The organism is Flavobacterium odoriferum, assembly GCF_025499515.1.
GTDB lineage: Bacteria > Bacteroidota > Bacteroidia > Flavobacteriales > Flavobacteriaceae > Flavobacterium > Flavobacterium odoriferum.
This window is the reverse complement of the sequence record NZ_JAMKFA010000001.1, coordinates 57,672-115,342: the sequence shown is the minus strand read 5'-3', so window position 1 is coordinate 115,342 and position 57,671 is coordinate 57,672. Positions and strand designations below refer to the sequence as shown.

Sequence of the window (57,671 nt, the reverse complement as noted above, 5' to 3'; positions counted from 1 at the left end):
GCAAAATTAGCACCATTGCACATAAAAGGTTTCTCAATTCCAAAACTTCCAATCGTAGCGCCTTGTAAACTAAGGAAATCCAAATTCTGAAAGGCCGACATAAGACCATTTTTAGGAAGATAACAAACGCCAGAAGCTACCATTTCTGCTTCATTTTCCTGAATATATTGATCATAAATTGTCAACCAATCTTTCTGAACCAAACAATCGGCATCAGTAGTAATAATCCAATCATTTTTGGCAATTTCAATTGCAGTTTCAATCGCATCTTTCTTCGGTGAATTTGATTTTCTTTCGTTCTTAATTAATCGAATTTCAAACTTCCATCTTCCATCTTCCATCTTCCAACCATCATAAGAATCATCATCCACCAAAATAATTTCAACCAAATCCTTCGGATAATTCAATAGCGAAATCGAATGTAATAAATTCGGAAGATTCTCTTTTTCATTTCGGAAAGGAACCACAATGGTAAAAGAGGTTTTTGGAGTGAATTCTGCTTTTGAAAAACGTCTCATCCGATTAAATCCATAAATCAGTTGCCCGATGAATAGGATGTAAATAAGAAAAACGGTTCCGAGAATTAGTTCTAACATACGAATAAACTATTTTGAAGTATTCAACTTAAATCGCATTACGTAATAACTCCCAATCACCACAGGTAAAACTACGTTCAAAAACCACATCAAGGTACTAATGAATATCACAATCCATTCGTTAATGCCATATTTTCCAAAGAAAAACATAGCGACACTTCCTTTTACAGCAAAATCCAAAAATTGGAAACTTGGTAACGATGAAGCTAAAAAGTAAACCGCAGCAATGGAACTAATCAAAGTTAAATAAGGTAAATCTACATCAAAAACTAAAAACAAAACATAATATTGATGTGAAAAAACTAAGTAACGAAAAACACCAAGCAAAATATTTTTACGGTGAATCTTCTTCGGAATTTCGTTTATTTTATGCAATAATTTTTGAATCGAATACCCTTTTATGGTGATGTTTTTTGAGAGAATAGAAGCAAAAAATAATGCAACTGCAATTCCAATTATCGCTAAAGCCCATTTCCAATATCCAATTAAAATCAATCCAATAGTTCCGAAAATAATGGTCAAAATCATTTGGATTCCGTTACAAATCAGGTTTAAAAACACTACTTTTTTGGTTTGCTCTTTTTTGAAAAACATAGCTTTTCCAGCATATTCGCCTAAACCATTTGGCGTGAAAATTCCAGCAGTTAAAGCACCTAAAACTTGTTTGCTTGCTTCGCCAACAGAAATCGGTTTAATAAAACTCACTAAATTCTGCCACTTTAAAATCTCAAAATAACGATTCGCAACACTAAACAATAATATAAAAATGATAGTTGTTATCGAAGTTTTTTCCAAAACCAAAGTTTGAAACTTACTCCATTCTAATTTCGAATTTCCTGCAATTTGGCCATAAATAAAATAAAACGCACCAATTACAATCAAAAGTTTGATAGTAAAAACAAGGAATTGCTTAGCTTTGTGTGGAATTGTAATCATTGGTACAAAGAAACGAAACTTTACACTAAAATTGGCAAACGAACGCATCATATTAGGAATTGACCCAGGAACGACGATTATGGGTTTTGGATTAATCAAAGTAGTCAACAAGAAAATGGAATTTCTTCAGTTGAACGAACTCATTTTGTCCAAATACGACAACCATTATCAGAAATTAAAAGTCATTTTTGAACGAACGATTGAGTTAATCGACACACACAATCCAGATGAAATTGCTATTGAAGCACCTTTCTTTGGAAAAAACGTACAATCGATGCTGAAATTAGGAAGAGCACAAGGAGTTGCCATGGCTGCCGGACTTTCGAGAGATATTCCCATTACTGAATACGAACCAAAAAAAATTAAAATGGCAATCACCGGTAACGGAAACGCCAGTAAAGAGCAAGTTGCTAAAATGTTGCAACAACTATTAGGTTTAAAAGAATTACCAAAAAATCTCGATTCAACCGATGGTTTGGCAGCAGCAGTTTGTCATTTTTTCAATTCTGGAAAAGTAGTTGGCGAAAAAAGTTATTCGGGTTGGGATGCTTTTGTGAAGAATAATGAAGATAGAGTAAAAAAATAGTTTTCAGTCTCGGTTTTCAGTCTCAGTACTGCAAACTGCGACTGTGACTGAATACTAATAAAATGTCAGGAATCTACATCCACATACCTTTTTGCAAGCAAGCTTGCCACTATTGCGATTTTCATTTTTCTACTAATTTGAAGAAGAAAGATGAAATGGTTTTAGCATTAGCGAAAGAAATTGAAATGCGAAGCAAATCCATCACCCATCACACATCACCCATCACCGAGCAAATTGAAACAATTTATTTTGGTGGTGGAACGCCTTCAATATTGCAGATTGAAGATTTGAGATTTTTGATTGATGAAGTATATCGAAATTTTAAAGTTGTCGAAAACCCTGAAATTACAGTTGAAGCCAATCCAGATGATTTAACTGAAACGCGAATAATAGAATTATCAAAAAATAAAGTCAACCGTTTATCTATCGGAATTCAATCGTTTTTTGAAGATGATTTACAGCTGATGAATCGTGCGCACAATGTGGAAGAAGCTAAAAAATGTTTAGAAATTGCCACACAATATTTCGATAATATTTCCATTGATTTAATTTACGGAGTTCCTCAAATGTCTAATGAAAAATGGTTGCAAAACATTGAAACGGCTTTGTCTTTTGGTATGCCACATATTTCGAGTTATGCTTTAACGGTTGAACCTAAAACCGCTTTGCATTCGTTCATTCAAAAAGGAATTATTCCGCAACCTGATGATGAAGTGGCACAAGAACATTTTCATATTTTGGTCGATAAACTTTCGGAAAACGGATTCATTCATTATGAATTATCGAATTTTGGAAAAGAAAACTATTTTTCCAAAAACAATTCGAGTTATTGGTTAGGCAAAAAATACATCGGAATTGGTCCGTCAGCACACAGTTATGATGGAAAAAATCGTGGTTGGAATGTGTCAAATAATTCACTTTATATCAAATCCATTCAAGAAAATAAATTGCCAATCGAAATCGAAACCTTGACCAAAACTGACCGCTATAACGAATATATTATGACGGGTTTGAGAACGATTTGGGGCGTTTCATTTGAAAGAATCGAACAAGAATTTGGAAAAACTTATTTGGATTATTTGAACCAACAAGCAGCAAAATTCATAGAAGATCATTTGTTGTTTGTGGATGATAATATTTTGCGAACCACAAAAAAAGGAAAGTTTTTGAGTGATGGAATAGCTTCCGACTTATTTTTACTAAATTTGGAGTAAAAGTAACACAGTAAATCTGCGTTAGAATATCCGTTAAATCTGCGTTCCATTATGATTGCACTCATCAACAATGAATATAAAATCGACTTATCAAAACCCGTTGATATTTCTATTCCATTAACAAACAACGAACAAAATCCAATTGCGTGGTATCAAAATTTACCCGAAATCGAACCCGTAAAAATGGGCGATTGGATAGGAAAAGTTTCGGAAGGGAAATCGTCTACGAATTTCAATAATATTTTTTTCAATCCGCATGCACATGGTACGCATACAGAATGTTTAGGACATATCACACGAGATTTTTATTCAATAAATCAATGTTTGAAACAGTTTTTCTTTACTGCTGAATTGATTTCTGTGGAACCAAAAGCGATCGGAGAAGATTTAGTCATTACAAAAGAGCAAATAGAGATTGTTCTAGGAGAAAATTCGCCAGAAGCTATCATCATAAGAACATTACCAAATCCAGAAAACAAAAAACATTTAAATTATTCCAATACGAATCCGCCTTATTTGGATGAAGCGGCTGCGATTTTTATTAGAGAAAAAGGCATTCAACATTTATTAATCGATTTACCAAGTGTCGACAAAGAACACGATGAAGGAAAATTACTAGCACACAAAGCATTTTGGAATGTAAAAGACGTGAATCAAGTAAATAAAGATGCTCGTTTTACTTGTACAATTACGGAAATGATTTACGTTAATGAAGGAATTCAAAACGGAAGTTATATTTTGAATTTACAATTTGCTTCATTTGAAAATGATGCTTCGCCATCGAAACCAGTTTTGTATAAAATTGAAAAGTAATTAACAAAATGAATATCCAACAACTATACGAATTCTGTCAATCTAAAAAAGGTGTCACTGAACATTTTCCATTTGATGAAGATACTTTGGTGTTTAAAGTAGGAGGAAAAATGTTTTGCTTAACATCATTATCCGAATGGGAAAAAGGAACACCATCGTTAAATTTAAAATGTGATCCAGAACGTGCTTTGGAACTTCGAGCGGAATATGAAGCTATTGAGCCAGGATATCACATGAGTAAAATACATTGGAATACAGTTCGTTTTCATGGTGATGTTTCCGATAAAATGATGTGCGAATTGATTAATCATTCCTATGAACTTGTTTTCAAAAGTTTAACGAAAAAAGTCCAACAAGAAATTCAAGAATAGAAAATTAGGCATTACTTTTGTGAATGATTTCTGTGAGGTTTTTAAAATCTTGTAGGTAAAAAAGTAAATGTTGAATATTCAATTTTGAATAAAGAATTTTGAATAAAGAATTTTGAAATAAATTATGATAGACAACTTAAAAAAAATATTAAACGAAGATCAAGATCCAAAAGCTATTGAGAAAATCACGGCTAAATTGGAGAATCTTTTAATGTCGAACGAAGAAGTAGGCTATATTGCCGTTCAAAAAAAACCAGCAGTAACTATTTTTCCAGATAGCATTGTGGTGACAAACAAACGTATCATTTTATGTAAACCTAAAAACTTAGGATTATCAATGGAATTCATTGATTACGATTGGGATGATATCGCAGGTTCGTTTGTAAAAGAAGGTATTTTAGGAGCAGATTTCACCTTTACAACTAATTCAGATTTAACCCATACAGTTGATTATTTGCCAAAAAATCAAGCACGAAAATTATATACTTACGCCAAAGAGCAATTGGATTTATTGAAAAATCCAAAAGTAACAACTCCAGTTGTTGAAGAAGTTAAAGCAGAAGCTCCAATTGAAACTCCTGTCCAAGAACCAGAAATTGAGGAAGTTCAAACAGAAGAAGTAACGCTTTATGCTGAAATTATGCCAACTTCAAACGATATTATTCGTGATACAGAAGTTGAAGCTCCAATTTCGGAAGAAAAAGGGTTAGCACATTTATCGCAAGACGAATTGTTTGCGAAACTCCAGAATTATAAAAAATTACTAGACAACGGATTAATCCTTCAAGGTGAATACGATAGATTGAAAGGCGAAATATTGAAGTTTTTGTAATTTCTAACCGCTAATAAAACATAAAAAGAATCCCGATAAATTTTAACTTATCGGGATTTTTGTTTTATCCTTTGTAAACCTTGCGGTTAAGGTCTACATCGATTTTTTCTGCTTCTCCACAAAACCATCGGCTTGGAGTTTTAGTAATTCCAATGCAGTTTTCTTTTTGTAGTTGTACAATTCTTTATCTTCTTTGATGTCGGCATAGACTTTATCGTAAATTTCGGCATCGGTTTTCTTTTGTAATTCGCTTTGGTAACGATTTTGAGCTAGCATGTTTTTGATGCCCATTTCGTTGTCTTCTTGTTTGAAATCGTATTCGCTTTTTGGCGATAATAATTTGGCAATAATTGGCGAAGTTTCAATCGCTAAAAACAATAGCATAATAAAAAACGATGGTAACCATGGCAATTTATTCAAGGCGTTAATTCGCGCCATTAAACCGTCGAAGCCTTCGATAATGGGTTGGGTTTCGGTGACTTTTTTGTCTAAATCGGTTTGTAAAGTTTTAGCTTTTGCTTCTAAATCGGTGATTTTTGCTTGGTTTGAAGCTTTTAATGTTGCTAAATCTTGCAAAGAAGCATCGTGTTTTTCACGTTTTTCTTTATAAACAGGGCCTTTGCCTAATTTTTTTGTTCCAGCAGTTCCTTCAGCTTCGGTGATGTAAACCGAATACAAATCGTTTACTTCTTTCTCTTTTTTAAGAATGTCCGATTTTAAACTATCAATTTGGGCTTTGTTTTTATCTAAATCCGATTGAAAATAATTGGCAACTTGTTTTTTGTTAGCCAACATCATTTCGTTCTTTTCTTTTAATAAAACGGTATTGATTTCTTTTTCAAAGATTTTAATTTCCAAAGGTTTTGAAATTACGATAGCAATAATAATCGCCAAAGCAATTCGAGGAGTAGCTTGAATAAATTCATCTAGAAAACTATCTCTTTTTTTAATAGTAGACACAATAAATCGGTCTAAATTAAAAATAAGCAAACCCCAAACTAAACCGAAAGCTATTGCAATAAATGCATTATCGAAAACGGTAAAAAGCGCATAAGCACTAGCAATAAAAGCCATTACGGCAGTGAAGAAAACGGTAGCTCCAATTCCGGCATATTTGTTTTGCTCGCCATTGGAACAGCCATTAATTATGTCGGAATCTACGCCCGAACATAACATAAAAAAACGTTTTAACATGATGATTGATTTTGATTGATGATGATTAGTACAAATTTAACGCCAAAAGTTTCAAGTTGTTGCTAATTTGTTGAAAAATAGTTGGTAAAAGAAAAATCCGCTGTTTCGAGCGGATTTAAGTGGGTTATTTTTTTTCTTCGGGTTGAGTTAATTTTTCGCCATTTTCATTGACGCGATTGCCCCAACGATTGTAATATTCTACTTCACCATTTTCGTTTTTTATAAAGAAATACGTACCAGTATGAGTATCATTACTCAAATAAATATATCCACTTTGTTTTGTTCCAATGTCAAAATCATCAAGTGATTTTACTGTTAATGGATCTTGAGCTTTATCAGTTTTTTCTACTTGTTGAATGGTTAAGCTTGGATTTGGATTCAATTTTTCGCCTTTTGCATTCACACGATATCCCCAACGGTCAAAATATTCAATTGTGCCATCATCGTTGGTTACATAAAAATGCGTTTCATCGTTAATTGTGATGTAACCATTTTTCTCTTTTGTGGTTCCTGTGCTGTCGGTTGTGCCTTTTTCGTTGAAATAATGGTCGCCTATTTTTTGATATTCTTCGCCTTTGATGGTTACTTTTTCTAAAGGTTTTACTTTTTTGATGGTGTCAACCGTTTTGATGTTTATTTTTTCTGATGATGGTTCATCAGTTTTTACAGCTTGTAGGTTAATTGTTTTTTCTGAAGATGGTTTATCAGTTTTTTCTTGTTTTGTTATTATTTTTTCTTGTGCAACGGTTTCAATACATAAAAAAGAAACTAATACTGCAAAAATGGGTGCAATGGCTATCTTTTTTAAAACAGCTGTGTTTTGCGATGTGCTTTTTGTCATCATAATTAATCGTTTTTTGGTTACTAAATAATTCAAATTACTGGCCAAGTAAATCGTTTGGGTTCCAATTTCTTTTTGTAAAAGCAAATTTTGATAAAACGGGACATTGTTATAGGTTTTCACAATTTCTTCATCGGCAAGAAATTCGTGATTGAGTTGAATGGCTTTTTTATAGAAAATAAAAATGGGATTGAACCAAAAAATTACTTTCAAAAATTCGATAAATAATATATCTAAAGTGTGTTTTTGAGTTACATGAACTAATTCGTGTGTGTATAATTCGTCTTCAATGTTTCTATTGTTATAATCTTCAAAATTGATGTAAATAAAATTTAAAAACGTGTGCGGAAGCGTTTTTTCATCTATTAAAATCAAATTAGCGTTTTTGTATTTTACTTTCGGATTTGAAATGGTTTTTGAGATTAATTTCCAAGCATTTTTTCCAAATCGGATTGCGAATAGTAAAGTGATTAATCCGTACAAACTCCACGAAATGATTTTAAAATAATCGATGGGTTCAACTACTTTTTCGGTTTGGATAATTGTTGGATAAAATTCCATTTCGGCATCAACATAAACAGGGATTTCTGTAATGATTTGATAAGTTACGAATGGAATTATCAATGAAATAATAATCGAACCCAAAAGATAAAATCGATTAAATTGATGTATTTTTTCTCGTTCTAACACTAAATGATAGAAACCAAGAAAAACCGTTAAACAGATGGTTGATTTGATTAAGAAGTCGATCATTTTTTCTTTTTTTGAAGTTCTACATCAATTATTTTTTTTAATTCTTCCAGTTCTTTTTCTGATAAATTAGTTGAAGTGGTAAAAAACGAGGCAAACTGAGAAGCAGAATCGTTAAAGAAATTTTTGATTAATCCGTTAACGTGTTTTGAAAAGTAATCTGATTTTTTTACCAACGGATAATATTCTCTTGAATTTCCAATTTCAGTATATGCTACAAATTTTTTATCAATCATTCGTTTTAACAAAGTTGCCAATGTTGTTGTAGCTGGTTTTGGTTCTGGATAGGCTTCTAAAATATCTTTCATGAAAGCTTTTTTAAGTTTCCATAAATGTTCCATTACTTGTTCTTCGGAATTTGATAATTGCATTCTTCTACATTTTTAGAATTAACTCTACAAATGTAGAATAAAAAATCAATTCTACAAGTGTAGAATGAAATTTTAACAAAAAACCCTCACATTACTGCAAGGGTTTTATATAATTAAGTGACTATTTACTAATCACTTTTTACTTTTTACTAAAAATTAGTATCTGTAATACTCAGGTTTGAATGGACCTTGTACTTCTACACCAATATATTCCGCTTGGTCTGGACGTAACGTTTCTAATTCAACTCCTAATTTAGCTAAGTGTAACATTGCTACTTTTTCATCTAAATGTTTTGGTAACATATAAACGTTATTGTTATAAGCAGCACTGTTGTTCCATAATTCAATTTGAGCTAACGTTTGGTTTGTAAATGAATTACTCATTACAAAACTTGGATGACCTGTAGCACAACCTAAGTTTACTAAACGACCTTCAGCTAAAATGATAATGTCATTTCCGTTTACGTTGTATTTATCAACTTGAGGTTTGATTTCAATTTTAGACGCACCGTGGTTTTTGTTTAACCAAGCCATATCGATTTCGTTATCAAAGTGACCGATGTTACAAACGATAGTTTTATCTTTCATTTGCTCAAAATGAGAACCTAAAACGATGTCTTTATTTCCAGTTGTAGTAATAATAATATCAGCAGTTTTGATAACTGTATCTAATTTTTTCACTTCAAAACCGTCCATAGCTGCTTGTAAAGCACAAATTGGATCAATTTCAGTAACCGTTACAATAGAACCAGCTCCACGGAAAGAAGCCGCAGTTCCTTTTCCAACATCACCGTATCCACAAACAACTACTCTTTTTCCAGCTAACATAATATCTGTAGCTCTTCTTACTGCATCAACAGCAGATTCTTTACAACCGTATTTGTTATCAAATTTAGATTTAGTAACTGAATCATTTACGTTAATTGCAGGCATTGGCAACGTTCCAGCTTTTACTCTTTCGTATAAACGGTGAACTCCAGTTGTAGTTTCTTCCGATAAACCTTTGATTCCAGCAACTAATTCTGGGTAACGATCAATAACCATGTTGGTTAAATCTCCACCATCATCTAAAATCATGTTCAATGGTTTTCTGTCTTCACCAAAGAATAAAGTTTGCTCAATACACCAATCAAAATCTTCTTCATTCAAACCTTTCCAAGCATACACTTGAATTCCAGCAGCAGCAATAGCAGCAGCGGCTTGATCTTGAGTTGAGAAAATGTTACAAGAAGACCAAGTAACTTCTGCACCTAAAGCAATTAAAGTTTCAATTAAAACAGCAGTTTGAATTGTCATGTGAAGACATCCAGCAATTCTAGCTCCTTTTAAAGGTTGAGTTGCTCCGTATTCTGCTCTTAAAGCCATTAAACCTGGCATTTCAGCTTCAGCTAATTCAATCTCTTTTCTTCCCCAAGCTGCAAGTGAAATGTCTTTCACTTTATAAGCTACATAAGGTAATGTTTGTGTACTCATCTATTATGTATATTTGTATATTCTAAAATTAGAGTGCAAAATTACAAAATAACTTTTTATTTTTTCAAAGATTTCTATTAATTTGTGAATTGTTTAATTTTCTAACGATTTGAAAAACAACAAAATATAAATGCCGCTACATAAAATTTTACATATCAACGAAAATACAACTGCATACTTCTGGCACATTACAGAAGACGTAACTTCGTTATTTAGAGCTGTTTCGTTACGTGATACTTCGCTTTTTCGTCTAGAAGGGATGAAATCAGAAGAACATCAAAAAGGATTTTTAGCTGTTCGAATGTTACTACAACATTTGGGTTATAATGATTATGATTTAACTTATGATGAAGCTGGAAAACCTCATTTAATGCCAGAAGCTGGAAGCTGGAAGCTGGAAGAAACCCCATCACCCAACACCCAACATCCATCATCCATCATCCAACACATCTCCATTTCGCATTCACATGAATTTTCTTGTATTTGCATAAGTGATGAATTGATGGGAATTGATTTGGAAAAACTCAAAGAAAAAACTTTGAAGATTGCACCAAGATTTATGGGAGTAAAGCATTTAGAAAATCTTACCACTTCGGAACAAATAGAGAAAGCAACGGTAATTTGGGGTGTAAAAGAATCTATTTTTAAAATTAAGAATGAAAAAGGAATCAGTTTTCCAGAGCACATTTTTGAAGACGAGTTTGATTTAAAAGATGGAAAATGTACTGCTAAATTACATTTTAATAACCAAATAGAAAACTTCTATATTCAATTTTATAACGTAGAAGCGTATATCTTTGTGTGCGCTTTCCCAAATAAATAAAATGCAAAACCTGTATCAAAATATACTTATAGCGAAAAAGAATCGTCAAAAACTATTAGCCATTTTAATCGATCCCGAAAAGGTTTCAATTAAACAAGCAATTGTTTTGTCAGATAAAATTAAAAAGTCAACAGCCACACATATTTTTGTAGGTGGAAGCACTTTCAGTGGAACACATTTAGACGAATTGATTTCAGTTATTAAAACAACGACTCAATTACCAGTATTAATTTTTCCAGGACATCCTTCTCAGATTTCCAATGAAGCCGATGGAATTCTATTTCTAAGTTTGCTTTCAGGTCGAAATCCAGAATATTTGATAGAACATCATATTAATTCGGTTGAAGCTTTAGAAAAATCAAATTTGGAAATTATTCCAACAGGATATTTACTTATCGATGGAGGAAAAGAAACGGCTGTACAACGTGTAAGTCAAACGCAACCGATTGAACAAGAGAATATTGAATTGGCCTATAAAACAGCAAAAGCAGGCGAATTTTTAGGAAAGAAATTAATTTATTTAGAAGCTGGAAGTGGCGCTAATAATCATGTTTCGTTAGAAATGATTCGCTACGTTGCTCAAAATATCGAAATTCCGTTGATTGTAGGTGGAGGTGTTCGTTCAATGAAGACCATTCAAGAAGTTTGCGATGCTGGAGCAGATTTGGTTGTGATTGGAACTGCTTTTGAAAATGATACCAACTTTTTTAATTTATAATCATGCTCGATTTTTTAATTAACCAATATAAAGAAGCTTCAAACTTTCAAATTTCATTAGAATTTGTGGCTTTTATATTCGGAATTTTGAGTGTTTATTTTGCTAAAAAAGAAAACATTTGGGTGTACCCAACAGGTTTGATTTCGACAGTAATTACGGTTTATTTGTTGTATCAAGCAAAGTATTTTGGAGACATGACCATGAATTTTTATTATTCAATAATGAGTGTTTATGGTTGGTACAAATGGTCAACAAAATCGACTGAGCCCGATTTGTTAATTTCAAGAACATCAACAAAAGAAAAGATTATAGGTTTTGGTCTATTTATTCTTACCATGATAATCACATATTTTGTATATGTTTTTTTTGATTATAAGCTTGAAATTCCTAATTATATTGATATTTTTACATCAGGAATATTTTTTACAGCCATGTGGTATATGGCTTTAAAAAAATTAGAGAGTTGGACATTATGGATTATAGGAGATTGTATTGCAGTTCCATTATTTGCTCATAGAGGCTTGGGAATGTTGTCATTACAATATTTGATTTTTACAATTTTAGCCGTCATGGCTTATTTACAATGGAAGAAGATTTTAAACAGTTACCAACAAGTATAATAAAAATCGCAATGTATGGTCCTGAAAGCACAGGTAAAACTACGCTTTCAAAACAATTAGCCGCACATTACAACGACGAGTGGATTCCTGAATTTGCTCGCGATTTCTTACAAGAAAAATGGGATAAAAATAAGGAAATTTGTACAGAAGAAGATTTGATTCCTATTGCAATTGGTCAAGTAAAATTAGAGAACGAGGCGGTTTTAAAAGCCAAAAAATTCTTGTTTTGTGATACTAACTTATTAGTCACTAAGGTTTTTTCAGACATTTATTACAATAGATGTGATGCGAATTTAGAAAAAGCAGCAAGAGAACATGAGTATGATTTAATTTTTCTTACCAATATTGATGTGCCTTGGGAAGCTGACGACTTGCGCGATAGTCCAGATGATAGAGAAATTACATTTGGAACATTCAAAAAGGCAATAATCGCTAATGGAAATCCGTATATAAAACTCAAAGGCGATGTTACCTCAAGATTTGAAAAAGCAGTAAAAATAATTGATGAATTGGTTCTTGCCAAGCAATTAGGTTTTACTTCTGCTGATTTTGTTGCGATCTATCATAAGAAAATATTGCTTTCAACAATTCATAAGCAAATGCAGTTTTTTAAAGACGGAATTGCAAAGGTGAATTTAGTACGTTCTGCTGTAAAAAACGACGGAATTTTTGCTTATAGTGAAGAAGAAATTAAAAAATATATTCATTTTTTTGATGATAAAAAACAAAATTTAGACATTCAAAAGTTCGTTCCAGCTTCGGGAGCTGCTAGCCGAATGTTTAAGTTTCTGTCAGAATTTATTAATGAGTTTGATGCTGAAAATGACACAATAAATTCATACATAAATCATAAGAAATGTACTGAATTATCGGTTTTTTTAGTAGGATTAAAAAGTTTTCCTTTTTATACTGAGTTAAAACAGAAAACAATTGAAATTTACCCAAATTATTTTGAAAAGGAACGCGAAGAACGAAATTATCTTTTAATAAAAACAATGCTTTCAAAAGAACATTTTGACTTTGCAAATAAACCAAAAGGAGTTTTACCTTTTCATCAAAAAGAAGACAAAATAGTTACTCCAATTGAAGAACACATTAAAGAATCGGTTTTTTACCAAATTCCGAACAGAAAAGCAAAAATACATTTTACGGTTTCGCCAGAGCACCAATCTTCATTTGAAGAAATTATAAGACAACACGAAAATGTAGACATAACTTTTTCATTTCAGCAAGAAACAACGGATACGTTAGCGGTAAATAATGACAACACACCTTTTAGAAATGATAGAGGTGAATTGGTTTTTCGTCCTGGCGGACATGGAGCTTTGATTGAAAATTTGAACCAACTTTCATCGGATATCATTTTTATTAAAAATATTGATAATGTTTCGCAAAATCATATTGTTGACATCGTAAAATATAAAAAACTTTTAGGCGGAATTTTATTCAAATTGCAACAGCAAATTTTTACATTTTTGCAAGAATTAGAAAGTGAATCCGTTTCAATTGAAAAAATAAACGAAATTAAAGCATTTGCCCAACGACAGTTACATATTATTTTTCCAAATGATTTTGAAATGTATAAAAAATCGTTTCAAATACAATATCTCTTTAACGAATTAAATCGACCAATTCGTGTTTGTGGAATGGTTAAAAATGAAGGAGAACCTGGTGGTGGTCCTTTTTGGGTGAAAGACGAAAATGGGAAAATATCTTTGCAAATTATTGAAACTTCGCAGATTGATTTAACAAACGAAAAACAAGTGCAAATTGTAAATGAGGCCACTCATTTTAATCCAGTAGATTTAGTTTGTGGCGTTAAGAATTACAAAGGAGAAAAATTTGATTTAACACAATTTGTTGATGAAAATACGGGCTTTATCGTTTCTAAAAATAAAAACGGCAAACCATACAAAGCATACGAATTACCAGGATTATGGAATGGTGCAATGGCAAATTGGCTCACACTTTTTGTGGAAGTACCTTTGGTTACTTTTAATCCGGTTAAAACCGTAAATGATTTATTAAAACCAGCACATCAACCCGAAAATAATGGATAAAGAAATTTTACTTTCCGAATTAAAATTTAAAGCTGTTAGGAGTAGTGGTGCTGGCGGTCAAAACGTTAATAAAGTATCTTCAAAAGTAGTTTTGAGTTTTGATTTGTTTAATTCTTTGGGTTTAAACCAAGAAGAAAAAGAACTTTTGAAAACTAAAATTTCAACTAAATTAACACAAGAAAACATACTCATTCTCACAAGCGAAGAAGATAGAAGTCAACTTAAAAACAAAGAAGTTGTTGTTAAAAAATTCTTGAAAGTCATTGAAAACGGTTTAAAAATCCCGAAACAACGCAAAGAAACGAAAATTCCAAGAGCAGTTAAAGAAAAACGCTTGCAAGAAAAAAAGTCGACCGCTTCCATAAAAGAAAACAGAAAGAAACCCAACTTTTAACTAGGAACTTTAAACTAAAGAGTTATATCTTTGCCATGTCTCAAAGGGGTGCTCAAAATATCGAGCTGAGATCATACCCATAGAACCTAGAACAGGTAATGCTGTTTAGGGAAAAGACACTAAAAAAAGTGCACGTTTATTAGTGTCAAAGAGTATCAAATTTAATTTTTAACAAAGAGTAATTGCCCCTTTTATTCGTATATATTTTACGAATGAAAACTTTACCCAAAAAAAGTACAAGGTACAAAGTATGCAGTACAAAGACTTATTTAAGTCTATTTTCTATTTTCTTTTCTCTATTTTCTTTCTCTCAAGAAGCACAGAAAGACACCACAAAAGTCACACAACTAAAAGAAGTTATTGTATCTTCGGTTAGGGCAAAGGACAAAAATCCAATCACTTACACTAATGTTGCTGCCGCAGAAATTGCTCCACGTAATTTAGGACAAGACATTCCAGTTTTATTAAATTATTTGCCTTCTGTAGTTACTACAACCGATGCTGGAAATGGCGTAGGTTATACCTACATGAGAGTTCGTGGTTCCGATGGTTCTCGAATCAATGTTACTTTAAATGGAGTTCCGTTTAACGATAGTGAAAGTCAAGGAACATTTTTTGTGAATTTACCCGATTTTGCTTCTTCATTAGAAACTGTTCAGTTGCAACGCGGTGTAGGAACTTCAACTAACGGAGCCGGAGCTTTCGGTGCGAGTTTAAACATGCAAACTAAATCGTTTCAAGAAAAAGCCTATGCTGAGGTTTCAAATTCAGTGGGAAGTTTCAATACGAGAAAACACACTTTAGCCTTTGGAACGGGCTTGCACAATAATTTTGAAATGAATGCTCGAATTTCAAATATTGCCTCTGACGGATTTATTGATAGAGCTTCTTCTAATATGTTTGGCTACTTTTTTAATGCCAATTACATCACCGAAAAATCACAAGTAAAATTTTTAGCTTTTGGCGGGAAAGAAAAAACCTATCAAGCTTGGTATGGCATTGAAGATGTTGATAAATTAGAAAACGACCGTACATTCAATCCAGCAGGAATGTATACGGATGAATTTGGAAATACACAATTCTACGACAATGAAACCGATAATTATTGGCAAAATCATTTTCAATTACATTGGTCTGAAAAATGGTCTGAAAAATGGATTTCAAATGCAGCACTACATTATACCATCGGTAAAGGTTATTTTGAGCAATATAGAGAAGATGAAGATTTAGCCGATTACAATTTACCTGATTTCAACGGAAATTCGACTTCAGATTTGGTAAGAAAACGTTGGTTGGATAATGATTTTTTTGGAGCAACATTCTCTTTAAATTATAAAACAGCAAAAACCGATTTGTTATTTGGAGGAGCAGCTAATCGTTATTTAGGAAAACATTTTGGAGAAGTAGTTTGGACGCAAAATTACATCCCAAATCAAAACCGATATTATGATGATTTCGGAAACAAAGATGATGTAAATTTCTATACTAAAGCATCATATAATATCACAAGCAAACTGAATTTATTTACTGATTTGCAATATCGAATGGTGTTTTATGAAGCAACAAGTGTTAAGTTTTCTGATGTAAATGATACATTTCGATTTTTTAATCCAAAAGCAGGTTTGAGCTATCAATTGAATGCTAAAAATTCATTTTATGGGTATTTCGGAATCGCAAACAAAGAACCAAGACGTGATGATTATGAAAACGGAAGTGTAAAACCAGAACGTTTATTTGATTATGAATTGGGTTGGAAATACAATACTCAAAAAGTAAAAATTAGCGCCAATGCATTTTATATGAACTACAAAGACCAATTGGTTTTAACTGGAGCTTTGAATGATGTGGGTTCGCCAATTTTTACCAATAGCGGAAAAAGTTATAGAGTAGGATTAGAAGTTGAGTCATCAATTGCAATTACAGATAAGTTAATTTTAAATCCAAACGTAACTTTGAGCCAAAACAAAAATCAAGATTTCTATTTTCAACGAGATGGTGTTTTGCAAAACTTAGGCAATACTGACATTGCGTTTTCCCCAAATTTAATCGTAGGAAATCGCCTAACTTTTTTACCTATTAAGGATTTTCAAATTTCATTTTTATCCAAATTTGTAAGCGAGCAATACATGGGAAATATCGATTCAGAGCAATCTAAATTAGATGCTTACTTTGTAAATGATTTGAATGTTAATTACGAATGGACGTTAAATAAAGCCATTAAATCAATTGTTTTTTCAGGATTGGTGAATAATATTTTCGATTTAGAATATGAATCAAACGGATATTTCTACACCTACGATGACGATTGGAGTAATCCAGGAAACGTTACCACTGTTGAAGGAACAGGATATTATCCACAAGCTGGAATAAACTTTCTTCTAGGGATGAGTTTAAAATTTTAGTTAAATTAAGTTAAGTTGAAAAAAGCCTGAAAATATAAACTTTCAGGCTTTTTTATTAGTTATATACACGTAACGAAACTGCATCAATTTGTTCCACCCTATATTGTTTCATTGAATATTGCATTCCAGCAGCTTGACCAGTAAATAAGCTATAAGAAGCGCTATCACATCCACAAATAGCATTAATACCACTTAATGTCATAGTCGAACAGCTACTTAATGCCTGATTTGGGCAAGCAGCGTCAAAAGCAACATAGCCGCTTCCAGTATTAAAAACAAAAATTCCTCTAACGCCAGCACTACCATTATTAATATAAACAGCATTGCTTGGAAATTGTAAATTGCTATATTGAGGCAACGACATATTAATATTTAAACTAAAACCATAATTAGGTAAATACGGATTGTTATTGCTGAAATTTTCTTTATCGCAACCCATTAAAAAAGGAAGAATAAGTAAAATAATATATTTTTTCATGAGTTTTTTTTATTTCAATTGTAAAACAAATTTAATTAATTACTTTTGAGATACATTATACAATGTCATAAATTAATATTAAAAATAAATTACTATCTTTGTGAAAAGGAATCCCATGTAGGTGGGATTCTTTCTATTTTATAAACAATGAAGTTATGAGTACAGTATCTTATTACACAGCAGAAGGGTTAAAAAAATTAAGAGAAGAATTAGACCAACTTAAAAGTATAGAAAGACCAAAAGCATCGCAAGCCATTGCAGAAGCAAGAGACAAAGGTGATTTGTCTGAAAACGCAGAATATGATGCGGCAAAAGAAGCTCAAGGATTGTTAGAAATGAGAATTTCTAAGATGGAAGAGATTGTTTCAAATGCACGTTTAATAGATGAATCTCAGTTAGATTTATCTAAAGCTTTGGTGTTGTCTAAAGTAAAAATTAAAAACCAAACCAATGGTATGGAAATGACCTATACTTTGGTTGCAGAAAGTGAAGCAGATTTAAAAACAGGTAAAATTTCTGTAACTTCTCCTATTGGGAAAGGTTTACTTGGAAAATCTGTTGGAGAAATTGCCGAAATTAATGTGCCAAATGGCGTATTGAAATTTGAAATATTAGAAATTTCTAGAGATTAATCTTTATTAGGAAGCATTTCTACTTTTAAACTTATAAACTTGAAAAATGAGTTCAATTTTTACCAAAATAGTAAACGGAGAAATTCCTTGCTATAAAATAGCTGAAGATGAAAATTATTTGGCTTTTTTAGATGTGAATCCAAATGCAAAAGGACATACACTTTGTATTCCAAAACAAGAGATTAATAAAATCTTTGATATGGAAGAAGAGCATTATTTAGGGTTGATGAAGTTTTCAAGAAAAATTGCAAAAGCAGTTGAAAAATCGGTTGAATGTAAACGAATTGGTGTTGCTGTGGTAGGATTAGAAGTGCCGCACGTTCACGTACATTTAATTCCACTTCAAGACATGGATGATATGCGTTTTCAAAGAAAAACCAGTTTATCACCAGTAGAGTTTCAAGAATTAGCGAAGCAAATTGCTTCTAATTTATAATAAAAAAAGCACCTTTTTGGTGTTTTTTTTTGATTAAAAACAGCTATGAAATATATAATTTTTCTTTTATTTTTTCAAACTATTCTTTTTTCACAAGTTAAAAGCATTTACGCTCCCGTTGAAAAACAAATGCGTCTAATTCCAGAACAGCAAACAAAGTCAGCTCAGGAAATTGCAAGCTATATTCAAACAAATTTTAAAGGCGAAGAACTGCAAATAAAAGCAGCTTATTTTTATGTAATTTCAACTATTTCTTATGACGTTACCTATAATTTTTCTACAGAATTATTTAGTAGCGATGAAGATTTTGTTACAAAAACCATTGCAACAAATAAAGGAGTTTGTATTCACTATGCTAAACTGTTTAAAGCTATAGTAGATAAATTGGGCTATCAATGTCAAATAGTTACAGGTTATACAAAGCAAAATAATCAAATTAGCAATTTATCACATGCATGGTGTGCCATTAAAATGCAAGATAAAAATTGGTATATATTTGATCCAACTTGGGATTCGGGTTATGTAAAAAATGATAAATTTGTTCGCAACTTAGTTTCTAAACATTTTAAAATGTTGCCTTCAGCTGCAATTATTTCGCACATGCCTTTTGATTATTTATGGCAATTTACAAAAGAACCCATTACTAATCGCGAATTTTATAACGGAAAACCATATGATGGAAAGCCAAAAATAAATTTTGAGTATCAGATTGAAATCGATAAATACCTAAAATTATCAGAAGTTGATAAAGCATTTGAAAGTTCAGAAAGAATTCAAAAGAATGAAATTTTGAACGACTTAATTTTGGAACAATATAATTACATGAAAAGTGTATTTAATGTTTCAAGAATGAATAAAAATGTTGAAAAATTTAACGAAATTGTAGAAGAATACAACGTAGCAATTGTATTATTGAACGATTTTATTATTTATAGAAATAAAGAATTTACGCCATCGTATTCAGACGTAATTCTTTTAGAAATGATTCAAACACCTAAGGAAAAGTTAGAAAATGTTCAAAAAGAATTTTTTATTTTAGGAAGTGTAGGAAAAGAAAATACTTCAAGTTTTAATGCATTAAAATCATCAATTTCTGAAACGGTTAAACAAGCACAAGAGCAATATGAATTTGTAAAAGAATACATATCAAAAAGTAAAAAAGAAAGAAAAAAAATGTTTAGAACCGTTACCTGGTTTGGACTTCCAATTAAATAATTTAGACTTTCTTAAAACTCATTTGCATGGTTGTTCCTTTTCCAATTTCAGAATGAGCCACTTTTATTCTTCCTTTATGATATTCCTGAACAATTCGTTTTGTTAACGATAATCCTAATCCCCAACCGCGTTTTTTTGTGGTAAATCCAGGTTCAAAAACTTTTGAAAATTGGTTTTTTGGAATTCCTTTGCCACTATCAGTAATTTTAATTTTAACCACATCTTCTAATTCCGAAATTGCAATAGCTAAACTTCCTTTGCCTTTCATGGCATCAATAGCATTTTTAACTAAATTTTCAATCGTCCAACTGTGTAAAGCAGGATTAATCGCAACAAAAATAGGGTGTTCGGGAGCTTTAAAAGTAAAAATAACCTGCTGAGAAACTCGAGTTTGTAAATAATCAACTGTGTTTTTCGTGTCTTCAATAATATCGCGTTTTTCTAACACAGGTTCGCTTCCTATTTTCGAAAATCTATCGGTAATAGTTTGTAATCGCGTAATGTCTTTTTCAATTTCAACAATGGTACTTTCTTCTACATTGTCTAATTTTAAAATTTCTAACCAACCAATTAACGAAGACAAAGGCGTTCCAATTTGATGCGCGGTTTCTTTAGCCATTCCAGCCCAAAGTTTATTTTGAGTTGCCATTTTTGTAGCACGATAAAAATTATAAACAACGGCGCCAAACAAAATAATAATCAACAACAAGGCAACAGGATAATATTTCAGTTTGTTCAATAAAGGTGAATCTCCATAATAAACCAATTGATATTTACTATTTGAGCGCTCCATTTTGATGGGTTGGTTGTCGTTTTTTACGGAATTGAAATACTTTTTTAGTGCAATACTATCTTTGGAAATTTCTTCATCAATATTATTAAAATCAATAATATTTTCTTTACTATCTGTAATAAAAATAGGAATGGTTGTGTTTTTTGTAATAATTTGCAAAGGAAGTTCTATGTCGGTATTTTCATTTGCATTAGCAATCGTTGTAAGAGCGCTTGCCCAAAATTCCATTTTTGCACGTTCTTCATTTTTGAAAATTTGGAAAAAGTTGTAAGTATTCCAAAGTATTAAAATTACTATGAAAAAGGAAGCTAATATGATAAACCAACGCGTAAGATTTCGCTTTTCTGAAAACTGCATGTATTCGTATTTGAAGTAAAAATACTAAAATCCTTTTTAATTTGATGTTTATTCTTGTAATTGAACTTGTAATTGTTTGTTATCTTTGTAAAAAATAGTTTTAGTATGTTAAGCATCGATCCAAAAGAAATAGCGCCAGCAAAATTACAAGGATATTTACAAAGTGCAGTAGCGCCAAGACCTATAGCTTTTGCAAGCACTATGGATAGTAATGGAAATCCAAATTTATCGCCCTTTAGTTTCTTTAATGTGTTTAGTTCTAATCCACCGATTTTGATTTTTTCGCCAGCAAGAAGGGTTCGTGATAATACTACAAAACATACATTAATCAACGCTCAAAACACTAAAGAAGTTGTGATTAATGTAGTGAATTTCGACATCGTACAACAAATGTCATTATCAAGTACCGAATATCCAGATGGAGTTAATGAGTTTGAAAAAGCAGGATTTACGATGCTAAAATCAGACAAAGTAAAACCATTTCGTGTAGCTGAAAGTCCAGTGCAGTTTGAATGTAAAATTAACGATGTGATTGCTTTAGGCGACCAAGGCGGAGCAGGAAATTTAGTAATTTGTGAAGTGGTGAAAATTCATATTAATGAAGCCGTTTTGGATGCAACAGGAATGATTGACCAACACAAAATTGATTTGGTTGCCCGAATGGGAGGTAATTGGTATAGCCGTTCTAATGTAGGGATGTTTGAGGTTGAAAAACCATTGACCACTTTAGGAATTGGTGTTGACATGATTCCTGATTTCATCAAAGAAAGTGGCTATTTTACGGGTAATGATTTAGGAAAATTAGGAAACATAGAAAATATTCCAACCGAAGAAGAAATTGCTATATTTGTAAAAGAAAATTTTGAAGTAAAAGCGGTTTTAAGTGCCGATGATATGGATACAAAATTTCAAAAAGCAAAAGAGTATGTAGATAATGGAAGAGCTATTGATGCTTGGAAATTGTTATTAGCAAAAAAATAAATTTAAGTATTATGGAAGTTTTAGGAAGAGTAAAATTAATTAATCCTGTACAACAAGTAAGTGCTTCTTTCAAAAAAAGAGAACTTGTAGTTACTACAGAAGAGCAATATCCTCAACACATTTTGATTGAGTTTGCACAAGACAAAACAGATTTGTTAAACAATTATAATGTTGGAGAACAAGTAAAAGTTTCTATCAATTTAAGAGGAAGAGAATGGGTTAATCCACAAGGAGAAACAAAATATTTCAACTCTATACAAGGTTGGAGAATTGAAAAAGTTCAAGCAGAAGCGCCAAGCGCACCACAAATGCCACCAATGCCTGCATCAGAAGCATTTGAACCAGCAACTAACTTCAAAGAAGAAGAACACGACGATTTACCTTTTTAAAAGTTAGAAGTCAGAGTTTAGAAGTCAGAAGTTTTATAATTTCTGACTTTTTCTTTTTCTAAATTCTAATTTCTGAATTCTAAATTTAAAACGATGTATTTTTTAACCAAAGAATTATATTTTCCGCCTGCAGAAACAGCTTCACCTGAAGGGATTGTAGCGGTTGGAGGTGATTTGTCTCCAGAACGACTTGTATTAGCATATAAATCGGGAATATTTCCATGGTTTGAAGATGATGAACCAATTTTGTGGTGGAGCCCACCAGAACGCATGGTGTTATTTTTTGAAGATTTGAAGATTTCGAAAAGCATGCGAAACATTATAAATCAAAGGAAATTTAAAGTTACGTTCAATACCGCTTTTAGAGATGTAATTCTAAACTGCAAAAAGATTTCCAGAAAAGATCAGCTAGGAACTTGGATTACCGACAATATGGTAGAAGCCTATTGTAAATTGCACGAGTTAGGAATCGCAAAAAGTGTTGAGGTTTGGCAAAATGACGAATTGGTTGGAGGTTTGTATGGCGTTGATTTGGGTCACGTTTTTTGTGGTGAAAGTATGTTTTCAAAAGTGTCAAATGCTAGTAAATTAGCTTTTATTGCGTTAGCAAAACAATTAGAAATGGCAAACTATCATTTATTAGATTGTCAAGTCTATAACGACCATTTAGATAGTTTAGGTTGTGTTGAAATTGACAGAGAAGATTTTTTGATGGTTTTGAAGTCTAAAGTTTAGGCAAAGTTCTCACATACAATTCTTCCACTTTTTTTCTTGCCCAATCTGTTTTTCTTAAGAATGTTAAGCTTGATTTTACCGATGGATTTTCCTTAAAACAGTTGATGTTTATTAATTCGGCTAACCTATCAAAGCCATAGAAATTTACTAATTGTTCTACAATTTCCTTTAAAGGTTTTCCGTGAAGTGGGTCGTTGCTCATATTTGTATGATTTATTTTAATATCTTTGGTAAAGTTACTCAATAAATTATTTATGAAATATATATTTATCTTATTATCCCTGCTATTTACTTTTTCAATACAAGCACAAGTTATCAACATACCCGATGCAAATTTTAAAGCAAAACTAATCGCACTCGGTGTTGACGATAATGGAAATGGTGAAATTGAAATGTCAGAAACAGTCGAGGTTTATGATTTGCAACTACAAAATTCAAATATTTATTCATTAGAAGGGATTCAGTATTTTACAGAAATGGATTGGTTAGATTGTAGTGGTAATAACATTTCTGATTTGAGTGTGTTGAATAGTTTTTCAAACTTCTATACATTAAATTGTAGTAATAATAATTTGACAAATCTTAATTTATCAAATTTATATTCGATAACAAATTTATATTGTTCTTATAACCAGTTGACCAGTTTAGATTTAAGTAACACATTGTACACTGTAATAGATGTTGTTGCCGATAACAACAATTTAATAACTTTAAATATAAAAAATGGTGTTGGAGTAAATGGTATTTATATTGAAAACAATCCAAATTTAAGTCACGTTTGTGTAAATGACAATCAGGAGGCATTTTATATTTCTTATTTTCAAAGCGCAAGTACCACTCAAGTGGGAGTTCCGGCGAGTGTAGTAGTTAATAGTTATTGCAATTTTACACCAGGGGGCAATTATTTTACAATTAATGGTACTGCTCATTTTGATGCAGATAACAACGGTTGCTCTGTTTTAGATAGTGGTTATTCTAATTTTAAAGTTAATGTTTCCAATGGCACAACAGCTTTAACCACACTTACTAACGCTGCGGGTTTTTATGAGACCTATGTGCCAGCGGGTAATTATACCATAACACCTCAAATTGAAAATCCTACTTATTTTACGGTTACTCCAGCATCTACTACAGTGGATTTTCCTACACAAGCAAGCCCTTTTATTCAAGATTTTTGTGTTACAGCAAATGGTATATTTCATGATTTAGAAGTTGCTATCGTGCCTATTGGTGTGGCACGACCAGGTTTTGATGCTAGCTATAAAATACAATATAAGAACAAAGGCACTCAAATAGAAAATGCAAATTTGGGTTTTAATTTTGATGATTTAGTCATGGATTATTTAACAGCATCAACAAGCCCAACTAGTCAAAGTACAGGAGCTTTGAATTGGAATTTAGGCACGCTTCAACCATTTCAAATGGGAAGTATTACAGTAAATTTCAATTTGAATGCACCAACAGAATCACCAGCTTTGAATGGAGGAGATATACTTCTGTTTTCTTCAACAATTAATGGATTGTTTTCAGATCAAACACCTTCAGATAATACTTTTTTATTAAATCAAATTGTTGTTAATTCATATGATCCAAACGATAAAACATGTTTAGAAGGAGTTGTGGTAGATCAAAACAAAATAGGAGATTATCTACATTATCAGATTCGTTTTGAAAATACTGGAACCTACCCTGCACAAAATATTGTGGTTCGTGATACCATAGACGCAACAAAGTTTGATATTTCTACATTAGAAATGGTTAATGCAAGTCATAATTGTAAAACAAAAATCACTGATGATAAAGTAGAATTTATTTTTGAAAATATTAATTTACCTTTTGATGATGCTACAAATGATGGTTATATTGTTTTTAAAATCAAAACAAAATCAACATTAACGGTTGGGGAATCAGTTAGCAACACTGCGAGTATTTATTTTGATTATAATTTCCCGATAGTTACAAATACTGCAGCATCTGCTTTTCAAAATTTGAGTAGCGAAGATTTCTCGAGTGAAAACAAAGTTTTGTTATACCCAAATCCAGTAAAGAACACATTATTTTTAACCTCAAAAAACAATATTGACTCAATTATCGTTTATGACATTCAAGGAAGAAAAATACAAGACAATATAGTAAATAGTAACGAACTAAGATTGGATACTAATGGACTAATTAAAGGTTGTTATTTTATAGAAATTATTTTTCAAAATCAAAAAATGACTAAAAAATTTATAAAGCAGTAAAATATTTATAGTTATCAAAAAGAGGAAAGTCTAAAATTTAGATTTTCCTCTTTTTATTTTCTTGTCCAGCAATCCATTACGTGGTCATTAACCATACCAGTGGCTTGCATGTGCGCATACATAACTGTTGAGCCTACAAATTTGAATCCGCGTTTTTTCATGTCTTTACTCAAAGCGTCGGAAATCGGGGTTGTGGCTTTTACTTCGCTTAAGGTTTTGGGGTGGTTGTCAATTGGTTTTCCATCAACAAATCCCCAAATATATTTAGAAAAAGTCCCAAATTCTTCCTGTACTTTTATAAAAGCTTGTGCATTAGTAACTGTTGCTTTAATCTTTAATTTATTTCGGATAATTCCTGCATCTTCTGCTAATTCCGCTATTTTGTCTTCCGAATAATTCGCAATTTTTTTCAAATCAAAATTATCAAATGCTTTTCTGAAGTTTTCTCTTTTGGCTAAAACAGTATACCAACTTAATCCTGCTTGAAATGTTTCTAAAATCAAAAATTCGAATATTGTTTCATCATCATAAACTGGTTTTCCCCATTCGTTATCGTGATAATTGCGGTATAAATCATCTTTTTCGCACCAAGCGCATCGTTGTTTAGTTTCCATGTTTTTCTGCTCCTAAATAGTTGTCAATTAAATAATGTCCGAGATAGATCAAAGGCGTTAAACAAATAGCAATTCCTAGTTTAACTGAATATCCTGTAAATGCAGATGCTACAAAGGTTTTGCTGTCTATTTTTCCAGGCAACCAAAAGGCAATTCCCAAAACAATAAAACTATCAAATAATTGTGAAATTACAGTTGAACCGGTACTTCTTAACCAAAGCATTTTCTTTCCGGTTCGGTTTTTTACAAAATGGAAAATGGTGACGTCAATTAATTGTGATACCAAAAACGCTGTAATACTTCCCACAATAATCCACATACTCTGACCAAAAACCGCATTAAATTGTTCGTCAGAAATTAAGCCATCTCCTTTTACTGCTGGAATTTGAAGTCCGATTAGTAAAAGAAAAAAAGTATAAGCAATTAATCCTGCTGTAATGAAAGACAGTTTTTTTACGCCTTTTTCACCAAAATATTCGTTGATTAAGTCGGTTGTGATGAATACAATGGGCCAAGGTAAAATACCTAAACTCATTACGGTATTTCCAACATGAATTAATTTCCCGCCAATTAACTCTGCTACTAAGGCGTTCGTGATAAAAATACCTGCTAATACTACGTATATGATGTCTTTTTTTCTATGAAACATTAGTATTCATCAGCATATTCGTTCATATAATTTTTCATTTGATCTTTTAGTTTTCCGTAGGAAACTCTAATGTGATTATCGTTCAACGATTCATCAATCATCGTATTTTGTAACGAACTAATTTCTTTTTCTTCTAAATATGTTTTTGAAGTTAGTTTGTAATATCCTTTAATATTTATTTTCGAACCTTCTGTTATAAAAGCAATTCCGGTAAGTTGTTCTTTGTTTGTTTGATACGAATCTTCTTCAATATTAATTCGTTTGAAAAAATAATAAACGATTTTTTTATTGTTGAATTTGATTTCTTTCGTATCATAAAACACCAAAGAATCTTTTTTTGCATCAATTTCTTCCGAATAAACTATAGCAGAAACAGCAATATCTTTTGCGTCAATTTTTTCAAATTGTTCATTTTGTTTCGCATGATTTAACATCAAATAACCAATAAATTGCGATTTCGGATTTGAAATTACTTTGTTGATTGTTTTTGCTTCGATTGATTTACTTTTTTCTAATTCAAGTTCGGCTAAAGCAATGTCTAATTCATCAATGTTTAAATTGCTTCCTTTTTCGAAAAGTTGTTGCACTTCTTTTTCATTTTTAAACGGATACAAAATATGTGCATAGCTTAAAAAATCATTAATAGGCGCATAATCTTCCTCATCATAATAATCTTCTTCGTCTTTATCTTTAATGTTTTGCTTATTTTTCCAACTTGATAATCGCTTGAATTCTAATTTAGCATTGGTTAAAATCATTTTTTTGTATGACTTTAATTTTTTCGAATTACCTAAATTTGCTTGAACTAATTTGTATGTAAAACTCACAATTGGTTCATGATATTCTTTAATGCTGTAATATTGGAAAATTTCAGGAAAAAGCACTTGACTGTTTTCTAAATCCTCTTCAAAATATTCAAACAAGCCTGAAATTTCATATTCATTATCAGAAATTGGCAAATCATATTCCAACAATTCTTTAATTTTTAGATAACCTTCTTTAGTTTTTTGAGAAGATAAAGCTCTTAAAACAGCAAACTGAATTACCGTATTTACATTTTCTTTTTTGTAGATTTTTTCTAAATAGTCAATGGTATTTTCTGATTTTATTCGACCAATTTTTTCATACAATTCGCCTAGAATTTCAGTTTCATCTTCATTGAATTTAAAGGTGTTTAAGAAGGTTTTTATCTTTGGTAAATCTTTCTCTTCCAATTTTAAATAATGAATAGATTTTAGTGCAGAATAACGAATGCTGTCGTGTTTGCTTCTTACATCGTTTAAAAAAATATCGACTTTATTTTCAAAAACATTTTCCCCATTTTCAGAAGTAACTTGTAATGAATTGAACGTTTTTTCAACAAAAGCATCTTCGTTTTTATAGTTTTTGTCTACCAATGTTTTCAGTTCGTAAACTTTTCCATTGTTAAACACTAATTTGTGTTTTGTTGCTTGGTTAGAATTCGGTTTAGAAACTAAAGCTTCAAAAATATGCGAATTGGTAGCTTTGTCAACTGATATTTTTTCTGAAATAATAGCTAATTCATTGTCTTTTTTAGTTCCAAATAAAATAGTTTGCCAATCGGTAAGGTGATATTCATCAAATTCATTTTCGATTTCATTTGTTGGTATATCAACTACTTCAATTACTTCTTCTGGTAATTCTTCATCAACGACATCGGTTGATTTTTCTTTTTTTGTAATTCTTGCGCGGTAATTTTTCCAGATTGAATCTATGCTTTTTTCAGATTCATATTTGTGGTATTTGTAGTAAGCCAATTCTATAAATGAACCGTTACTGCCTAAAAATTGATAATTTTTTGATTTTGAAACAAAATGATTTTTCTTTTTTAAACCTACAGAATAATCTTTATCAACTACAAAATCTAAATGTTCGTTTTGTTTTTCTGGAATTTCAATGCTTAAATTGGTAACCGAATCTACAAAAGTTCTATATTTTTCAGTACTAATTGAAGGTTTCAATTTAAACGAATCAAAGAATTTTTTTGAATTATCTTTTGATGCATTAATTGTGCCTAATAAATAGTATTTGTTTCCTTTTAAAATGGATTGTAAAGCAATTTCCTTGTCTTCAAATTTTGATTCGGAAGTAAAAACAAAACGTTTTTTATCAAAACTTGTATTGGTTGAATCAATGTCGTGTTGGTTGTAAAATTCTTTATGAATACGTTTTAATTCAAATTCAGAATTTTCTAGATTATCTACTTCTTGCAGCGTTTTTTCAATTAAAAAATAGTGTGCTTTTTGAGAATTATCTAACCCAAAAATAGACATATCTGCATTGTCTTTTTCATTGGCTTTATTTCCCTTGTATGCATAATAACTTGGAAATTGAATCTCAAAATTGCCTTTTCTTGGTAAGATTGTTTCCCAGTTTTCTTTGCTGTCTTTTAGAACAATTTTTGGAAAAATTTCGTCTTCAAATTTTCTAACATAATCGCCTTCACCACCCATAATTACGGTAATAATTTCTAGTGGAGTAATGTAATATCTATAACGTTGTGCGTTGCCTGTTTTGGTTTTGTTTTTAATATCGTAAACCCAATAATTTTTTTCTTGATAGGCTTTTTTCTCTAAAATTTCACCCGGAATATTTTCATAAAATAAACTATCAAGCGTTTTCGGATTAAAAGGTTTGTTGTTTTTGTTTAAAAAGTCTTTCAGTAGATTACGTTTTACATTGATAAAACCGCCATTTGCTAAATCTGGTGATTCTAAATCTTCTCCGTTTTCTAAAACTATTTCAAAAAGAGGTAACGAAATTACACCATCTGCAGTTGTTTTTGTTGTTAATTCTGGTTTTATGAAATATTCTTCGATTTGTTTTTTGGCAGATTTTCCTTTTTCTGTATAAGCATCAAAAATAGGTTTTACGGTATATCCTTTTTTGCGAAGTAATTCAATAACGCCTTTATCACCTGGAAGATGCGCTGCACCAATTGCACTAAACAAACTTCCTGTTTTCATGATTGAATCCATGTTTTTAACCATTTCTATATTTCGGTCAAAAAGCATGGCTTTTAGATAACTTTGAGGCGAACTCAAAATCGTTAAAGAATCGATCATATCTAAATCTTTTTCACGATAAAAATCGGTCAAAGCGTCATTGTATGATTTGTTTTTTAATATTTTTAAAATGGCTTGACGGTTTTTGTCAACTTCTTTTTGGTCCATGTTAGCCTGCGCTTTCATGATGTTTATGGTTGATGTTTTTACATCTTCTAAACCGACTGTTTTTTTGTTAAATTTTCTTCCGGTTCTATAAATAAACATGTCCAAATACGTTTCTTCTTGGTATTCTTTATTGTTTTCATTTGTTCGGGTAAGTAAGCTTACTAAATTATAATTACTACTTCTAAAAAGTGCATATAAATCTTCTTTTTCTAACGGATTAATGTAGAAGTTGGTGTAAAACGAACCGTTATTTGCATACTGATAATAAAAACTGAACATGTCAAAAAGTGATGTCCAAGTTCTTGGTTCGCTTTCATTTGCTACGATGTCTGCTTTTTGTAAATGTGTAAAAAAAGCATCAGATAAATGATACGAAATTTTATCGCTCACATGCATTGAACCATATACATATGATTTTTTTTGCAAGCCATTACCGCTAATTTCCCACAGTAAACTTTGGTATTTTTTTTCTTGAGCAAAAAGTAATGATGTGCCACACAGCACCAAAAGGAAGAAATATTTTTTCAAGGAGATAACTTTTATTCGTTTACCCCAAATATACATTTTTTTGGAAATAAAAAAACCTTAATTCCTGTTAAAGAATTAAGGTTTTAAGTATGTGTTTTATAAAGAATTATCCTAAAGCAACTCTGCTAAATCCAGTAACTATTAAGTTAGCATCAACAGATTTGATGTAAGCAGCAACGCTCATAGAACCATCTTTAATGTAATCTTGGTTTACTAAAGTATTGTCTTTGTAAAAACGTTGAATTTTACCTTTAGAAATGTTATCTAACATTGCTTCTGGTTTACCTTCAGCTCTTAATTGCTCTTTAGCAATTTCGATTTCTTTTTCAATGATTGCAGCATCAACACCAGCTTCGTTTAAAGCAATTGGGTTCATTGCAGCAGCTTGCATTGCAACGTTTTTAGCAGCTTCGTCAGCACCAGCAACATTAGCAGATAAAGCTACTAAAGTAGCAATTTTACCAGCGTGGATATACGATCCAACAAAAGCGCCTTCTAATCTTTCAAAAGCACCGATTTCGATTTTTTCTCCAATAACTCCAGTTTGCTCGATTAATTTCTCAGCAACAGTGATTCCACCGAAATCAGAAGCTAATAATTCTTCTTTAGTAGCATAGTTTAATGCTTGGTTAGCTAAATCTGTAGCTAATTTTACGAAAGATTCGTTTTTACCTACGAAGTCAGTTTCACAGTTTAATGTAATTGCTACACCAGCTGTTTTGTCAGCATTGATAACAGCAATAGCAGCACCTTCAGTAGATTCTCTATCAGAACGGTTAGCAGCTACTTTTTGACCTTTTTTTCTTAAGTTTTCGATAGCTAAATCGAAATCTCCTTCTGCTTCCACTAATGCTTTTTTACAATCCATCATTCCAGCACCAGTGATAGTTCTTAATTTATTTACGTCTGCAGCAGTAATATTTGCCATTTTGTATGTTTTTTATTTGTTGTTTATAAAAGTAAAAATTCCAATTACTAAATCCCAAATTCCAATTTTACTAAATTGCTAACTAAAAGTTACAACAAGTTTGGAATTTGGAATTTAATTCTTGGAATTAATTGATTTATGCTTCAGTTTCAGTAGCAGGAGCTTCAGTAGCTTCTACTTCTTTAGCTGGTAATTCATCTTTTTCAACTTTTCTATCAGAAAGACCTTCTACTAATGCAGCAGATACTAAAGATAAAATTTTATCGATTGATTTAGAAGCATCGTCATTTGCAGGGATAACGAAATCAATTGGACGTGGATCCGAATTCGTATCAACCATTGCGAAAACTGGAATGTTTAATTTTTGAGCTTCTTTAATCGCGATATGCTCAGCTTTAACGTCTACTACAAAAAGAGCTGCTGGAAGTCTAGACATGTCAGCAATAGAACCTAAGTTTTTCTCTAATTTTGCACGTAAACGATCTACTTGCAATCTTTCTTTTTTAGATAAAGTCATGAAAGTACCGTCTTTCTTCATTCTATCAATAGAAGCCATTTTCTTAACAGCTTTACGGATAGTTACGAAGTTAGTTAACATACCACCAGGCCATCTTTCAGTGATGTAAGGCATGTTACAAGCTGCTGCTTTTTCAGCAACGATATCTTTCGCTTGTTTTTTGGTAGCAACGAATAATACTTTTCTACCAGATGCAGCAATTTTTTTCAAAGCTTCGTTAGCTTCTTCAATTTTAGCTGCAGTTTTATATAAGTTAATGATATGAATACCATTACGCTCCATATAAATGTAAGGAGCCATGTTTGGATCCCATTTACGAGTCATGTGTCCGAAATGTACACCTGCTTCTAATAACTCTTTAACGTCAATTTTGTTTGCCATTGTGTAATAGTTTACGTTCCGTGATTAGCAATTTTCAAGTAGTCACTTGCGTTGGTCTTGAAAATTTAGATGCTAAACTAATTCCCTTTTTACAAGGAATATCGACAACTTTGTTTTTAATTCAATTTTAATTGTAAAAATGTATCTGAAAAAATATTCTGATAAATATCGAATATTAACGTTTCGAGAATTGGAATCTCTTACGTGCTTTTTTCTGACCGAATTTTTTACGTTCAACCATTCTAGGATCTCTTGTTAATAATCCTTCTGGTTTAAGGATAGCTCTGTTTTCAGCCTCAACTTCACACATTGCTCTAGCAATAGCCATTCTCACAGCTTCTGCTTGTCCTGTTGAACCACCACCATATACGTTTACTTTAACGTCAAAGTTTGATGCATTTTCTGTCATAGACATTGGTTGCATAACTTTGTACTGTAAAGTTGCAGTTGGGAAGTAGTTAGTGAATTCTCTTTTGTTTACAGTGATTTTTCCTGTTCCTTCTGAAACATAAACACGTGCAACAGCGCATTTTCTTCTACCGATTTTGTGAATAACTCCCATTACTTAAGATCGTTTAGGTTAACGGTTTTAGGTGTTTGAGCAGCATGTTTGTGCTCAGAACCTACATATACATTTAAATTACGGAATAATTCAGCACCTAATTTGTTTTTAGGTAACATTCCTTTGATAGCTTTTTCTACTAATAATGCAGGATTTTTCTGTTGCATTACTTTAGCAGTTAAAGTTCTTTGACCTCCTGGGTAACCTGTGTGTCTGATGTACGTTTTGTCATCTAACTTGTTACCAGTAAGGTTGATTTTTTCTGCGTTGATAACAATTACGTTATCCCCACAATCAACGTGCGGTGTATAACTTGGCTTGTATTTACCTCTTAAAAGCATTGCTACTTTTGTAGATAAACGACCTAAGTTATGCCCTTCAGCGTCCACAACAATCCACTGCTTGTCTGCAGTTGCTTTGTTGGCTGATACTGTTTTGTAGCTTAATGTGTTCACAATAATTAATTTAAATTAAACATTCCATTCCCAATAAAGGGAGTGCAAAAGTACAATTATTTATTAGAATTACAAATAGCCAACTAAAAAATATTTTTATTGTCAAATTAGGGTTGTAAAAATTATTGTTAATATGTTTTTTAGGTATAAAGTGTTAAATTTCAAATAGTTTTCTTACTTTTAAAAATAACTTTAAAATTATTAACTATGGAATTTTTGTATTTTTTACTTATTGGGGCAGTATCCGGTTGGTTAGCTGGTCAATTATGGAAAGGTTCTGGTTTTGGATTAATTGGTAACATTATTGCTGGAATTTTAGGTGGTTTTGTTGGCGGTTATCTTGCTGGAAAGTTGGGAATTGGTGGCGGAGGCTTGCTTTGGCAAATACTTATTGCTGCTTGTGGCGCTTGGTTGTTGTTGTTTATTGTTAGTTTAATTAAAAAGTAACAATTTTTAATCTGTAATCCACCATAATCCCCTAACATGGTGGTATTTTATTATATTTGTTTTTATAATCGAAATAATAAATGAAAGCAAAAGCAACTCTAAAAAAAATAGCCCTCGAATTTGGCGTATCAATATCTACTGTTTCTAAAGCATTAAGTGATAGCCCAGAAATCAGTGAAGCTACCAAGATAAAAATTCAAGAGTATGCTGCTTTGCAAAATTATAAACCGAATAGTATTGCTAAGAATTTAAAAAATCAGCGTACTAATACTATAGGTGTAATTATTCCTAATATTCTAAATCCATTTTTTGCGAAAGTTTTCAGTGGTATTGAGAAAGAAGCTTTGGTAAAAGGCTATAATGTGATTACCGGAATTTCAAACGAATCTTTAAATAAAGAGCAACAAGTTATGGATATGCTCAACAATGGAACTATTGATGGTTTTGTTGTGGCTATTGCTGAAGAAACGCAATCCTTAAAAGAATACAAACATTTTAAAGATATTATGAATAGCGGAACACCTATCGTTATGTTTGATAGAGTAGCCGATGGTATCAATTGCGATAAAGTAGTGGTAGATGATTTTGATTCAGCTTATGATGCTACTTCACATTTGATAAAATTAGGAAGTGAAAAAATTGCCTTGCTTTCTACGATTCAAAATTTAAGTGTTGGGAAATTACGATTAGATGGATATAAAAAAGCCTTAACTGATGCAAATGTCCCAATTGATGAAAACCTGATTATTCAAGAAACTTCTATTGAAGATTTCGATGTAAAATTGCAAGACTTGATTTCATCTAAAAAGATGGATGCTGTTTTTGCATTAGACGAACACAGTTCCACCATGACAATGCGAATGGCGCTCAAACAAGGAATCAAAATTCCAGAAGAATTGAATATTATTGGTTTTGCAGATGGCGTTTGGTCAAGGCGATTGACTCCGAGTTTGTCAACGGTTAGTCAACACGCGCCAGAAATTGGTGCAAAAGCAGCCGAATTGTTAATTCATAAACTCAATTCTAAAGACGAGTTTTATCAACCGCAAACTGTTGTGATTAAAACAGAGTTGCGTCAGAGAGAGTCTACAAGAAAGTTGTAGTTTACTCTTTAATAAAGTTGAATTTCGTTCCGCCCTGATTTAGTATAAAAGAGTTGTCTCCGAAAACCATTTCAATTCCGGCAGCTGCAAAAACAAAAGTTGTTTTTTCTTTAAATGTTAGTGGAAATGCACCTTGTCCAGTTGCTTGAGCAAATAATTCGCCATTCTTTTCAGAAACGGAAATTTTTAAAGGAATTTCTTTTGAAGCATAAGTTCCAGTAAATTTTGCTAATTCTGCCTTATCCATTTTCATAAACTGCGGGAATGGAAACGGCATTTTGTAGTAAATACTTAGGATTCCTATGATGATATCGTTTTGCACAAAATTATCGCCATTCGAAATTATTGAAAAACTCATTTTTTCAGTTGGATAATAACCCAACATCGAACTGAAATTCTCAATTCTTCCACCATGACCATAAAAGCGTCTTTCGCCAAAAGGAAACTGAATCAAAGCTTTTCCGTAACCTTCTTTAATTTCTTTCATTTGGTTTAAAGAAGTTGGGTTAACTAATTTTCCATTGAAAAGTGCATAAATAAACTTCGTTAAATCAGCTGGAGTTGAAGTAATTCCACCAGAAGAAAATGCTATTGAATTATGATTTTCATACGATTTCACCCAATTGGTTCCATCAAAATAATAGGAATAACTTTCTTTGTTTGCCGTATTTGTTGTTTCTTCTTTATAATATGTAGTTGGAACGAACACTTTATTAGTAACAGCACCTTTAGCTGTCATTTCAGTTTTACTTTCGTAAGTTCCTAGCTCAGCTTTTTTTACAATTCGATTTTCTAGGTTTTCAGCGTATGATTTTTTTGTCAACTTTTCGATAACACAACCTAAAATAAAATAATTTGAATTGCTGTATTCATATTTACTTCCAGGCTCAAAATTCGATTTATAAGTTGTAATTACTTTTAAAATATCTTCTTTTGAATGTTTTTTGTCAATTACTTTATGAAATGTTGAATCTTGGTTAATAAAATCCACAATTCCGGTTCTATGATGTAATAAATCATAAATCGAGATCTTTTCAGCATTTGGCATTTTTGGATAAAAACGATTCAATTTGGTTTGAAGTGTCAATTTTTTCTCTTCAATCAATTGCATTACCATTACAGCTGTGAAAGTTTTAGAAATCGAACCTATTTTATAACGCGTTAAACGATCGGCTTTGATGTTCTTTTCTATATCGGCAAAACCATACGCTTTATTGAAAACCACATTTTCACCTTCGCGAATGGTTAATGAACCCATGAATTTGTTGTTTTCGTACAAATAGTTTAATAAACTATCCATTTTAGTGAATTTATCTTGAGCAAAAGTGAAACTCGAAAAAGCGAATATAAAAAGAAGTAATTTTTTCATAATATTTTCTGTTTTTCTAATTAGTAGTTGAGATTTTATTTTGTTACTGATTTTTGATTTTTTTGAATTCCAAATACGAATATACAATTGGAACAATAGTAATAACGGCAGTAATTCCTAAAAAAGTATACAATTGCATTTCGTTTGGTAACAAAAATGTCAACGCCATTAAAAGTCCGCCAATGAACCATAGTTTTCCGCCTAGTACATGTGTTTTTTTCCAAACTTCTTCATTTTCTAATGTCCAAGGTGTTTTGATACCAATAAAATAATTTGGTTTTATGGTTTTGAAATAATTACCTAAGAAAGCAAAAAGCAAGCCAATAATTGCAAATACAAAGCCTGGATTACTGCTTTTTTGTTGTACACTATACAAAATAAAAACCGCTAAACCCGACATGAATAAAGTAAGAATCATTCGTAAATTATTCAGTTTGTTGCCCATGTTTTGTAATTTTTGCTTTGGATCAACATAAGGAATAATTAGAAAAACAAAATAGGTGATTCCAACCAACATGCATAACATGGCAACTAGTTCTTTTTTATCGCCATAACGATCAATTTCTCCGGCGCCATTCCAATGCATTGGAACTTTTTCTGGTAAACGATTCCAAATGTAAATTAGATAAACAAAAGGAATTAATGCAATTGCTAAAAACGGAATTTCTTTTTTAAACTTCTCCATACTTTATTTTTTTAGAGTAATAATCCATTGTAAAATATCGTCAACAATTGTAGTGTTTAAAGAATAGACTACAAATTGTCCTTTTTTCTCGCTCGTGACTAAATCGGCACGTTTTAAAATATCCAAATGATGCGAAATACTGGGTTTTGAAATATGAAATTGGTCCGCAATATCACCAGCCGTCATTTCCTGTTTGCGCAGCAATTCCAGAATATCTCTTCTGGTTTCGTCGTTTAAGGCTTTGAAAATTGCGTTCATATTAATTTATATATTTAGACAAATATCTAAATATTATTTGAAATGGCAAAATGATTTCAAAAAAAATAAACCCGATAGGTTTTGAAACGTATCGGGTTTGATGTTATATAATTTGATTTCTCCTTCGTCGAAATGACAAAACTAATCCATCTGCCAACTGTTACTGTCCACTGACCACTTTCCTAATGCGCTTCCAACCAATTTTTACCCAATCCAATTTCCACATCTAACGGAACTGCCATTTTAAAAGCGTTTTCCATTTCGTGTTTAATCATCGGTTGAATTTTTTCTAATTCGGAGTTGTGCACGTCAAACACTAATTCGTCGTGTACTTGCAATAGCATTTTTGATTTCCAGTTTTCAGCCGTCAGTTTTTTGTGAATATTAATCATCGCAATTTTGATAATATCCGCAGCCGAACCTTGAATTGGCGCATTCACCGCATTTCGTTCCGCACCGCCACGAACAATGGCGTTGGCTGAGTTGATGTCTTTCAAATAACGTCTTCTTCCTGAAATGGTTTCCACATAACCGTTTTCTCTAGCAAAATCGACTTGCGAAGTCATAAACGATTTTAATTTTGGATACGTTTGATAATAGGCTTCAATTAATTCTGCACTTTCTTTTCGAGATAAGTTGGTTTGGTTACTCAACCCAAAAGCCGAAACACCATAAATAATTCCGAAGTTTACAGTTTTAGCATGACTTCTTTGCTCTTTTGATACTTCGTCTAAAGGCACATTGAACACTTTTGCAGCGGTACTTTTGTGAATGTCTTCGTGATTTTGAAACGCTTTAATCATGTTTTCTTCCCCACACAAAGCGGCAATGATTCGCAATTCAATTTGAGAATAATCGGCAGAAAGTAAGGTGTAATTTTCATCGCGAGCAATGAACGCCTTTCTAATTTGTCTTCCTCTTTCGGTACGAATAGGAATGTTTTGTAAATTCGGATTATTTGAACTCAAACGACCTGTAGCGGCAACCGTTTGCATATAATCGGTATGCACTCTTCCTGTTTTTTTATCGACTTGATTTGGTAAAGCATCAATATAAGTGCTTTGCAATTTCACCATTTGACGCCATTCTAAAATATCGCGCACAATTTGATGTTCGTTTGCCAAATAACTCAACACTTCTTCGCCAGTAGCATATTGACCCGTTTTGGTTTTCTTTTGTTTCGCACCACCAATTTTTAGTTTTTCGAATAAAATATCGCCCAACTGTTTTGGAGAAGCCAAATTGAATTTCTCACCAGCGGTTTCATAAATTTGTTGTTCAAACGCATCGATTTCTTTTTGCATATCAACCGACATACTTTTTAGAAATTCTACATCCAAACGAATGCCTTCTTTTTCCATATCAGCTAAAACAGGAACTAGCGGAATTTCGATTTCGTCAAACAATTTTTTCGTGCCTACTTTTTCTAAAATCGGTTGGAAATGTTCTTTTAATTGGAAGGTAATATCGGCATCTTCAGTTGCATATTCTTTAATATCTTCCAAAGGAACATCGCGCATCGACAATTGATTTTTGCCTTTTTTACCAATTAAAGTTTCAATTGATTTTGGTGCATATTTCAAATAGGTTTCCGACAAAACATCCATATTATGACGCATATCAGGATTAATCAAATAATGCGCAATCATGGTGTCAAATAATTTTCCTTTGACTTGCATGTTGTAGTTCGAAAGAATTTTCAAGTCGTATTTCATGTTCTGACCGATTTTTTCGATGTTCTCATTTTCGAAGAATGGTCGGAATTTTTCAATTAATGTTTGTGCTTCTTCCTGATTTTCTGGAAACGGAACATAAAATCCTTTTCCTTTTTCGAAAGAGAATGACATTCCCACTAATTCGGCATTCAAAGCATCAATTCCAGTAGTTTCGGTATCAAAACAAACCGAAGTTTGATTTAATAAATTCTGTAATAACAACTTTACAGGCAAATCACCTTGAATAATTTGGTAAAAATGCGTGGTATTTTCTAACGTTGCATAATACGAATGATTCGCTGTTGGTTCGTCCGATTCGTCACTAAAACCAAACAAATCAAATTGGTCCTCGTTTGATTTTTTTACTGGAGCTTTTTTAGTTGGTTGCGGAATTTCAGAAGTATTTCCGTTGGCATCAATTTCATCGTATTCTTTCCCAGAACCAAATAACTTATCAAACTGCGCTTTCATTTGACGGAATTCTAATTCCTGAAACAAGGCATCAGTTTTCTCCACATCGGGTTTTGATAATTCGTAATCCTGGGCATCAAATGTCACGGGACAATCGAGTAGGATAGTGGCTAGTTTTTTGGATAAAAGGCCTAATTCTTTATTGGCTTCAATTTTTTCTTTCATCGCACCTTTTAGCTGATGCGTATTGGCTAATAAATTTTCTAAAGTACCATATTCTGCTAAGAATTTTTTAGCTGTTTTTTCACCCACACCCGGTAATCCAGGAATATTATCGGCAGAATCACCCATCATTCCTAAAAAATCAATTACTTGGTCTGGACGTTCGATTTCAAATTTTGCTAAGACTTCAGGAATTCCCCAAATCTCAATATCGTTCCCCATTCGGGCGGGTTTATACATAAAGATATTTTCCGAAACCAATTGTGCAAAATCCTTATCAGGCGTTACCATAAACACTTGAAAGCCCTCTTTTTCGGCTTGTTTGGCTAATGTTCCAATTAAATCATCGGCTTCAAAACCTGCTTTTTCAATAATTGGAATATGCATGGCGCGCAATAATTCTTGAATGTACGGAACCGCAATTTTAATCGCTTCTGGCGTTTCGTCACGGTGCGCTTTGTATTCTTGATACATTTCAAAACGATAATCGCTTCCGCCTTTATCAAAAGCCACCGCTAAATGATCAGGTTTTTCACGCTTAATTACATCCATCAAAGAATTCATAAATCCCATAATGGCAGAAGTATCCATTCCTTTCGAATTGATACGAGGATTTTTTATAAAAGCATAATACCCACGAAAAATAAGCGCGTAAGCATCAAGAAGGAAAAGGCGTTTTTGTGACATTGTTCAGAATTTTCATTAAAAATGTAAAAGTACAATTCTTTGCTTAAAAAAACTTTGTTAAAATTCATTTAATGCAGCATCAATTTGTCTAACTTGTTCCTTACTTTGCAAAAAAAAAGAGCTAATGATTCGTTGGATTGTTTTTTTAGTATTTGTTATCATTCTGGAAATCTATGCTTTTCAGGCGTTTAAGACTTTGATAAAATCGAAGTGGTTTTTTATTTTCTATTATGTAACATCTGCAATCGCTTTATTTTATATTGTTTACCAATTGTATCATTTTGATAGAAGTGTGGGGCAAACTCCAAAAACCATGATGACTATGGGTTTGTTGTTGTTGTTATATGTGCCAAAATTATTATTGACCATCATATTATTTGGAGAAGATATTATTCGTTTTTTTGCTGGATTATTTGGTGTGATAACAAAAAGTGGTTCTGAGAGTTTTTTGCCAGAAAGAAGACGTTTTGTGAGTCAGATTGCTTTGGGAATAGCTGCTATTCCGTTTGCTTCATTTTTATATGGAATTACCATTGGGAAATACAATTACAAAGTAATCAAACAAACCTTGTTTTTTCCTGATTTGCCAGATGCTTTTGACGGAACTACGATTACTCACATTTCAGATATTCACAGTGGAAGTTTTGATGATGCCGAGAAAATTAAGTATGCGATTGATTTAATTAATGAGCAAAATTCAGATATGGTTTTGTTTACAGGCGATATTGTAAATACGCACGCTACTGAAATGGATCCTTGGATTGATACGTTTAAAGGAATTCATAATCCGAAATTTGGGAAATTCTCTATTTTAGGAAATCACGATTATGGCGAATACATAGATTGGAAATCGCAAACTGAAAAACAAGCTAATTTTGAAGGAATAAAAGCAATTCATGATAAAATTGATTTTAAATTGTTGTTGAATGAACATGTGAAAATCAAAAAAGGTAATCAGGAATTAGCAATTGTAGGAGTTGAAAACTGGGGAAGAAAATTTGGTGAGCGTGGCGATTTGAATTTAGCTTCGAAAGGTTTAACGAAAGAAGATTTCAAAATTGTAATGAGTCACGATCCAAGTCATTGGGATGAGAAAATTCAGCACGATGACAATCATTATCATTTAACACTTTCGGGTCATACACATGGATTCCAATTTGGGATAGAAATTCCGGGTTGGGTAAAATGGAGTCCAGTACAATACGTTTATAAACAATGGGCTGGATTGTATGAAAATGCGGGAAGATATATTTATGTAAATCGTGGTTTTGGTTTCCATGCTTACCCAGGTAGAGTAGGTATTATGCCCGAAATTACGGTTATTGAACTAAAAAAAGGAGAAAAAGTAGCGTAATTCAGTAAAAATGCTACATTTGTATATTATTTTCGTGTGAAAATTAATTTTTTTGATACTAATAAATTCAATTTATGTCAAAATTTGGAGAACTTATCGATGCTCAAGTACCTGTACTAATCGATTTCTTTACAGAGTGGAATGAACCTTCAGTAGCTATGAATGAAGTAATTCGTCATGTAGCTGCTGCTTTAGGAGACAAAGCGCGTGTAATTAAAATTGATGTGGATAAAAATCAGGAATTAGCCGAAGCACTTCGTATTAAAGGCTTACCTACTTTAATGATTTATAAAGAAGGTCAAATGGTATGGAGACAAAGCGGTGAACTTGATGCGAATACATTAATTTCCTTGGTGCAAGAACAGGCCTAAGAAATTACATCAAAAACAAACCCCTTATTTTTTAAAATTTGTATTGCTTTTGGTAATGCATATTTCAGATTTTTTTCTGCTTTTAGGCTATCGTGAAATACGATAATGCTTCCTTGTTCTGTATTTGAAATTACATTTTCTAAGCATTCTTCTGCTGAAATGGTTGAGTCAAAATCATAACTCAAAACATCCCACATAATTATTTTGTAGCCTAATTGCCTAATTGTTTTTGATTGACTTGGTTTTATTTTTCCGTAAGGAGGACGAAATAAAAATGAGTGTTCAGTGTTCAGTTTTAAGTGTTCAGTTTCACATAATTTAAAATTCTCTAAATAGCTTTTTGTGTTGGTTTTCCAGCCATTTAGATGGTTGAAGGTGTGATTTCCGGTTTGATGACCTTCAGATAGAATTCTTTTGTAAACTTCTGGATGCTTTTTGATATTATCACCAATACAAAAGAATGTAGCTTTTATTTCTTCTGATTTTAAAAGATCTAAAACCCATTCGGTTACATCTGGAATTGGGCCATCATCAAAAGTTAAATAGATTTTTTTGTCTGAATTTGGAATATCCCAAACCAGATTATTGAAAATCTTTTTAATCCCTTTATTTGTTTTTACCCAATTGAAGTTCATCTTGTAAAATTAGTATAAAAAAAATGTTCCAAACGAAATTTCTTTCATTTGGAACATTTTATATTTTGAAAATTAGTTATTCCATTTTTCTTCCAAAACGTTCAAACATTTTGTTGAAATTATTGAACTTTACTTTTTCTTTATTGTAAAACTCTAAATCATTACCATTTTTTGCAACTTCTAAGAAACTTCTGTATTGCTCAATGTCCATCATAATATCCATTGCACTAAAGTTTTGGTCACTTGCTTTCCATGAGCTGTAATACGTTAACAATTCTTGTTGTTTTTTAACCAATTTAGAAAGCATGTTTCGCGCTTTCTCTTTTTGACCTACTTCGTAATATCCAGCAGCAAAAGGCTCTAATAGCGAATAATATTCAAAATATTCTAAAGGCATTTTTGCCATAGCTAAATCAATTACTTTTTCAGCTTTTTCATTTTTGCCTTCATTGATTAATGTTTGCATCAATCGTGCTAAATTAGTTCGATACGAAATACTGTTTTTACGTGTTTCAGGATCGTGATAGATGTTTGGGCTTTCACTATTTCCCCAATCCCATTTCATTACAATATCATACATTTTATCTGAATCAATATAACCCATTTCCATAGGATTTGGATCTTCAACAGGGGTTTTAACAGGAACTAATTTAAAGCACATTCCGTCTAATTGTAAGTAATCTTTCATCCAAATGTAATCGTCTTCACCAAAACTTCCGCCTGTAAAATAGATTGGTCGTTTCCAGTTGTTTTGATTCACAATGTCTAACATCATTAAACGATTTTTGTACAATGCTTTGTCTTTGATTGTAAATTCAATTTGTGGTACTATCGAATCGTAGAATTTTTGGCTAACCACTTTGTTTTTAATAATGGTATTTTTGTCAATAGGAAGTATCACTTTTTTTGAAGGGAAATAATTCACTTTATTACCACTATCTAATGTTATTTTGGCTCTTTCATCGTCTAAAGCGATAAATTTAAGCATTTCATCAAGTAATAAAGGATCTTCTGTGCGCTCAACATATAAACTGTAATCTCTGTTACTTCCTTTGTATTGTTCTCTATTGAACGAACTTGGAATAGGAGCAGAATCGTGTGTTTTCATCTTCATTTGGTCAATATACCAATCGGTCATGAATAAACTTGTGTTTACAATTCTAATATCAGTTCTGTAACCTTCAATTTCTTGCATATACCACAATGGGAATGTGTCGTTATCACCAATGGTGAATAATATTGCATTTTGTTCGCACGAATCTAAATACGCTTTTGCCATAGCAAGTGCTGTATATTTATCTGAACGATCATGGTCGTCCCAGTTTTCTTTTGCCATTAAAACAGGCGAAGCTAACAAGCAAACCACTAATACAACCGGAATGGCAACTTTAGGTGCTAAATATTGTTTAATCCAATCGAATATTGCGTAAATTCCGAAAGCAATCCACATGGCAAATACATAAAAAGAACCTACTAAGGCATAATCACGTTCTCTTGGTTCAAATGGTCTTTCGTTTAAGTATATTTTTAGCGCTAATCCCGTAAATAAGAAAAGGACTAACAAAACATAGAAACTTTTAATATCGCGTTTTGCATGAAAAATCAATCCGATTAAAGCTAAAATGAAAGGTATTCCGAAGTAAATATTTCGTGCTTTATTATTTGCAATATCTGAAGGAAGATTTTTTTGAGAACCAATAAAAAACTCGTCAATAACATCAATTCCTGTAATCCAATTTCCTTTTAAATCTTCATATTTTCCTTGTTCATCGTTTTGTCTTCCCACAAAATTCCAAAGTAAATAGCGCATGTACATATAACCAAATTGATATTGAAACATGAATTTCATGTTTGTAGCAAAACTAGGTTTATCAACAATTAAATACTCACCATACGTTTTTAAGAATTTATCATAACCTTTTAAATCAACTTCGCCAGTTGCATAGGCTTTTCTAAAATCGGTCACAATTTGAACCAATTCATCTTCATGCGAATATTCTGGATTAATTCTAAATTCTAAAGGTTCGCCAAATGTCATATAGTTTACATTGTGCTCATTGCTCCACATTCTTGGAAGTAATGCTTTGTGTGCATCATCTGTATTTTGAGTAGCGTTTTTAAAGTTATTTGTAATGATGTATTTTCCGGTTTTATAATCGCGCTCATAGTTTGGTTTACCATCTAAATAAGGTGTTTCTGGATCTAAACCAGCATAAGTGTCAGAAAATTGTGGGCCATAAAATAATTTTTGCTCACCATATTGTTCTCTGTTGTAATATGCTAAAACTTCAGCGGCATCTGATGGTTTATTTTCGTTAATTGGTGTGTTTGCATTGGCACGAATAGGTAACATTAACCAAGTTGAAAATCCAATTAAGATAAAAAGTGTTGCTAAAATTAAAGTATTGTAAAAAACGTGACCTTTCTTTTTGGTGTAATTTAATCCAAAGTAAAAAGCGGCAATAATTAATAAAAAAGCAAATATGGTCCCAGAATTAAATGGCATACCTAAACTGTTAACCATGAATATTTCAGTTTTTCCAAAGAAAGCCAAAGTGTATGGAAGTAATAATTTGAAGATAAAAAGTAAAATTGCAATAATAACAACATTTGCTATCAGGAAACTTTTTACCGTAACGGTTTTATATTTTTTAAAGAAATAAAGAAATCCAATTGCAGGAAAAGCCAAAAGAGCCATAAAGTGAACTCCAAAAGATAATCCAATTACCAATGAAATGATCAATAACCATTTGTTCCCACGAGGTGTTTCAAATTCTTGTTCCCAGCGTAATCCTAACCAAAATAACAAAGCAATTAAAAAAGTAGCCATTGCATATACTTCAGCTTCTACAGCATTATACCAAAAACTATCTGAAAATGTAAATGTTAATGAAGCAATAAAAGCGCTCCCTAAAATCATTATATTTTGATTTTTTGAAATTTCTTTTGCTGTGCTAACCACTTTTTTAAGAATCATGGTTAATGACCAAAACAGAAAAAGCACTGTAAAAGCACTCGAAAAAACCGAAAGATAGTTTACCATCAATGCAATTTTATCTGGACTAAATGCAAACATTGCAAAAAATGCCCCTAACATTTGAAATAATGGCGCTCCAGGTGGATGTCCAACTTCTAAATTGGCTGATGTTGCTATATATTCACCACAGTCCCAAAAGCTTAATGTTGGCTCAACAGTTAATGAATAAGTAATTAATGCAATTGCAAAAGCGGTCCAGCCTAAAATGGTGTTCCATTTTTTAAAATTGAATGAAGTCATAAAAAAATTGGTTTCTGAATTTCAACTACAAAGAAACTATTTTTTTGTTTACATAAAATGTTAAATTAATTTTTTAATATTTTTTTTAGAAAAATTTGCAGAATAAAAAATATGCATTACATTTGCACTCGCAATCGAAAAGGTTGTTAGGTATTGGCCCATGGTGTAATGGTAACACTCCGGTTTTTGGTACCGTCATTCAAGGTTCGAGTCCTTGTGGGCCAACAAAACTCCGCTTAGAAATAAGTGGAGTTTTTTTATTTCACTATGTGATTGATTTGTAGATTTATACAAATAAAAAAAGACCTCTATAATTGAGGTCTTTTTTTATAATATATAAAAATGGGAGTTATATTTTAAATGTAATAACTGGTCTTTTTGCATGATTTACTAAGTCTTCGCTAATACTTCCATTAAAGAAGTGTGATAGGCCTTTTCTTCCATGAGTACTCATTCCAATTAAATCTGCATCAATACTTTTTGCAAAATGTAAGATTCCTTTTTCAACATTTACATCATTATAAATGTGTGAAGTTATGTTAGTTGTTTCAGTTCCAGCAAGAAAATCATTCATGGTTTGTTGAGCCACTTTAGTTGATTTAAAATTGTTAGGAGTGTTGATGTTTACTAAATGTAAATGTGCTCCAAATCCTTGTGCAAAAGAAAATGCTTTTTCGAAAGGTTTTTTAGCTTCATCAGAAAAGTCAGAAGCAAAAACAAATTTACTTGCACTGAATTTTTCTTCTTCTCTTTTAATTACTAAAACTGGAGCCTCAGAGTTTCTAACTACTTTTTCAGTGTTAGAGCCAATAAACATCTCTTGGAATCCACTTGCGCCATGTGAACCCATGACAATTAAATCAATATCGTGTGATTTAGCATATTTTACAATACCATCAAAAGCCATTTCAAATTGAATAATTTTTGAAATTTTAACCCCATTAAGAAAGTCAGATTCCATTAAAGAGTCTAATTTATTGATAGCGGCATTTTTAAAAAGCATCAATTCAGGTATTTCGTGAGCTGTAGAAATTGCGTCATTTCCAGAAGTTGGCAATTCTAACATGTGAACTAAAAAAATTTCACCGTCATTTTTTTTAGCAATTTGCGCAGCTACCTTTAAAGCATATTCGGCATGTTTAGAAAAGTCGGTTGGTACTAAAATTCGTTTCATAAGTTTGTTTTAGGTTATTTTTAATGCGTAAATAAATTACACTATAAAATTACAAAAAATATCCAAACTAACAATGTTTTTTTTAATTGAAAATAATTTGTATATTTGCAGTGTTATTAAAGGACAGGATTATGAGGCACGCTGAGCGTGCCTCTTTTTATAAAAAATATGGCGTTTAAGAATAAGGTTCAGGAATTGTTAGATGGCGCTTTAATAGAGCGTTCACATCTTTTTTTAATTGATTTGTCTATCAATGATGCTAATAAAATAAGCATTGTTTTAGATGGTGATAATGGTGTAAGCTTGCAAGATTGTATCGATGTAAGTAGAGCAGTTGAAGCAGATTTAGATAGAGAAGAACAAGATTTTTCTTTAGAAGTAGCTTCGGCAGGATTATCAAGTCCGTTGAAATTTGTAAGACAATACAAAAAAAATTTAGGTAGAAATTTAAAAGTAAAAACAATTTCATCAGAAGAAATCGAAGCAAAATTAACTGCGGTAGATGATGAAAAAATTACTTTAGAATGGCAAGCTAGAGAGCCAAAAAAAATAGGTAAGGGTAAAGAAACAGTGGATAAAAAACTAGAATTACCTTACGAAAGTATTAAAGAAGCAATTGTTATAGTATCATTTTAAAATAAAGAGTTGACATGGAAAATATTGCATTAATTGAATCGTTTTCGGAATTTAAAGACGACAAACTCATTGATAGAGTTACCCTAATGGCAATTTTAGAAGATGTGTTTAGAAATGCATTAAAAAAGAAATATGGTTCAGATGATAACTTCGATATTATCATAAATCCTGATAAAGGAGATATGGAAATTTGGAGAAATCGTGTTGTAGTAGAAGATGGTGAGGTAGAAGATGAAAATTCTGAAATTTCTTTATCTGAAGCAAGAAAAATTGAGCCAGATTTTGAAGTTGGTGAAGATGTTTCTGAAGAAGTAAAATTATTCCAATTAGGAAGAAGAGCTATTTTGGCATTACGTCAAAACTTAATTTCTAAAATCCATGAACACGATAATACAAATCTTTACAAGCAATTTAAAGATTTAATTGGTGATATTTATACAGCAGAAGTGCATCATGTTCGTCCAAAAGCTGTAATTTTGATGGATGATGAAGGAAACGAAATAGTTTTGCCAAAAGAAAAACAAATTCCAAATGATTATTTCAAAAAAGGAGATAATGTAAGAGGAGTTATTGAAAACGTGGAATTGAAAGGCAATAAGCCTCAAATTATAATGTCAAGAACTGCTCCAGATTTTCTTGAAAAATTATTTGAACAAGAAATTCCAGAAGTATTCGATGGCTTAATTACCATCAAAAAAGTAGTTCGTATTCCAGGTGAAAAAGCAAAAGTGGCAGTAGATTCTTATGATGATAGAATTGATCCAGTTGGAGCATGTGTAGGAATGAAAGGTTCTCGTATTCATGGAATTGTTCGCGAATTAGGTAACGAAAACATTGACGTTATCAATTTTACAACAAATCCTCAGTTATACATTACAAGAGCATTAAGCCCTGCAAAAGTATCTTCAGTTAAAATAGACGAAGAAGCTAAAACTGCCGAAGTGTTCTTAAAAATTGAAGAAGTTTCAAAAGCAATCGGAAGAGGTGGAAATAACATTAAATTAGCAAGTTTATTAACAGGTTACGAAATAGATGTAATTCGTGAAGGTGCTACAGAAGAAGAAGATGATGTTGAATTAAGAGAATTTTCAGATGAAATCGATGGATGGATTATCGAGGAGTTTGAAAAAATTGGTTTAGACACAGCAAGAAGTGTTCTTAAGCAAGATGTTGCTGATTTAGTTAGAAGAACTGATCTTGAAGAAGAAACGATTATGGATGTTATGAACATACTAAAAACGGAATTAGAAGGATAACCTAATAATTTAAACAACACACAACAAAGAAGAATTTTAAAAAGATTATATGTCTGAAGAAAGAGTAATAAGAATAAACAAGATTTTAAGGGAGTTAAATATTTCTCTTGATAGAGCTGTGGATTTTCTTAAAGAAAAGGGTCATGAAATTGAGTCAAGTCCAAACGCTAAAATATCACAAGAGGAATATAAAGTCTTATGCGGTCAATTTTCTGCTGACAAAGGGAATAAGGTTGCCTCTCTTGAAGTAAGTGAAGAAAAAAGAAAAGAGAAAGAGGCGCTTAAACGTGAACTTGAAAAAGAACAAGAAGCTAAACGTTTGCAGGAAGAAGAACGTCAAAGACAAGAAGTTATTAAAGCTAAAGCTGTTGTAACTGCCCCAAAAGCAGTTGGAAAAATAGAATTAGACCCTAAAAAACAAAATGTTATTTCTGAAGCTCCTGTTTCTGAACAAAAAGAAGTTGCACCTCAAACACCAGAGGTAAAAACTACTCCTGAAGTAAAAATTTCAGAAGAAGTAAAAGAACATAAAGAGGAAAAACAAGCGCCTAAGAAAGTTGAAATTGTTAAACCAGTCATCGAACCAGTTTCAGAAACAACAGAAGAAGGCGAAGTTAAAATTGAAACACAATATCAAAAACTTTCTGGAGCTACTTTTACAGGTCAAAAAATTGATTTATCTCAATTTGATAAACCAAAAAAGAAAAAAGAAGATCCTAAAAAAGATATCAAAAAACCAGGAACTCCTCAAGCACAAAATGCTGGTGGATCAAATGCAGCAAACAATAAAAACAAACGTAAAAGAATCATCAAACCTGGGACTCCGGGTGCTCCTGGAACTAACAACCAAGGTGGTGGCCCTAAAAAAGAGTTTGTAAAAGGTGGCGCAGCTGGTGGCGGATTTAATAAAGGTAAAAAACCAATTATTCAAAAGGTAGAGCCTTCTGAAGAGGATGTTAAAAACCAAATTAAAGAAACATTAGAAAGACTTCAAGGTAAGGGGAATAAATCAAAATCTTCGAAATATCGTAGAGATAAGAGAGATTCTCACCGTCAACGTGTTGATGATGAATTGCAAGCGCAAGAAGAAGGAAGCAAAACATTAAAAGTAACCGAATTTGTTACTGTTGGTGAAATTGCATCTTTAATGGATGTGCCAATTACAAAAGTAATCGGAACATGTATGTCGCTTGGAATCATGGTTACTATGAACCAGCGTTTAGATGCGGAAACATTATCTATTGTAGCAGATGAATTTGGTTTTGAAGTAGAATTTATTACTACTGATATTGAAGAAGCTGCTGAAGTTATTCAAGATAATCCAGAAGATTTAGTTCACAGAGCACCAATTGTTACTGTAATGGGGCACGTTGACCACGGTAAAACTTCGTTACTAGATTACATTCGTAAAGCAAACGTTATTGCGGGTGAATCAGGAGGAATTACACAACATATTGGAGCTTATGGGGTAATTTTAGAGGGTGGAGAAAAAATCACATTCTTAGATACACCGGGTCACGAGGCTTTTACCGCGATGCGTGCACGTGGAGCTCAAGTAACCGATATTGCTATTATTGTAGTAGCTGCCGATGATGATATCATGCCTCAAACAAAAGAAGCAATCAGTCATGCTCAAGCAGCAGGTGTTCCAATGATTTTTGCTATTAATAAAGTGGATAAGCCAAATGCAAATCCTGAAAAAATTAAAGAGCAATTAGCAGGAATGAATCTTTTAGTTGAAGATTGGGGTGGAAAATATCAATCACACGATATTTCAGCTAAATTTGGTCAAGGAGTGCCAGAATTATTAGAAAAAGTATTATTAGAAGCAGAAGTTTTAGAACTTACTGCTAATCCAAATAAACCTGCACTTGGAACAGTTGTGGAAGCACAATTAGATAAAGGTAGAGGTTATGTGTCAACAATTTTAGTACAAGCAGGAACACTTCGTATTGGAGATTATGTTTTAGCTGGAAAAAATCATGGTAAAATTAGAGCCATGTTTGACGAAAGAGGAAATCAAGTCAAAGTTGCGGGTCCATCAACTCCAGTATCAGTATTAGGTTTAGATGGTGCGCCAACAGCAGGTGATAAATTTAATGTTTACGAAGATGAAAGAGAAGCAAAACAAATTGCAGCAAAACGTACGCAATTACAACGCGAGCAATCTGTTCGTACACAAAAACACATTACACTTGCCGAAATTGGTCGTCGTATCGCATTAGGACAATTTAAAGAATTGAACATTATCCTTAAAGGAGATGTGGATGGTTCTGTTGAAGCATTGGCAGATTCATTCTCTAAATTATCTACAGAAGAAATTCAAATTAACATTATACATAAAGGTGTTGGAGCAATTACCGAATCTGACGTATTGTTAGCTTCAGCTTCTGATGCAATTATTATCGGATTTAACGTTCGTCCGCAAGGAAATGCAAAACAATTAGCAGACAAAGAAGAAATTGACATCCGTAACTATTCAATTATTTACGATGCAATTGATGACTTAAGAGATGCTATGGAAGGAATGTTGTCTCCAGAAATGAAAGAAGAAATCACCGGAACGGCAGAAATTAGAGAAATTTTCAAAGTAACTAAAGTAGGTTCTATAGCAGGATGTATGGTTACTGATGGTAAAATATTTAGAAACTCTAAAATCCGTTTAATCAGAGAAGGTGTTGTAATCTATACTGGTGAATTAGCTACTTTAAAACGTTTCAAAGATGATGTTAAAGAAGTTTCTAAAGGATACGATTGTGGTATGCAGATTAAAAACTACAATGATATTAAAGAGTACGATTTAATCGAAGCTTTCCAAGAAGTTGAAGTAAAGAAAAAATTGAAGTAATTAATAGTTTCAATCATAAAAAAAGCCTTGCAATTGCAAGGCTTTTTTTATGTCTAAAATTTATTGTTTTGAAGGTTTGATAAGTAAAGCAGTCGGATATTTTTTTTTAATTTCTAACATCGCTTTTTCTACTTCTAGTCGAGTTTCAAAGTTTCCAACCCAAACTTTAAAGTTCGGATTTGTATACACTATAGTGCCATCAATTTCTTTAAATTCCCTTCTAAATTCTTGCAATTTCTTTTTCGAATCGTCACTATTCCCATAAAATATTTGAATTTTATACGATTCATTTGTAGAAATATTTTGATTAATTTTTCTTTTTTCTTTTAATAATTGCTCTATTTTCAAATCTTGAGAAAGTGTTGTTCTTCCTTCTTGTGAATAGCTATTAATGCCATATAGAGTACATACTAATAAGAAAAACAATGACTTATGTTTGGTTAAATTTCTCATTTTGAATTTATTTTAATACAAAAATACAATTTATGTTTATATGCGATAGAAATAAAATTATTTAGAATAAGTATAAATTATGTTTTAAGATAAAATTAAGGTTTTAATAATAGTTCTAATATTGTATTTTTGTCGGAGTTTTGAAAAAATAACGTGTTGTTTTTGGTAAGTAATACTAAAATCATACCAAAAATTAGTCGATAATCATTTTAAATATGAAAAAGGTGGGTAACCATAAATCGTTTTCAAAGATTTTCTTCAGTTTAGCATTCGTGCTACTAACTTCTTTATCAGCATTTTCTCAAGATGTTGCAAAAGGTAAAGAGCTTTTTAATACCAATTGTGCTGCTTGTCACAAATTAGATGCAAAGTCTACGGGTCCTGCACTTCGTGGAGTTGAAGCTAAGTACGACAAAGAATGGCTGTACAAGTGGGTTAAAAACAGTGGAGATTTAATCAAGTCAGGAGATGCGCAAGCTGTCAAAGTTTTTGAAGAGAACAACAAAGTTCCAATGACTGCATTTCCACAATTGTCAAATGAAGATATTGACAATATTTTAGCTTATACTTCTGAGCCAGCTCCTGCTGCTCCAACTCCTGCTCCAGGAACTCAAGTTGTTGGTGAACCAAGTGATTCTGGTGTTTCTAACAATGTGATTTTAGGAGTGCTTACATTAGTAATGGCAATGTTAATTGTTATGTTATTCTTAGTGTATAACATGTTAACTAAAATTGCTGATGCTAAAGGATTAGAGGTAGTGCAAAAAAATCGTTCATTAATGAATGTTTTCAGAGCGTTTGCTAAAAATCAATTCTTAGTATTAGTTTCTGCAATCTTGTTATTGTTGGTTTCTGCTTATTTTGCATACGGATGGATGATGCAAATTGGTGTAGACCAAGGATATGAGCCAGTGCAACCAATTCACTATTCACACAGAATTCATGCTGGTGAAAATGGAATTGACTGTAAATACTGTCACTCTGCTGCAAGAGTTGGAAAACATTCTAATATTCCTTCGTTGAATGTGTGTATGAACTGTCACAAAAACATTAGTGAAGTAGCTGAAACTACTGCAACTGAAGAGCATTCTAAAGTATTTTACGATGGTGAAATTGCTAAATTATATGATGCTGTTGGATGGGACAAATCTTTACAAAAATATACAGGAAAAACTAAACCGGTAAAATGGGTTAGAATCCATAATTTACCAGATCACGTTTATTTCAATCACTCTCAACACGTAACTGTTGCAGGAGTTGAGTGTCAGACTTGTCACGGTCCAGTTGAAGAAATGGAAATCATGAAACAACATGCTCCATTAACAATGGGATGGTGTATTAACTGCCACAGAGAAACAAATGTGAAAGTAGAAGATAATGCTTACTACAAAAAAATCCATGAAGAACTTTCTAAAAAATACGGAGTATCTCAGTTAACTGCGGCTCAAATGGGAGGTTTAGAATGTGGTAAATGTCACTATTAATAAAATAATTTAAGAAGCTAATATACTATACAATGGCATCAAACAAAAAATACTGGAAAAGTGTTGAAGAACTAAACGAAAATAGTTCTATTGTTGAGACGCTAAGAAACAACGAGTTTGTGGAACCAATTCCGGTTGACCAGTTTTTAGGAGATAAAGAATCTTTGTCTGCTTCGTCAACTACTCGTCGTGACTTTTTAAAATATGTTGGATTTAGCACGGCTGCAGCTTCATTAGCAGCTTGTGAAGGTCCTGTTGTAAAGTCAATTCCTTACGTAGTTCAACCAGAAGAAATTATTCCTGGTGTTGCTGATTATTATGCAACAACGATGGCTGATGGTTTTGATTTTGCTAATATTTTAATCAAAACTCGTGAGGGTCGTCCTATTAAAGTAGAGAACAATAATTTAGAAGGAGCAAAAACTGGAGCAAATGCAAGAGTTCACGCTTCTGTTCTTTCATTATATGATAGTTTACGTTTAAAACAACCTAAAATTGCTGGTAAAGATGCAACTTGGGCTGACGTAAACACTAAAGTTAAAGCTAGTTTAGAAGATGCTAAAGCAAAAGGTGGAAATGTAGTGGTATTAACAAACACTATGGCAAGTCCTTCAACTGATGCTTTAATTGCTTCTTTAGTTGCAAAATATCCAACAACGAAACATGTTGTTTACGATGCAGTTTCTGAATCAAACGCTTTAGATGCTTTTCAAGCAGTTTACGGTGTAAGAGCTTTAGCTAATTATGATTTTTCAAAAGCTGATGTTATCGTTTCTGTTGGTGCAGATTTCTTAGGAGATTGGCAAGGAGGAGGTTTTGATGCAGGATATGCTCAAGGTCGTATTCCTAAAAATGGAATGATGTCTAAACATATTCAAATTGAATCTAACATGTCTTTGGCTGGTGCTAATGCAGATGTTAGAATTCCAATGACAGTTGCGCAACAAAAACAAGCATTAGCTGATTTATATTATGCTGTTGTAAGTGGTGCTCAACCTAAAAATGCTCAAATTGCTAAGGCAGCTAAACAACTTAAAGATGCTAAAAACAAAGGAGTTGTTGTAACTGGTTTAGATGATGTAAATGCACAATTAGTAGTTTTAGCTATTAACAATGCATTACAATCTGCAGCTTTTAATCCTTCTGACGCTATTCTTACAAGAAAAGGAGATGCAAAAGCGGTTGCTCAATTAGTAGCAGATATGAAGGCTGGAAAAGTTCATACATTAATTATGAATGGAGTTAATCCAGCTTATACTTTAGCAAATTCTAAAGATTTCGTTGCGGCTTTAAAATCGGTTAAACTTTCAGTTGCTTTCTCAATGAAAGAAGATGAAACTTCAACTTTGACTACAATTGCTGCTGCGGCTCCACATTATTTAGAGTCTTGGGGAGATGTTGCAATTACTAGAAGTAATTACAGCATTATGCAACCAACGATTCGTCCTTTATTCAATACAAAACAGTTCCAAGAAGCTTTATTAACTTGGACAGACAATACGGTTGCTTATTATGATTTCTTAAAATCTTTCTCTGCTACTTCTTTAGCTGGAAAATCTTGGAATCAAGCAGTTCATGATGGTTTTGTTGCTTCTGTGGCAAGTCCATTAACTGCAGTTTCTGCTGATTATGCTTCGGCAGCTTCGGCTTTAGCACAAGCAAAATCTTCTAATTTCGATTTAGTATTATATTCTAAAGTTGGAATGGGAGATGGACAACAAGCAAACAACCCTTGGTTACAAGAATTCCCAGATCCTATTACAAGAGTATCTTGGGATAACTACGTAACTATGTCTAAAGCAGATGCTGAAGCGGCAGGTGTTAAAAACTGGAATGTAGCTAACGGAGGTTTAAACGGAAGTTATGTTACAATTAAAGTAGGAAATACTACTTTAGAAAATGTTCCAGCAATTATTCAACCAGGTCAAGCTAAAGGAACTTTAGGTTTAGCTTTTGGATATGGTAAAAAATTAGGTTTAAAAGAAGAGATGCAAGTAGGTGTTAATGCTTATGCTTTATACGCTAACTTAAACTCAAATCAATCTGCTACTATTACTGTTGTTGAAGGTGAGCATGAATTTGCTTGTGTTCAGTTACAAAAAACATTAATGGGTAGAGGTGATATTATCAAAGAAACTACATTAGAAGTTTTCAATACTAAAGATGCTAAAGTTTGGAATCCAGTTCCAATGGTATCTTTAGATCACAAACCAACAGCTGCAACTGAGGTTGACTTATGGGATTCTTTTGACAGAAGTGTTGGTCACCACTTTAATTTATCTATCGATTTAAATGCTTGTACAGGATGTGGAGCTTGTGTTATTGCATGTCACGCAGAAAACAATGTACCAGTTGTTGGAAAATCTGAGGTAAGAAGAAGTAGAGATATGCACTGGTTGCGTATTGATAGATATTATTCTTCTAAAGAAACATTTGCTGGTGATATTGTTGAAAAAGAAGGTGCTTCTGGTTTAATGGATTCAATTGATACTTTCGCAGGTATGGAAGATCCATCTGAAAATCCTCAAGTTGCTTTCCAGCCGGTAATGTGTCAGCATTGTAACCACGCTCCTTGTGAGACAGTATGTCCAGTAGCTGCAACATCTCATGGTAGAGAAGGTCAAAACCACATGGCATACAACAGATGTGTTGGTACTCGTTACTGTGCTAACAACTGTCCATATAAAGTAAGACGTTTCAACTGGTTCTTATATAACAAAAACAGCGAGTTTGATTATCATATGAATGATGATTTAGGTCGTATGGTTATCAACCCAGATGTAAATGTACGTTCTCGTGGAGTTATGGAAAAATGTTCAATGTGTATCCAAATGACTCAAGCAGTTAAATTAAAAGCAAAACGTGAAGGTAGAGCAGTAGGTAAGGATGAATTCCAAACAGCTTGTTCTGCAGCTTGTTCAAGTGGCGCTATGAAATTTGGAGATATTAATGATTCAGCTTCAGATGTTGCTAAATTAGTAGAATCTGACAGAATGTACCATTTATTAGAGCACATCGGAACAAAACCTAACGTGATGTACCACGTGAAAGTTAGAAACGATAAATAAGTATTAATTAAAGAAACAATATAAAGGATTATGTCGTCTCATTACGAAGCACCCATTAGAAAACCTTTAGTAGTAGGAAGTAAATCTTACCACGATGTAACGGTAGATGTGGCTAGACCTGTAGAAGGTAGAGCAAACAAACTATGGTGGACAGTATTTTCAATCGCATTAGCCGCTTTCCTATGGGGATTAGGTTGTATGATTTATACAGTTACCACTGGTATTGGAACATGGGGATTAAATAAAACAGTAGGTTGGGCTTGGGATATCACCAATTTCGTTTGGTGGGTAGGTATCGGTCACGCCGGAACTCTTATCTCTGCAGTATTATTATTATTCCGTCAAAAATGGAGAATGGCCATTAACCGTTCTGCAGAAGCAATGACGATTTTCTCTGTAATGCAAGCAGGTTTATTTCCTATTATTCACATGGGTCGTCCATGGTTAGGTTACTGGGTATTACCAATTCCAAATCAATTCGGATCATTATGGGTGAATTTTAACTCGCCATTATTATGGGACGTATTCGCAATTTCTACGTATTTATCAGTATCATTAGTTTTCTGGTGGACTGGTTTATTACCTGACTTTGCTATGCTACGTGATAGAGCTGTAACTCCTTTTACAAAAAGAGTATATTCTATCCTTTCTTTTGGATGGTCTGGAAGAGCTAAAGACTGGCAACGTTTTGAAGAGGTTTCTCTTGTATTAGCTGGTTTAGCAACACCTCTTGTACTTTCTGTACACACTATTGTATCCTTTGACTTTGCTACTTCTGTAATTCCAGGATGGCATACAACAATCTTACCTCCATACTTCGTTGCTGGAGCGATTTTCTCAGGATTCGCAATGGTAAATACGCTTCTTATTATCATGAGAAAAGTATCTAACTTAGAAGATTATATCACAGTACAACATATCGAATTAATGAACATCGTAATCATGATTACAGGTTCTATTGTAGGTTGTGCTTATATTACGGAGTTATTCGTAGCTTGGTATTCTGGAGTAGAGTATGAACAATATGCATTCTTAAACAGAGCAACAGGACCTTACTGGTGGGCTTATTTCTTAATGATGACTTGTAATGTGGTTTCTCCACAAGTTATGTGGTCTAAGAAAATTAGAACTAATATT

Annotated in this window: 52 protein-coding genes and 1 tRNA gene (2 of these 53 cut by a window edge); 29 read left to right on the top strand and 24 right to left on the bottom strand. The window is 32.3% G+C overall.

From position 1 onward, the window contains the following. Positions 1-596, bottom strand: the 5' portion of a protein-coding gene (locus M9Q43_RS00495; RefSeq protein ID WP_262317032.1) for a glycosyltransferase family 2 protein. 514 nt of this gene lie to the left of the window's left edge; 596 of the gene's 1,110 nt are visible here — the first part of the coding sequence; it begins with the start codon at positions 594-596; its stop codon lies off the left edge, out of view. Between the two features lie 9 nt (positions 597-605). After that, the gene (locus tag M9Q43_RS00490) at positions 606-1,532 is read right to left on the bottom strand and encodes a hypothetical protein (protein WP_262317421.1); all 927 of its coding nucleotides are present in this window, start codon (positions 1,530-1,532) and stop codon (positions 606-608) included. Positions 1,533-1,563: 31 nt separating this feature from the next. Between M9Q43_RS00490 and ruvC the strand changes: the two genes are divergently transcribed. From ruvC to M9Q43_RS00465, 5 genes are all read left to right on the top strand, one after another. Beyond that, entirely contained in the window at positions 1,564-2,118 is a 555-nt protein-coding gene (ruvC, locus tag M9Q43_RS00485; RefSeq protein WP_133608526.1) for a crossover junction endodeoxyribonuclease RuvC, read from the top strand. 62 nt (positions 2,119-2,180) lie between these two features. Then, positions 2,181-3,332: a radical SAM family heme chaperone HemW gene (gene hemW / locus M9Q43_RS00480; protein WP_262317031.1), complete on the top strand. Its 1,152-nt coding sequence runs from the start codon at positions 2,181-2,183 to the stop codon at positions 3,330-3,332. A gap of 51 nt (positions 3,333-3,383) precedes the next feature. Next, complete coding sequence (locus tag M9Q43_RS00475; RefSeq protein WP_262317030.1) at positions 3,384-4,145, top strand: cyclase family protein; 762 nt, start codon at positions 3,384-3,386, stop codon at positions 4,143-4,145. A gap of 8 nt (positions 4,146-4,153) precedes the next feature. Beyond that, positions 4,154-4,516 (top strand): MmcQ/YjbR family DNA-binding protein, encoded by a 363-nt coding sequence (locus tag M9Q43_RS00470; RefSeq protein WP_262317029.1) that lies wholly within the window; start codon positions 4,154-4,156, stop codon positions 4,514-4,516. A 124-nt stretch (positions 4,517-4,640) separates the two neighbouring features. Further along, positions 4,641-5,348 carry a PH domain-containing protein gene (locus M9Q43_RS00465; protein WP_262317028.1) on the top strand — a complete coding sequence of 236 codons (708 nt, stop codon included), beginning with the start codon at positions 4,641-4,643 and terminating at the stop codon, positions 5,346-5,348. Positions 5,349-5,441: 93 nt separating this feature from the next. Here the strand turns inward: M9Q43_RS00465 and M9Q43_RS00460 are convergent, their stop codons facing one another. The 4 genes from M9Q43_RS00460 to ahcY form a co-directional block, all read right to left on the bottom strand. Next, positions 5,442-6,542: a DUF4407 domain-containing protein gene (locus M9Q43_RS00460; protein WP_262317027.1), complete on the bottom strand. Its 1,101-nt coding sequence runs from the start codon at positions 6,540-6,542 to the stop codon at positions 5,442-5,444. Positions 6,543-6,666: 124 nt separating this feature from the next. Then, a complete protein-coding gene (locus M9Q43_RS00455; protein ID WP_262317026.1) occupies positions 6,667-8,136 on the bottom strand; it encodes a M56 family metallopeptidase in 1,470 nt (489 codons plus the stop codon). Continuing rightward, positions 8,133-8,504 carry a BlaI/MecI/CopY family transcriptional regulator gene (locus M9Q43_RS00450; protein ID WP_262317025.1) on the bottom strand — a complete coding sequence of 124 codons (372 nt, stop codon included), beginning with the start codon at positions 8,502-8,504 and terminating at the stop codon, positions 8,133-8,135. Before M9Q43_RS00450 ends, M9Q43_RS00455 begins: the two co-directional genes overlap by 4 nt. 156 nt (positions 8,505-8,660) lie before the next feature. After that, a complete protein-coding gene (gene ahcY, locus M9Q43_RS00445; RefSeq protein ID WP_262317024.1) occupies positions 8,661-9,977 on the bottom strand; it encodes an adenosylhomocysteinase in 1,317 nt (438 codons plus the stop codon). Between the two features lie 130 nt (positions 9,978-10,107). Here ahcY and M9Q43_RS00440 point away from each other — a divergent pair, with 130 nt between their 5' ends. The 6 genes from M9Q43_RS00440 (at position 10,108) to M9Q43_RS00415 (ending at position 16,994) form a co-directional block, all read left to right on the top strand. Beyond that, positions 10,108-10,800 (top strand): 4'-phosphopantetheinyl transferase family protein, encoded by a 693-nt coding sequence (locus M9Q43_RS00440; protein ID WP_262317023.1) that lies wholly within the window; start codon positions 10,108-10,110, stop codon positions 10,798-10,800. Between the two features lies 1 nt (position 10,801). Next, positions 10,802-11,518, top strand: a complete 717-nt coding sequence (locus tag M9Q43_RS00435) for a phosphoglycerol geranylgeranyltransferase (RefSeq protein WP_262317022.1) — start codon at positions 10,802-10,804, stop codon at positions 11,516-11,518. Positions 11,519-11,520: 2 nt separating this feature from the next. After that, positions 11,521-12,138, top strand: a complete 618-nt coding sequence (gene pnuC / locus M9Q43_RS00430) for a nicotinamide riboside transporter PnuC (protein ID WP_262317021.1) — start codon at positions 11,521-11,523, stop codon at positions 12,136-12,138. Beyond that, positions 12,102-14,198, top strand: a complete 2,097-nt coding sequence (locus M9Q43_RS00425; protein WP_262317020.1) for a DUF4301 family protein — start codon at positions 12,102-12,104, stop codon at positions 14,196-14,198. Before pnuC ends, M9Q43_RS00425 begins: the two co-directional genes overlap by 37 nt. Continuing rightward, positions 14,191-14,592: an alternative ribosome rescue aminoacyl-tRNA hydrolase ArfB gene (gene arfB, locus M9Q43_RS00420; RefSeq protein ID WP_262317019.1), complete on the top strand. Its 402-nt coding sequence runs from the start codon at positions 14,191-14,193 to the stop codon at positions 14,590-14,592. The genes M9Q43_RS00425 and arfB overlap by 8 nt, the downstream gene beginning before the upstream one ends. A gap of 212 nt (positions 14,593-14,804) precedes the next feature. Further along, positions 14,805-16,994 carry a TonB-dependent receptor gene (locus M9Q43_RS00415; RefSeq protein WP_262317018.1) on the top strand — a complete coding sequence of 730 codons (2,190 nt, stop codon included), beginning with the start codon at positions 14,805-14,807 and terminating at the stop codon, positions 16,992-16,994. 55 nt (positions 16,995-17,049) lie between these two features. Here M9Q43_RS00415 and M9Q43_RS00410 read toward each other — a convergent pair whose 3' ends face one another. Then, positions 17,050-17,472 (bottom strand): Rieske (2Fe-2S) protein, encoded by a 423-nt coding sequence (locus M9Q43_RS00410; protein ID WP_262317017.1) that lies wholly within the window; start codon positions 17,470-17,472, stop codon positions 17,050-17,052. Positions 17,473-17,627: 155 nt separating this feature from the next. Between M9Q43_RS00410 and greA the strand changes: the two genes are divergently transcribed. The 3 genes from greA to M9Q43_RS00395 are packed head-to-tail and all read left to right on the top strand — an operon-like array spanning position 17,628 to position 19,755. Continuing rightward, a complete protein-coding gene (gene greA, locus M9Q43_RS00405) occupies positions 17,628-18,104 on the top strand; it encodes a transcription elongation factor GreA (RefSeq protein ID WP_262317016.1) in 477 nt (158 codons plus the stop codon). Positions 18,105-18,150: 46 nt separating this feature from the next. Beyond that, positions 18,151-18,540, top strand: a complete 390-nt coding sequence (locus tag M9Q43_RS00400; protein ID WP_262317015.1) for an HIT family protein — start codon at positions 18,151-18,153, stop codon at positions 18,538-18,540. Between the two features lie 45 nt (positions 18,541-18,585). After that, entirely contained in the window at positions 18,586-19,755 is a 1,170-nt protein-coding gene (locus M9Q43_RS00395; RefSeq protein WP_262317014.1) for a transglutaminase domain-containing protein, read from the top strand. A 1-nt stretch (position 19,756) separates the two neighbouring features. On the opposite strand, the gene M9Q43_RS00390 is transcribed toward M9Q43_RS00395, so the two are convergent. Next, positions 19,757-20,905: a sensor histidine kinase gene (locus M9Q43_RS00390; protein ID WP_262317013.1), complete on the bottom strand. Its 1,149-nt coding sequence runs from the start codon at positions 20,903-20,905 to the stop codon at positions 19,757-19,759. A 105-nt stretch (positions 20,906-21,010) separates the two neighbouring features. Between M9Q43_RS00390 and M9Q43_RS00385 the strand changes: the two genes are divergently transcribed. The 3 genes from M9Q43_RS00385 (at position 21,011) to aat (ending at position 23,010) form a co-directional block, all read left to right on the top strand. Beyond that, a complete protein-coding gene (locus M9Q43_RS00385; RefSeq protein ID WP_262317012.1) occupies positions 21,011-21,886 on the top strand; it encodes a flavin reductase family protein in 876 nt (291 codons plus the stop codon). Positions 21,887-21,897: 11 nt separating this feature from the next. Beyond that, positions 21,898-22,275, top strand: coding sequence for a DUF3127 domain-containing protein (locus M9Q43_RS00380; RefSeq protein ID WP_262317011.1), 378 nt, complete (start codon positions 21,898-21,900; stop codon positions 22,273-22,275). 93 nt (positions 22,276-22,368) lie between these two features. Further along, on the top strand, positions 22,369-23,010 hold the full coding sequence (gene aat, locus M9Q43_RS00375; protein ID WP_262317010.1) for a leucyl/phenylalanyl-tRNA--protein transferase: 642 nt from the start codon (positions 22,369-22,371) through the stop codon (positions 23,008-23,010). Here the strand turns inward: aat and M9Q43_RS00370 are convergent. Beyond that, positions 23,000-23,212, bottom strand: a complete 213-nt coding sequence (locus M9Q43_RS00370; RefSeq protein ID WP_262317009.1) for a VF530 family protein — start codon at positions 23,210-23,212, stop codon at positions 23,000-23,002. The two genes, aat and M9Q43_RS00370, sit on opposite strands and share 11 nt — an antisense overlap. 52 nt (positions 23,213-23,264) lie before the next feature. Here M9Q43_RS00370 and M9Q43_RS00365 point away from each other — a divergent pair, with 52 nt between their 5' ends. Beyond that, positions 23,265-25,253, top strand: a complete 1,989-nt coding sequence (locus tag M9Q43_RS00365; protein WP_262317008.1) for a T9SS type A sorting domain-containing protein — start codon at positions 23,265-23,267, stop codon at positions 25,251-25,253. A 53-nt stretch (positions 25,254-25,306) separates the two neighbouring features. On the opposite strand, the gene M9Q43_RS00360 is transcribed toward M9Q43_RS00365, so the two are convergent. The 7 genes from M9Q43_RS00360 to rplM all read right to left on the bottom strand — a co-directional run bounded on the left by M9Q43_RS00360 (position 25,307) and on the right by rplM (position 33,081). Continuing rightward, on the bottom strand, positions 25,307-25,867 hold the full coding sequence (locus M9Q43_RS00360) for a DNA-3-methyladenine glycosylase I (protein WP_262317007.1): 561 nt from the start codon (positions 25,865-25,867) through the stop codon (positions 25,307-25,309). Then, positions 25,857-26,516, bottom strand: a complete 660-nt coding sequence (locus tag M9Q43_RS00355) for a queuosine precursor transporter (protein WP_262317006.1) — start codon at positions 26,514-26,516, stop codon at positions 25,857-25,859. The genes M9Q43_RS00360 and M9Q43_RS00355 overlap by 11 nt, the downstream gene beginning before the upstream one ends. Then, positions 26,516-30,238, bottom strand: coding sequence for a TraB/GumN family protein (locus tag M9Q43_RS00350; protein ID WP_262317005.1), 3,723 nt, complete (start codon positions 30,236-30,238; stop codon positions 26,516-26,518). Before M9Q43_RS00350 ends, M9Q43_RS00355 begins: the two co-directional genes overlap by 1 nt. Before the next feature lie 106 nt (positions 30,239-30,344). After that, the gene (gene tsf / locus M9Q43_RS00345; protein ID WP_262317004.1) at positions 30,345-31,166 is read right to left on the bottom strand and encodes a translation elongation factor Ts; all 822 of its coding nucleotides are present in this window, start codon (positions 31,164-31,166) and stop codon (positions 30,345-30,347) included. Between the two features lie 136 nt (positions 31,167-31,302). After that, positions 31,303-32,064 (bottom strand): 30S ribosomal protein S2, encoded by a 762-nt coding sequence (rpsB, locus tag M9Q43_RS00340; RefSeq protein WP_041124303.1) that lies wholly within the window; start codon positions 32,062-32,064, stop codon positions 31,303-31,305. A gap of 175 nt (positions 32,065-32,239) precedes the next feature. Further along, complete coding sequence (rpsI, locus tag M9Q43_RS00335) at positions 32,240-32,626, bottom strand: 30S ribosomal protein S9 (protein WP_008256015.1); 387 nt, start codon at positions 32,624-32,626, stop codon at positions 32,240-32,242. Next, positions 32,626-33,081, bottom strand: coding sequence for a 50S ribosomal protein L13 (rplM, locus tag M9Q43_RS00330; protein WP_133608466.1), 456 nt, complete (start codon positions 33,079-33,081; stop codon positions 32,626-32,628). The genes rpsI and rplM overlap by 1 nt, the downstream gene beginning before the upstream one ends. Positions 33,082-33,288: 207 nt before the next feature. Here rplM and M9Q43_RS00325 point away from each other — a divergent pair, with 207 nt between their 5' ends. Together M9Q43_RS00325 and M9Q43_RS00320 are read left to right on the top strand one after the other, a co-directional pair. Further along, entirely contained in the window at positions 33,289-33,528 is a 240-nt protein-coding gene (locus M9Q43_RS00325; RefSeq protein ID WP_262317003.1) for a GlsB/YeaQ/YmgE family stress response membrane protein, read from the top strand. 80 nt (positions 33,529-33,608) lie between these two features. Then, positions 33,609-34,631: a LacI family DNA-binding transcriptional regulator gene (locus tag M9Q43_RS00320; RefSeq protein ID WP_262317002.1), complete on the top strand. Its 1,023-nt coding sequence runs from the start codon at positions 33,609-33,611 to the stop codon at positions 34,629-34,631. 1 nt (position 34,632) lies between these two features. Here the strand turns inward: M9Q43_RS00320 and M9Q43_RS00315 are convergent, their stop codons facing one another. The 4 genes from M9Q43_RS00315 to polA form a co-directional block, all read right to left on the bottom strand. Next, a complete protein-coding gene (locus M9Q43_RS00315; protein WP_262317001.1) occupies positions 34,633-36,000 on the bottom strand; it encodes a serine hydrolase domain-containing protein in 1,368 nt (455 codons plus the stop codon). Between the two features lie 43 nt (positions 36,001-36,043). Next, complete coding sequence (locus M9Q43_RS00310; RefSeq protein ID WP_262317000.1) at positions 36,044-36,685, bottom strand: SdpI family protein; 642 nt, start codon at positions 36,683-36,685, stop codon at positions 36,044-36,046. Between the two features lie 3 nt (positions 36,686-36,688). Then, positions 36,689-36,943, bottom strand: coding sequence for an autorepressor SdpR family transcription factor (locus M9Q43_RS00305; protein ID WP_008256034.1), 255 nt, complete (start codon positions 36,941-36,943; stop codon positions 36,689-36,691). Positions 36,944-37,125: 182 nt separating this feature from the next. Next, positions 37,126-39,978 (bottom strand): DNA polymerase I, encoded by a 2,853-nt coding sequence (polA, locus tag M9Q43_RS00300; protein ID WP_262316999.1) that lies wholly within the window; start codon positions 39,976-39,978, stop codon positions 37,126-37,128. A 124-nt stretch (positions 39,979-40,102) separates the two neighbouring features. On the opposite strand from polA, the gene M9Q43_RS00295 reads away from it, so the two are divergent. Together M9Q43_RS00295 and M9Q43_RS00290 are read left to right on the top strand one after the other, a co-directional pair. Then, positions 40,103-41,332 (top strand): metallophosphoesterase, encoded by a 1,230-nt coding sequence (locus M9Q43_RS00295; RefSeq protein WP_262316998.1) that lies wholly within the window; start codon positions 40,103-40,105, stop codon positions 41,330-41,332. A 74-nt stretch (positions 41,333-41,406) separates the two neighbouring features. After that, complete coding sequence (locus tag M9Q43_RS00290; protein WP_026724375.1) at positions 41,407-41,703, top strand: thioredoxin family protein; 297 nt, start codon at positions 41,407-41,409, stop codon at positions 41,701-41,703. On the opposite strand, the gene M9Q43_RS00285 is transcribed toward M9Q43_RS00290, so the two are convergent. Continuing rightward, a complete protein-coding gene (locus M9Q43_RS00285; protein ID WP_262316997.1) occupies positions 41,700-42,338 on the bottom strand; it encodes a polysaccharide deacetylase family protein in 639 nt (212 codons plus the stop codon). The two genes, M9Q43_RS00290 and M9Q43_RS00285, sit on opposite strands and share 4 nt — an antisense overlap. Positions 42,339-42,414: 76 nt before the next feature. Then, positions 42,415-45,615 (bottom strand): glycosyltransferase family 117 protein, encoded by a 3,201-nt coding sequence (locus M9Q43_RS00280; protein WP_262316996.1) that lies wholly within the window; start codon positions 45,613-45,615, stop codon positions 42,415-42,417. 154 nt (positions 45,616-45,769) lie between these two features. On the opposite strand from M9Q43_RS00280, the gene M9Q43_RS00275 reads away from it, so the two are divergent. Further along, positions 45,770-45,840, top strand: a tRNA-Gln gene (locus M9Q43_RS00275). A 124-nt stretch (positions 45,841-45,964) separates the two neighbouring features. Here M9Q43_RS00275 and M9Q43_RS00270 read toward each other — a convergent pair. Continuing rightward, positions 45,965-46,789, bottom strand: coding sequence for a universal stress protein (locus tag M9Q43_RS00270; protein ID WP_262316995.1), 825 nt, complete (start codon positions 46,787-46,789; stop codon positions 45,965-45,967). Positions 46,790-46,957: 168 nt separating this feature from the next. Between M9Q43_RS00270 and rimP the strand changes: the two genes are divergently transcribed. From rimP to infB, 3 genes are read left to right on the top strand one after another with little or no spacing between them, the layout of a single operon-like run. Beyond that, entirely contained in the window at positions 46,958-47,425 is a 468-nt protein-coding gene (gene rimP, locus M9Q43_RS00265) for a ribosome assembly cofactor RimP (RefSeq protein WP_262316994.1), read from the top strand. Positions 47,426-47,439: 14 nt separating this feature from the next. Next, positions 47,440-48,681 carry a transcription termination factor NusA gene (gene nusA, locus M9Q43_RS00260; RefSeq protein ID WP_262316993.1) on the top strand — a complete coding sequence of 414 codons (1,242 nt, stop codon included), beginning with the start codon at positions 47,440-47,442 and terminating at the stop codon, positions 48,679-48,681. Between the two features lie 49 nt (positions 48,682-48,730). Beyond that, entirely contained in the window at positions 48,731-51,529 is a 2,799-nt protein-coding gene (gene infB / locus M9Q43_RS00255) for a translation initiation factor IF-2 (protein WP_262316992.1), read from the top strand. A 60-nt stretch (positions 51,530-51,589) separates the two neighbouring features. On the opposite strand, the gene M9Q43_RS00250 is transcribed toward infB, so the two are convergent. Then, entirely contained in the window at positions 51,590-51,982 is a 393-nt protein-coding gene (locus M9Q43_RS00250; RefSeq protein ID WP_262316991.1) for an SPOR domain-containing protein, read from the bottom strand. Positions 51,983-52,197: 215 nt separating this feature from the next. Here M9Q43_RS00250 and M9Q43_RS00245 point away from each other — a divergent pair, with 215 nt between their 5' ends. The 3 genes in view from M9Q43_RS00245 to nrfD are tightly spaced (at most 32 nt apart) and all read left to right on the top strand, a layout consistent with a single transcriptional unit that may run on beyond the window. Continuing rightward, positions 52,198-53,466, top strand: coding sequence for a c-type cytochrome (locus tag M9Q43_RS00245; protein WP_262316990.1), 1,269 nt, complete (start codon positions 52,198-52,200; stop codon positions 53,464-53,466). A gap of 32 nt (positions 53,467-53,498) precedes the next feature. Next, entirely contained in the window at positions 53,499-56,534 is a 3,036-nt protein-coding gene (locus M9Q43_RS00240; RefSeq protein ID WP_262316989.1) for a TAT-variant-translocated molybdopterin oxidoreductase, read from the top strand. 30 nt (positions 56,535-56,564) lie between these two features. Continuing rightward, a protein-coding gene (gene nrfD, locus M9Q43_RS00235) for an NrfD/PsrC family molybdoenzyme membrane anchor subunit (protein WP_262316988.1) crosses the window boundary here: on the top strand, positions 56,565-57,671 show its 5' portion. It continues 303 nt past the right edge of the window; only the first 1,107 of its 1,410 coding nucleotides appear in the window; its start codon is at positions 56,565-56,567; the stop codon falls past the right edge of the window.

What these genes read in the sequence shown, in the direction of transcription:
- M9Q43_RS00490 (WP_262317421.1), bottom strand. Translation starts at nt 1,532, where the DNA reads ATGATTACAATTCCACACAAAGCTAAGCAATTCCTTGTTTTTACTATC.
- hemW (WP_262317031.1), top strand. Translation starts at nt 2,181, where the DNA reads ATGTCAGGAATCTACATCCACATACCTTTTTGCAAGCAAGCTTGCCAC.
- M9Q43_RS00475 (WP_262317030.1), top strand. Translation starts at nt 3,384, where the DNA reads ATGATTGCACTCATCAACAATGAATATAAAATCGACTTATCAAAACCC.
- M9Q43_RS00470 (WP_262317029.1), top strand. Translation starts at nt 4,154, where the DNA reads ATGAATATCCAACAACTATACGAATTCTGTCAATCTAAAAAAGGTGTC.
- M9Q43_RS00465 (WP_262317028.1), top strand. Translation starts at nt 4,641, where the DNA reads ATGATAGACAACTTAAAAAAAATATTAAACGAAGATCAAGATCCAAAA.
- M9Q43_RS00460 (WP_262317027.1), bottom strand. Translation starts at nt 6,542, where the DNA reads ATGTTAAAACGTTTTTTTATGTTATGTTCGGGCGTAGATTCCGACATA.
- M9Q43_RS00455 (WP_262317026.1), bottom strand. Translation starts at nt 8,136, where the DNA reads ATGATCGACTTCTTAATCAAATCAACCATCTGTTTAACGGTTTTTCTT.
- M9Q43_RS00450 (WP_262317025.1), bottom strand. Translation starts at nt 8,504, where the DNA reads ATGCAATTATCAAATTCCGAAGAACAAGTAATGGAACATTTATGGAAA.
- ahcY (WP_262317024.1), bottom strand. Translation starts at nt 9,977, where the DNA reads ATGAGTACACAAACATTACCTTATGTAGCTTATAAAGTGAAAGACATT.
- M9Q43_RS00440 (WP_262317023.1), top strand. Translation starts at nt 10,108, where the DNA reads ATGCCGCTACATAAAATTTTACATATCAACGAAAATACAACTGCATAC.
- M9Q43_RS00435 (WP_262317022.1), top strand. Translation starts at nt 10,802, where the DNA reads ATGCAAAACCTGTATCAAAATATACTTATAGCGAAAAAGAATCGTCAA.
- pnuC (WP_262317021.1), top strand. Translation starts at nt 11,521, where the DNA reads ATGCTCGATTTTTTAATTAACCAATATAAAGAAGCTTCAAACTTTCAA.
- M9Q43_RS00425 (WP_262317020.1), top strand. Translation starts at nt 12,102, where the DNA reads ATGGAAGAAGATTTTAAACAGTTACCAACAAGTATAATAAAAATCGCA.
- arfB (WP_262317019.1), top strand. Translation starts at nt 14,191, where the DNA reads ATGGATAAAGAAATTTTACTTTCCGAATTAAAATTTAAAGCTGTTAGG.
- M9Q43_RS00415 (WP_262317018.1), top strand. Translation starts at nt 14,805, where the DNA reads ATGAAAACTTTACCCAAAAAAAGTACAAGGTACAAAGTATGCAGTACA.
- M9Q43_RS00410 (WP_262317017.1), bottom strand. Translation starts at nt 17,472, where the DNA reads ATGAAAAAATATATTATTTTACTTATTCTTCCTTTTTTAATGGGTTGC.
- greA (WP_262317016.1), top strand. Translation starts at nt 17,628, where the DNA reads ATGAGTACAGTATCTTATTACACAGCAGAAGGGTTAAAAAAATTAAGA.
- M9Q43_RS00400 (WP_262317015.1), top strand. Translation starts at nt 18,151, where the DNA reads ATGAGTTCAATTTTTACCAAAATAGTAAACGGAGAAATTCCTTGCTAT.
- M9Q43_RS00395 (WP_262317014.1), top strand. Translation starts at nt 18,586, where the DNA reads ATGAAATATATAATTTTTCTTTTATTTTTTCAAACTATTCTTTTTTCA.
- M9Q43_RS00390 (WP_262317013.1), bottom strand. Translation starts at nt 20,905, where the DNA reads ATGCAGTTTTCAGAAAAGCGAAATCTTACGCGTTGGTTTATCATATTA.
- M9Q43_RS00385 (WP_262317012.1), top strand. Translation starts at nt 21,011, where the DNA reads ATGTTAAGCATCGATCCAAAAGAAATAGCGCCAGCAAAATTACAAGGA.
- M9Q43_RS00380 (WP_262317011.1), top strand. Translation starts at nt 21,898, where the DNA reads ATGGAAGTTTTAGGAAGAGTAAAATTAATTAATCCTGTACAACAAGTA.
- aat (WP_262317010.1), top strand. Translation starts at nt 22,369, where the DNA reads ATGTATTTTTTAACCAAAGAATTATATTTTCCGCCTGCAGAAACAGCT.
- M9Q43_RS00370 (WP_262317009.1), bottom strand. Translation starts at nt 23,212, where the DNA reads ATGAGCAACGACCCACTTCACGGAAAACCTTTAAAGGAAATTGTAGAA.
- M9Q43_RS00365 (WP_262317008.1), top strand. Translation starts at nt 23,265, where the DNA reads ATGAAATATATATTTATCTTATTATCCCTGCTATTTACTTTTTCAATA.
- M9Q43_RS00360 (WP_262317007.1), bottom strand. Translation starts at nt 25,867, where the DNA reads ATGGAAACTAAACAACGATGCGCTTGGTGCGAAAAAGATGATTTATAC.
- M9Q43_RS00355 (WP_262317006.1), bottom strand. Translation starts at nt 26,516, where the DNA reads ATGTTTCATAGAAAAAAAGACATCATATACGTAGTATTAGCAGGTATT.
- tsf (WP_262317004.1), bottom strand. Translation starts at nt 31,166, where the DNA reads ATGGCAAATATTACTGCTGCAGACGTAAATAAATTAAGAACTATCACT.
- rpsB (WP_041124303.1), bottom strand. Translation starts at nt 32,064, where the DNA reads ATGGCAAACAAAATTGACGTTAAAGAGTTATTAGAAGCAGGTGTACAT.
- rpsI (WP_008256015.1), bottom strand. Translation starts at nt 32,626, where the DNA reads ATGGGAGTTATTCACAAAATCGGTAGAAGAAAATGCGCTGTTGCACGT.
- M9Q43_RS00325 (WP_262317003.1), top strand. Translation starts at nt 33,289, where the DNA reads ATGGAATTTTTGTATTTTTTACTTATTGGGGCAGTATCCGGTTGGTTA.
- M9Q43_RS00320 (WP_262317002.1), top strand. Translation starts at nt 33,609, where the DNA reads ATGAAAGCAAAAGCAACTCTAAAAAAAATAGCCCTCGAATTTGGCGTA.
- M9Q43_RS00315 (WP_262317001.1), bottom strand. Translation starts at nt 36,000, where the DNA reads ATGAAAAAATTACTTCTTTTTATATTCGCTTTTTCGAGTTTCACTTTT.
- M9Q43_RS00310 (WP_262317000.1), bottom strand. Translation starts at nt 36,685, where the DNA reads ATGGAGAAGTTTAAAAAAGAAATTCCGTTTTTAGCAATTGCATTAATT.
- M9Q43_RS00305 (WP_008256034.1), bottom strand. Translation starts at nt 36,943, where the DNA reads ATGAACGCAATTTTCAAAGCCTTAAACGACGAAACCAGAAGAGATATT.
- polA (WP_262316999.1), bottom strand. Translation starts at nt 39,978, where the DNA reads ATGTCACAAAAACGCCTTTTCCTTCTTGATGCTTACGCGCTTATTTTT.
- M9Q43_RS00295 (WP_262316998.1), top strand. Translation starts at nt 40,103, where the DNA reads ATGATTCGTTGGATTGTTTTTTTAGTATTTGTTATCATTCTGGAAATC.
- M9Q43_RS00290 (WP_026724375.1), top strand. Translation starts at nt 41,407, where the DNA reads ATGTCAAAATTTGGAGAACTTATCGATGCTCAAGTACCTGTACTAATC.
- M9Q43_RS00285 (WP_262316997.1), bottom strand. Translation starts at nt 42,338, where the DNA reads ATGAACTTCAATTGGGTAAAAACAAATAAAGGGATTAAAAAGATTTTC.
- M9Q43_RS00280 (WP_262316996.1), bottom strand. Translation starts at nt 45,615, where the DNA reads ATGACTTCATTCAATTTTAAAAAATGGAACACCATTTTAGGCTGGACC.
- M9Q43_RS00270 (WP_262316995.1), bottom strand. Translation starts at nt 46,789, where the DNA reads ATGAAACGAATTTTAGTACCAACCGACTTTTCTAAACATGCCGAATAT.
- rimP (WP_262316994.1), top strand. Translation starts at nt 46,958, where the DNA reads ATGGCGTTTAAGAATAAGGTTCAGGAATTGTTAGATGGCGCTTTAATA.
- nusA (WP_262316993.1), top strand. Translation starts at nt 47,440, where the DNA reads ATGGAAAATATTGCATTAATTGAATCGTTTTCGGAATTTAAAGACGAC.
- infB (WP_262316992.1), top strand. Translation starts at nt 48,731, where the DNA reads ATGTCTGAAGAAAGAGTAATAAGAATAAACAAGATTTTAAGGGAGTTA.
- M9Q43_RS00250 (WP_262316991.1), bottom strand. Translation starts at nt 51,982, where the DNA reads ATGAGAAATTTAACCAAACATAAGTCATTGTTTTTCTTATTAGTATGT.
- M9Q43_RS00245 (WP_262316990.1), top strand. Translation starts at nt 52,198, where the DNA reads ATGAAAAAGGTGGGTAACCATAAATCGTTTTCAAAGATTTTCTTCAGT.
- M9Q43_RS00240 (WP_262316989.1), top strand. Translation starts at nt 53,499, where the DNA reads ATGGCATCAAACAAAAAATACTGGAAAAGTGTTGAAGAACTAAACGAA.